The organism is Alteromonas macleodii ATCC 27126 (genome assembly GCF_000172635.2).
Classification (GTDB): Bacteria; Pseudomonadota; Gammaproteobacteria; order Enterobacterales; family Alteromonadaceae; genus Alteromonas; species Alteromonas macleodii.
Genome location: NC_018632.1, coordinates 4,210,020 through 4,267,690, shown reverse-complemented (window position 1 = coordinate 4,267,690; position 57,671 = coordinate 4,210,020). Strand labels below are relative to the sequence as shown.

The 57,671-nt window shown below is 46.0% G+C and carries 46 protein-coding genes and 1 pseudogene (2 of these 47 cut by a window edge); 25 read left to right on the top strand and 22 right to left on the bottom strand.

The features are described 5' to 3' along the window. The 5 genes from MASE_RS18205 to MASE_RS18185 all read left to right on the top strand — a co-directional run. Nucleotides 1-49 carry the end of a hypothetical protein gene (locus tag MASE_RS18205; RefSeq protein ID WP_014951172.1) on the top strand. Its footprint begins 1,565 nt before the window's first position, so only the last 49 of its 1,614 coding nucleotides appear in the window; its start codon lies off the left edge, out of view; the stop codon is at nt 47-49. 27 nt (nt 50-76) lie between these two features. Further along, entirely contained in the window at nt 77-283 is a 207-nt protein-coding gene (locus MASE_RS18200; RefSeq protein ID WP_014951171.1) for a YgaP family membrane protein, read from the top strand. Between the two features lie 150 nt (nt 284-433). Next, the gene (locus tag MASE_RS18195; RefSeq protein ID WP_014951170.1) at nt 434-1,015 is read left to right on the top strand and encodes a DUF3299 domain-containing protein; all 582 of its coding nucleotides are present in this window, start codon (nt 434-436) and stop codon (nt 1,013-1,015) included. 5 nt (nt 1,016-1,020) lie between these two features. Then, nucleotides 1,021-1,467, top strand: a complete 447-nt coding sequence (locus tag MASE_RS18190; protein WP_014951169.1) for a hypothetical protein — start codon at nt 1,021-1,023, stop codon at nt 1,465-1,467. A gap of 15 nt (nt 1,468-1,482) precedes the next feature. Further along, entirely contained in the window at nt 1,483-2,211 is a 729-nt protein-coding gene (locus tag MASE_RS18185; protein ID WP_014951168.1) for a DUF3299 domain-containing protein, read from the top strand. Between the two features lie 18 nt (nt 2,212-2,229). On the opposite strand, the gene MASE_RS18180 is transcribed toward MASE_RS18185, so the two are convergent. The 4 genes from MASE_RS18180 to MASE_RS18165 all read right to left on the bottom strand — a co-directional run bounded on the left by MASE_RS18180 (nt 2,230) and on the right by MASE_RS18165 (nt 4,935). Beyond that, the gene (locus MASE_RS18180; RefSeq protein ID WP_014951167.1) at nt 2,230-3,027 is read right to left on the bottom strand and encodes a 5'-nucleotidase, lipoprotein e(P4) family; all 798 of its coding nucleotides are present in this window, start codon (nt 3,025-3,027) and stop codon (nt 2,230-2,232) included. 62 nt (nt 3,028-3,089) lie between these two features. Next, nucleotides 3,090-4,016 carry a GTP cyclohydrolase FolE2 gene (folE2, locus tag MASE_RS18175; RefSeq protein ID WP_014951166.1) on the bottom strand — a complete coding sequence of 309 codons (927 nt, stop codon included), beginning with the start codon at nt 4,014-4,016 and terminating at the stop codon, nt 3,090-3,092. 95 nt (nt 4,017-4,111) lie between these two features. Then, a complete protein-coding gene (locus tag MASE_RS18170) occupies nt 4,112-4,588 on the bottom strand; it encodes a MerC domain-containing protein (RefSeq protein ID WP_232362783.1) in 477 nt (158 codons plus the stop codon). A 71-nt stretch (nt 4,589-4,659) separates the two neighbouring features. Continuing rightward, nucleotides 4,660-4,935 carry a ZrgA family zinc uptake protein gene (locus MASE_RS18165; RefSeq protein ID WP_014951164.1) on the bottom strand — a complete coding sequence of 92 codons (276 nt, stop codon included), beginning with the start codon at nt 4,933-4,935 and terminating at the stop codon, nt 4,660-4,662. Nucleotides 4,936-4,952: 17 nt separating this feature from the next. Between MASE_RS18165 and MASE_RS18160 the strand changes: the two genes are divergently transcribed. Beyond that, a complete protein-coding gene (locus MASE_RS18160; protein WP_232362782.1) occupies nt 4,953-5,870 on the top strand; it encodes a hypothetical protein in 918 nt (305 codons plus the stop codon). Nucleotides 5,871-5,986: 116 nt separating this feature from the next. On the opposite strand, the gene MASE_RS18155 is transcribed toward MASE_RS18160, so the two are convergent. The 5 genes from MASE_RS18155 to MASE_RS18135 all read right to left on the bottom strand — a co-directional run bounded on the left by MASE_RS18155 (nt 5,987) and on the right by MASE_RS18135 (nt 10,335). Further along, nucleotides 5,987-6,841, bottom strand: coding sequence for a pirin family protein (locus MASE_RS18155; RefSeq protein ID WP_014951162.1), 855 nt, complete (start codon nt 6,839-6,841; stop codon nt 5,987-5,989). Between the two features lie 12 nt (nt 6,842-6,853). Continuing rightward, entirely contained in the window at nt 6,854-8,614 is a 1,761-nt protein-coding gene (locus MASE_RS18150; RefSeq protein ID WP_014951161.1) for an amidohydrolase, read from the bottom strand. Between the two features lie 10 nt (nt 8,615-8,624). Then, complete coding sequence (locus tag MASE_RS18145; protein WP_014951160.1) at nt 8,625-8,993, bottom strand: c-type cytochrome; 369 nt, start codon at nt 8,991-8,993, stop codon at nt 8,625-8,627. Between the two features lie 64 nt (nt 8,994-9,057). Beyond that, nucleotides 9,058-9,768 carry a hydrolase gene (locus tag MASE_RS18140; protein WP_014951159.1) on the bottom strand — a complete coding sequence of 237 codons (711 nt, stop codon included), beginning with the start codon at nt 9,766-9,768 and terminating at the stop codon, nt 9,058-9,060. Nucleotides 9,769-9,912: 144 nt separating this feature from the next. After that, the gene (locus tag MASE_RS18135; RefSeq protein ID WP_014951158.1) at nt 9,913-10,335 is read right to left on the bottom strand and encodes a YybH family protein; all 423 of its coding nucleotides are present in this window, start codon (nt 10,333-10,335) and stop codon (nt 9,913-9,915) included. A gap of 621 nt (nt 10,336-10,956) precedes the next feature. Here MASE_RS18135 and MASE_RS18130 point away from each other — a divergent pair. Further along, nucleotides 10,957-11,738 (top strand): annotated as a pseudogene (locus MASE_RS18130) (sulfite exporter TauE/SafE family protein). Nucleotides 11,739-11,893: 155 nt separating this feature from the next. Here the strand turns inward: MASE_RS18130 and MASE_RS18125 are convergent. The 3 genes from MASE_RS18125 to MASE_RS18115 form a co-directional block, all read right to left on the bottom strand. Then, a complete protein-coding gene (locus MASE_RS18125; RefSeq protein ID WP_014951155.1) occupies nt 11,894-14,011 on the bottom strand; it encodes a TonB-dependent receptor in 2,118 nt (705 codons plus the stop codon). Between the two features lie 71 nt (nt 14,012-14,082). After that, nucleotides 14,083-14,493, bottom strand: coding sequence for a hypothetical protein (locus MASE_RS18120; protein WP_014951154.1), 411 nt, complete (start codon nt 14,491-14,493; stop codon nt 14,083-14,085). 68 nt (nt 14,494-14,561) lie between these two features. Continuing rightward, nucleotides 14,562-15,842 carry a sigma-54 interaction domain-containing protein gene (locus MASE_RS18115; RefSeq protein ID WP_014951153.1) on the bottom strand — a complete coding sequence of 427 codons (1,281 nt, stop codon included), beginning with the start codon at nt 15,840-15,842 and terminating at the stop codon, nt 14,562-14,564. A 155-nt stretch (nt 15,843-15,997) separates the two neighbouring features. Here MASE_RS18115 and MASE_RS18110 point away from each other — a divergent pair, with 155 nt between their 5' ends. From MASE_RS18110 to MASE_RS18085, 6 genes are all read left to right on the top strand, one after another. After that, entirely contained in the window at nt 15,998-16,603 is a 606-nt protein-coding gene (locus tag MASE_RS18110) for a Tll0287-like domain-containing protein (protein WP_014951152.1), read from the top strand. A gap of 326 nt (nt 16,604-16,929) precedes the next feature. Beyond that, nucleotides 16,930-18,510, top strand: a complete 1,581-nt coding sequence (locus tag MASE_RS18105) for a cytochrome ubiquinol oxidase subunit I (protein WP_014951151.1) — start codon at nt 16,930-16,932, stop codon at nt 18,508-18,510. Next, on the top strand, nt 18,507-19,643 hold the full coding sequence (cydB, locus tag MASE_RS18100; RefSeq protein ID WP_014951150.1) for a cytochrome d ubiquinol oxidase subunit II: 1,137 nt from the start codon (nt 18,507-18,509) through the stop codon (nt 19,641-19,643). Before MASE_RS18105 ends, cydB begins: the two co-directional genes overlap by 4 nt. Before the next feature lie 10 nt (nt 19,644-19,653). Then, nucleotides 19,654-19,767 (top strand): cytochrome bd-I oxidase subunit CydX, encoded by a 114-nt coding sequence (gene cydX / locus MASE_RS19970; RefSeq protein WP_014951149.1) that lies wholly within the window; start codon nt 19,654-19,656, stop codon nt 19,765-19,767. Nucleotides 19,768-19,946: 179 nt separating this feature from the next. Then, nucleotides 19,947-21,824, top strand: a complete 1,878-nt coding sequence (locus MASE_RS18090) for an ATP-binding cassette domain-containing protein (RefSeq protein ID WP_014951148.1) — start codon at nt 19,947-19,949, stop codon at nt 21,822-21,824. Next, nucleotides 21,814-23,403, top strand: a complete 1,590-nt coding sequence (locus MASE_RS18085) for an ATP-binding cassette domain-containing protein (RefSeq protein WP_014951147.1) — start codon at nt 21,814-21,816, stop codon at nt 23,401-23,403. Before MASE_RS18090 ends, MASE_RS18085 begins: the two co-directional genes overlap by 11 nt. Before the next feature lie 19 nt (nt 23,404-23,422). Here MASE_RS18085 and MASE_RS18080 read toward each other — a convergent pair whose 3' ends face one another. The 3 genes from MASE_RS18080 to MASE_RS18070 are packed head-to-tail and all read right to left on the bottom strand — an operon-like array spanning nt 23,423 to nt 27,371. Next, entirely contained in the window at nt 23,423-24,991 is a 1,569-nt protein-coding gene (locus MASE_RS18080) for a sugar porter family MFS transporter (protein ID WP_014951146.1), read from the bottom strand. A gap of 1 nt (nt 24,992) precedes the next feature. Beyond that, a complete protein-coding gene (locus MASE_RS18075) occupies nt 24,993-25,994 on the bottom strand; it encodes a LacI family DNA-binding transcriptional regulator (protein ID WP_014951145.1) in 1,002 nt (333 codons plus the stop codon). Between the two features lie 18 nt (nt 25,995-26,012). Then, nucleotides 26,013-27,371, bottom strand: coding sequence for a GH1 family beta-glucosidase (locus tag MASE_RS18070; RefSeq protein WP_014951144.1), 1,359 nt, complete (start codon nt 27,369-27,371; stop codon nt 26,013-26,015). A 205-nt stretch (nt 27,372-27,576) separates the two neighbouring features. Between MASE_RS18070 and MASE_RS18065 the strand changes: the two genes are divergently transcribed. From MASE_RS18065 to nhaC, 3 genes are all read left to right on the top strand, one after another. Then, nucleotides 27,577-28,839 carry a sugar MFS transporter gene (locus MASE_RS18065; protein WP_014951143.1) on the top strand — a complete coding sequence of 421 codons (1,263 nt, stop codon included), beginning with the start codon at nt 27,577-27,579 and terminating at the stop codon, nt 28,837-28,839. Between the two features lie 12 nt (nt 28,840-28,851). Beyond that, nucleotides 28,852-31,404 (top strand): glycoside hydrolase family 3 protein, encoded by a 2,553-nt coding sequence (locus MASE_RS18060; protein WP_014951142.1) that lies wholly within the window; start codon nt 28,852-28,854, stop codon nt 31,402-31,404. 232 nt (nt 31,405-31,636) lie between these two features. Beyond that, nucleotides 31,637-33,124, top strand: a complete 1,488-nt coding sequence (gene nhaC, locus MASE_RS18055) for a Na+/H+ antiporter NhaC (protein ID WP_014951141.1) — start codon at nt 31,637-31,639, stop codon at nt 33,122-33,124. 133 nt (nt 33,125-33,257) lie between these two features. Here the strand turns inward: nhaC and MASE_RS18050 are convergent, their stop codons facing one another. The 3 genes from MASE_RS18050 to MASE_RS18040 all read right to left on the bottom strand — a co-directional run bounded on the left by MASE_RS18050 (nt 33,258) and on the right by MASE_RS18040 (nt 40,971). Further along, the gene (locus MASE_RS18050) at nt 33,258-35,141 is read right to left on the bottom strand and encodes a GGDEF domain-containing protein (RefSeq protein ID WP_014951140.1); all 1,884 of its coding nucleotides are present in this window, start codon (nt 35,139-35,141) and stop codon (nt 33,258-33,260) included. A gap of 136 nt (nt 35,142-35,277) precedes the next feature. Then, a complete protein-coding gene (locus MASE_RS18045; RefSeq protein WP_014951139.1) occupies nt 35,278-38,223 on the bottom strand; it encodes a TonB-dependent receptor in 2,946 nt (981 codons plus the stop codon). Nucleotides 38,224-38,289: 66 nt separating this feature from the next. Next, nucleotides 38,290-40,971, bottom strand: a complete 2,682-nt coding sequence (locus MASE_RS18040; protein WP_014951138.1) for a glycoside hydrolase family 16 protein — start codon at nt 40,969-40,971, stop codon at nt 38,290-38,292. Between the two features lie 394 nt (nt 40,972-41,365). On the opposite strand from MASE_RS18040, the gene MASE_RS18035 reads away from it, so the two are divergent. After that, nucleotides 41,366-42,361 carry a cation diffusion facilitator family transporter gene (locus MASE_RS18035; RefSeq protein WP_014951137.1) on the top strand — a complete coding sequence of 332 codons (996 nt, stop codon included), beginning with the start codon at nt 41,366-41,368 and terminating at the stop codon, nt 42,359-42,361. Nucleotides 42,362-42,483: 122 nt separating this feature from the next. Here MASE_RS18035 and MASE_RS18030 read toward each other — a convergent pair whose 3' ends face one another. From MASE_RS18030 to MASE_RS18015, 4 genes are all read right to left on the bottom strand, one after another. Continuing rightward, nucleotides 42,484-44,892, bottom strand: a complete 2,409-nt coding sequence (locus MASE_RS18030) for a TonB-dependent receptor (RefSeq protein WP_014951136.1) — start codon at nt 44,890-44,892, stop codon at nt 42,484-42,486. 307 nt (nt 44,893-45,199) lie between these two features. Then, nucleotides 45,200-46,927: a solute:sodium symporter family transporter gene (locus tag MASE_RS18025; protein WP_014951135.1), complete on the bottom strand. Its 1,728-nt coding sequence runs from the start codon at nt 46,925-46,927 to the stop codon at nt 45,200-45,202. Nucleotides 46,928-46,943: 16 nt separating this feature from the next. Then, complete coding sequence (locus tag MASE_RS18020) at nt 46,944-49,010, bottom strand: glycoside hydrolase family 31 protein (RefSeq protein WP_014951134.1); 2,067 nt, start codon at nt 49,008-49,010, stop codon at nt 46,944-46,946. Nucleotides 49,011-49,126: 116 nt separating this feature from the next. Next, complete coding sequence (locus MASE_RS18015; RefSeq protein ID WP_014951133.1) at nt 49,127-49,879, bottom strand: TSUP family transporter; 753 nt, start codon at nt 49,877-49,879, stop codon at nt 49,127-49,129. 99 nt (nt 49,880-49,978) lie between these two features. Here MASE_RS18015 and MASE_RS18010 point away from each other — a divergent pair, with 99 nt between their 5' ends. The 8 genes from MASE_RS18010 to MASE_RS17975 all read left to right on the top strand — a co-directional run. After that, entirely contained in the window at nt 49,979-50,728 is a 750-nt protein-coding gene (locus tag MASE_RS18010; protein WP_014951132.1) for a GntR family transcriptional regulator, read from the top strand. Between the two features lie 354 nt (nt 50,729-51,082). Then, nucleotides 51,083-52,036 carry an aldo/keto reductase gene (locus MASE_RS18005; protein ID WP_014951131.1) on the top strand — a complete coding sequence of 318 codons (954 nt, stop codon included), beginning with the start codon at nt 51,083-51,085 and terminating at the stop codon, nt 52,034-52,036. Nucleotides 52,037-52,045: 9 nt separating this feature from the next. After that, the gene (locus MASE_RS18000) at nt 52,046-53,053 is read left to right on the top strand and encodes a TauD/TfdA family dioxygenase (RefSeq protein WP_014951130.1); all 1,008 of its coding nucleotides are present in this window, start codon (nt 52,046-52,048) and stop codon (nt 53,051-53,053) included. Between the two features lie 6 nt (nt 53,054-53,059). Then, entirely contained in the window at nt 53,060-54,064 is a 1,005-nt protein-coding gene (locus MASE_RS17995; RefSeq protein ID WP_014951129.1) for a YeiH family protein, read from the top strand. Continuing rightward, nucleotides 54,064-55,443, top strand: a complete 1,380-nt coding sequence (locus tag MASE_RS17990; protein WP_014951128.1) for a sulfite oxidase — start codon at nt 54,064-54,066, stop codon at nt 55,441-55,443. The genes MASE_RS17995 and MASE_RS17990 overlap by 1 nt, the downstream gene beginning before the upstream one ends. Nucleotides 55,444-55,487: 44 nt before the next feature. Next, nucleotides 55,488-55,889, top strand: a complete 402-nt coding sequence (locus tag MASE_RS17985) for a hypothetical protein (RefSeq protein WP_014951127.1) — start codon at nt 55,488-55,490, stop codon at nt 55,887-55,889. 152 nt (nt 55,890-56,041) lie between these two features. Beyond that, a complete protein-coding gene (locus MASE_RS17980; RefSeq protein WP_014951126.1) occupies nt 56,042-57,124 on the top strand; it encodes a methyl-accepting chemotaxis protein in 1,083 nt (360 codons plus the stop codon). Nucleotides 57,125-57,211: 87 nt separating this feature from the next. After that, nucleotides 57,212-57,671, top strand: the start of a protein-coding gene (locus MASE_RS17975; RefSeq protein WP_014951125.1) for a sensor histidine kinase. Its footprint extends 1,046 nt past the window's final position; the window shows 460 of its 1,506 coding nt (coding positions 1-460); it begins with the start codon at nt 57,212-57,214; its stop codon lies off the right edge, out of view.

Sequence of the window (57,671 nt, the reverse complement as noted above, 5' to 3'; positions counted from 1 at the left end):
GTTTGAAGACGCAAGTAATGCGTTTATTGCCTATCGATTTTATTTTTAATCTCTTCCAATATTTAAGGATTACGTTATGTCTCAGGAAAAAGCATTAACCGCCTTCGCAGGGCTCATGGTGTTGTTTTCTGTATTACTAACCCAGTTTGTTCATGCAAACTTCATGTGGTTTACCGTGTTTATTGGCGCAAACTTGTTCCAACAGAGCTTCACTGGCTTTTGCCCAGCAACGCTATTTTTTAAACACGTGCTTGGGCTTAAAAGTGAACGGGAACTAGCGTAATCAACTGATGCTTCACAAATGCGCTAGCAAAGCATTCTCTATTGAGTAATTGGCGCTAAGTAACATTTTGCAAAGATAAACGCTTATCGCAATTCACTACGTTGTGATATGTTATAACATGATTGTTAAATAGTATGTTAGGTCATCTTTGTGAAATTTTCTGTCACGCTTTCTAGCGTTAAATTCGGTTTAATTGCGGCACTATTGGTTTTATTTAGCACGTTAAACCCAACCCAAGCCGCCAATTACGAGGAAATTGACTGGGTAGCTCTTATGCCCGAGGACGATTTGAGCGCGCTTTTAAACAGGCCTGAGTTTTTAAACGATATTGCCGATGGCTCTGCCGCCGACTCTGTCGATGACTTTGCTTCAAAGCAGCTAGAAGATGAACAAGCACAGCGATACCAACAAGCGTTAGTGTCGACGCGAGTGATAGAGGCGTTTGACGGGAAGGCTATCCGCATCCCTGGATTTATAGTGCCTTTAGAGCAAAACGATGAGCAAAAAGCGACGGCTTTTTTCGTCGTTCCTTATTTTGGGGCTTGCTTACACATGCCACCACCGCCGCCAAATCAAATTTTGTATGTTGAATACAAAGAAGGCATTGCAGTTGAGAACTTGTACGACCCTTATTGGTTTGAAGGCACGGTAAAAATAGACAACCACGAAAGCGCACTAGGTACATCTGCCTATTCGTTAGTGCTAGACAGCTTCGCGCTTTACGAGGAGTAACTGATATGAAAAAAACAGTCGTTGCAGCTACCGTTTTATCAAGTCTTATAGCCTTTCATAGTACTGCGTGTGAACTACACGCAGGTATGGGAAACATGCAGTTTGGCTTTCAGCACCCCATGATGCAACAGCATTTAGCGGCAGCTAAGGAGCCGCTCATTTCGCTCAATATCGACAGAAAGCGAGAAGTGGCTAAGCTTGAGGCGTCAGCTGTTCCGCTGCGATTTACCATTCCTTCGAACTACAAAGAAGTTAGCGTAGATGTGATGGCAAGTGATGGCGTAACGCTACTGTCGCCGCAGCGCTTTTCTCTGCCGTCTACAAAGGGCGAACAAGCCATTAGCTTTCAGGCACAAGAAGAAGGCACGCACGAACTTGTTCTAAAAGTCTATGCGCTTAAAAAGAATGTGCCGGTAACTTACACCCGCAAAGTCAAAATTTTAGCAAGTTAAAAGCTAGGATAATGTATGAAGCGCGCCACGTACGTTTTACTGGCTTCTCTTATTGCTTTGATTGCATTGGGCGCGCTGGTGGGGCTCGGCCTGAGGGGTAAGCTTGATAGCGTAATTGAGCGCTTTTTCGAGAATAACACGGCGATTTATCAAGACAGCCACAGGTTAACTACCGTTCAACAGTTCCTACCCTTATCGTGGGACGCGCTGTTACCTGACGCCGAAAAGGCGCTGTTGGGCAAGACCCGATCGACTCAAAATCCTCAGCAGAATTTACCCCTTCATGAACAGGTATTTCAGTCTATTCAACGCACGTTTGACGATGAATACCAGCAAGCGCTTATCTCAGTGAATACGGTTGACACATTTAACGGCAAGTACGTCGAACTCAGCGGGTTTATTGTGCCTGTAGAGGCCAATGCACAGCGAGAAATAACTGCGTTCTTCATTGTGCCTTATTTCGGCGCGTGCATTCATTACCCACCCCCGCCACCGAATCAAATTGTGTTTGTTTCGTTGAATAATACCCACGAGCAAGGCGGCATTAGAGGAATAGACATCCAGCAGGCGTATACGTTCTCGGGTGAGTTTTCTACCGGGTTGTATGAAGACCCTCAGGGCACATCCGCTTACTTACTGGATGTGGTAGAAATAAAGCCCTATTCAGGGCTGGGAAATGGCATTAACGATAACAACGCTAATTTAACGAACGGCGCTTTCCATATAGAAAGCGACATTCGTTGATTTTACTTTATCAATGGTCTACCAAGAACCATACATGGGGTTTGGCAGAATAAAAATCTCTGTGCCCACTCGTGGCATGAGCAACTCAACGTTGGCAGATTCTTGGGTTACGCCGCCCACATCTTCAATGTTGTCGCCAATTTGCATGATAATAGTGTGAGGCTCAGCCCACGTAGACGTCGCGTCTTTAGACGTATTCGAACATGCGATCTTGCCCTGGGTAAGCTGCATTCTGCGCAAGTCTTTGTCATTAACCATACCTTCCTGGCCTACCGCTTCTTTGTCTTCAGCAGTGCGGCCAACAATACAGGTATTACTCGTGGTAAGCGGCAAACCTTGCGCTAAAAGGTTATTCCAGGTGTGACTATCAAGCGCTTTATTGCGATTTGTAATAAGCGCCACCTTGCCATTTCGTGCAACTACTTCATCGATGAAAGCGGCTACACCAGGCACCAGTGTGGCTTCTTCACGTTTTACCCATTCGGCCCAGCTTTGTGAAGAATATCCCAAGCCAGCACTTTCCCGTTCTTTTTGATAGGTGCTATTGTCTAGCACGGTTTCATCAACATCCATCACCACAACATCGCCATTAGCAAAACGCGTAGGCAGCGCTGAAATAGCTTGGCCATACACAAAGCTTGAGAGAACAGGGTACTCTTTGCTGCTGGTTTGGTATATCACGGCATTTGATAGAGTGTGTGATTTTACACCAGCAAGCGGGGTTGATGGCGCAGACGAGCACGCCGCAATAGCTGATACTGCAGCGCCTATGCACGCTGCTTTGCTGATGTAAGAGAGCTTGTTAAGAGATAACAATGTTATTTTCCTTTTATTGTTTCTTCTGCCTACCGGTTTCAACACCCAAATTATGTCTGAATTTATCGATGAACTGGGCCTGATAATTCAGCAATGGCGTCGTGTGCATGCAGACTTTCTTGATGTTCTACTTTTACACGAAAATAGGTAGCTTGGTAATACGTACTTAACGCTTCATGCAGTCGCCTTACCGAATCTTCTACAAACATAAGGTTTTCAGCATTACGCTTGGCAAACGCCTGTTCATCTTCACGCTTAACTGCGGTTTGAAGCGGTGTGCCTAACGCGTTTTCTATCAGGTCAATAATACCAATAAAATCGGGGATCTCGTTGTCGCTTAAATCTAGGGTTATATCGGCAAAGGAACGCTGTGCATGCGCCGTGGCGATGCTGGCTTGTTTAGAAGCGAGCCAAGCGCCCATTTCTTCTACGGATAAACCTTTTCCTTCGAATTGCTGCACAAATACTTCTGATAACGCCTTGCGAGAGAGGGAGGCCGAACAAGGACAAGTACTAGAGTACGGGACTCTTAACTTAAGCTGTGCCTCATAACGTTCAGGTGATCGTCTTACGCAAAGTGAAGCAGGGTACGATTGATATCCTGACATCCTACTTATGAGCGCCGGACGCGACACGGTGAGGTCAAAGTGTAAATTAAGCTGGGCGCTGTTGCTCAGCCCATCTTGAGACTCGATAAGCGCGTTCATTAACGACACAAGTGCCGACTTATGTAAGTCTTGGTTGCTCAAATATCGCTGCAGCAAGCTGTACAATCGAGACATGTGAATGCCTTTAGCATTGGGGTGATCTAAACTCACTGTTACATCGACTTTTGCTTGGCTGGCTAATCGCTCACCGCGCTTACCTAGCACGTGCAGAGGGATAGCGATGCCCTGCATGCCTACACTATCAATAACAGGAAGTTGCGCAGTGGAATGCTCTGTAGTGACATCGGGAAGTACCGTGTCGGAATGATTAAAACTAGACAAAATAACCTCTGAATGAGACCTCAAAAACGACTTACACCACTAATATTGCGAGCGTCGCTCGATAAGAATTACCCGCTTTTGAGATTATGATGAAACTAATAGGGTTGTGATTGGGGGGTCTCGCGCCCTTCGCAAATAGGCTCCTGCACGCTCGACCTAAGCCGATAGTTAATCAGGTGCGCACCAACGATAATAAACGACGCGATTACCGTGATTGTTACTTCACCATATTCACCTAGTACTTCGTGTCCTAAGCCTACCCATTCAACCAGCAGCGGACTACTTAAAAGTGTTAGGCCAAAAACACCAGCAAATACTACCCACTTATTTTTGTGATGTAGGTAGCCTAGTGAGAGCGCAAGAACACCGATGGGCAGCACAAAGAACAGCAATATTTGATGGAAGGTTTCATCATTGAGAATTGACACACCTGCCAATGCAGGTATGGAAATCATTAAAATAGGCGTTAATAAACAATGTATTACGCAAAGGGATGAAAGGAGCATAGCGAGCCTGTCTGAAATGAACTGCACTTTTGGCATTGCGCTGCTTCCTTGAGATATCGAATTCATAGTATGTCCGAAAATTGCTATGGCGCACGCACAATGAGTGAAGCTTGCGCCTGAGAGAATAAAAAATCTAACTAGCTGCTTATCAGTAAGGTTGGCTGACTTGGAGTTATCTCTAGTGCGCCTTGTCCTTTGTTGGTTACCCAAATTGCATTAACGTGCTGCAGGCTTGGCCAATGGGGAAACCCTGTCATCTCAATACGCTTTACGGGGCCTTGGCAACTAAGCAAATATGCGACACGAAAATCAGAGTGCGTGTTGCGATGGGCATGGTCTTCGTGTTCACTTTCATGCTCGTCATGCTCGTCATGCTCGTCATGCTCGTAATCAACCGACTCACGTAGTAACACACGACGGTCAGCTTGCTGTGTTTTACGACGGAAATGCGGACACCAGCATGCCGGCAGCGGTAAAAGTGGTAACCGATACCCAAATTGCCAGTGAAATTACAGAAGTTCCTACTTTGGAATTTACTGTAAATATGCACGGTGTCGCGGAACCGCGTGGAGACATGCTAATTAGTACTGTACGTCGTGATGATGCAGAGTCTCGTTCTGCTAATCCAATCTTGCCAGACAGCGTTGCGGTATATCACTGGCATGATGGCGAGTACGAAGAAGAGCAACGCTTTGATGGCGAGTGTGCTGATTTACATGGCGCCGCTCAAAACGAAATCGCTGTGGCATTTGGCTGTAGCGACGGCGTATTAATTCTCAACGAAGATGATGAGGTATTTACCAGCGCGTTTATTGACAACATTGATGGGCTTGGCGATTTGCGCATTGGCACAATGTATGGACATGAACACGCTGAAGCGTTTATTGGTATTGCTTCACAGCACGGCGGTGGCAGCGCCATCTTGGCCAATGTGTCGCCTGTAACTAGCACAATGAGCGTGATTGACTGGCAGCCAGAGACTGACGCTCATGCAGTGTCATACGGCTTCTCAATGGGCGGTGAATTCTTTGTTATTTTAGATGACAAAGGTTTTGTAACACTGCTAGAAGCGCATGAAGAAGACGGTGACACGCACTGGGAATTTTCGCACAAAATTGATGTGGCCAGTGCCAGCGCCGCAAACCTAGCAGAAGGTCAGTCATTTAGCATGGCGGCATCGCAACACGAAGAAGCCTTGTTTGTTGTTGACCCTGTTGCGCAAGCTATCCTCGCTGTTGATTTGGAAGCCGAGACCACGGAAACCTTGCTTGAACTGGATTTTGAGCCTGCAGGTGCAGTTTGGCTAGGTATTGCTGAAGAACACGAGCACGGCGATCACGACCATTAATTCGTAGTGGTATTACGCTAATGAAAGAGCAGGCTATAAGCCTGCTCTTTTTGGTTTTAATGTATTTTGTGCTTAAAGCCATTAGTTTGTTGCTAGAGCTGCTTACAACAACAGCTTTATTTAGGCAGCGGAATAAACTCGCGGTCGTCACCCGGAATAGTTGGGAATAATCCGTTTGCCCAACGAGCCTCAGCGTCTTCTATTTTCTCTTGAGAGTACGCCAAAAAGTTCCAACGTAAAATGGGTTGTTTCTCCATTTTCTCTCCACCTAAAAGGAAGTAGCGACTATTCTCCATGGTTTCAATTTCACTTTCATCGTCCAATAGCACAAATTCGCCTGCGCTGAATACTGCATCTCCTAGTTTTACTTTTCCGGAAATAACGTAACAGGCCGTTTGAGAATTGCCACATGGACGCTCAATAACCGCTCCTGCTTCTGTTATCACATCTAAATAAAACATGGGTGAGTACGTCTTAACCGGTGACGTGTAGCCGTACGCTTCCCCTGCAATTAGGCGCATCAGTACTTTTTCACGATGTATATACGGCAGTTTAGCTTTGTTAACGTGTATAAAGCTGGGCTCCATATCTGCCTTTTCTTCGGGTAATGCAACCCAGCACTGTAGACCGTTTAGCACATGGTCACTGCCTCGGGTTTCAATGGTCTCTCGCTCAGAGTGAACAATGCCTTTACCCGCTGTCATCCAGTTTGCGTCGCCGGGCTGTATTTCCTGAATAGTGCCTAAGCTATCCCTATGCAGCATACTACCTTCCATTAAATAGCTAATGGTGGCCAGTCCTATATGCGGGTGGGGCCTAACGTTAATGCCGCTGCCTGCTGGGAAATGTGCAGGTCCCATATGGTCAACAAAAACAAATGGGCCAATGCTCCTTGCGTCAACGTGGGGAATAATGCGACTTACTGAGAAGCCACCTAAATCTTTTTTGTGAGATGAAATTCGTTTTGCCATGATCTTTCTCAATTAACGTTGTTGGGAGAAGTTAACCGGTGACCACGCGGGCTCGGCTGTTTCTATTGGTGTTGCGAGTTCTGGGTACTGCTGTCTATCGGCAAAAACGACGTTGCCGTCTACGACAGTTAACTGTGCTTGTGTGTTTAGTAATGCCTTTTCACCTATTTTTAAGATATCGTGGTTAAGGATAGCAAAGTCAGCGTAAAAGCCAGGTTGTAATCTACCCTTAACGTTTTCTTCTCCAGATAGTGCAGCGCTGCCTTGAGTAAATAGCTTAAGGGCTGTCAGTCTGTCTACATGTTCTGTACCTAAATCAAAACCACCCACGGTTTTTCCGCTCACTGCCCAGTAATAGGTTGCCCATGGATTAAAACTTGAAACGCGGGTACCGTCTGTGCCTAAGCCCACTGTGATACCAGCACTAAGCATTTGCTTTATAGGGGGCGTGCGCTTGGCTTGCTCGGCGCCATATCGCTCAACGAAATCCTCACCAGCAAAGGCCATACGACCTTGTACCGCAATCGAGCCACCTAACGTTTTAATGCGCGAAAGATTTTCATCAGACACCGTCTCAGCGTGGTCAACAATCCAGCGCACGCTATCAACGGGCTGTGTTGAGTGAATATGTTCAAGTACGTTTAAAATACGTGTTATAGATTGGTCATAAGTGGCATGGAGCCTAAACGGCCACTGCTGCAATAGATGAAGCCTAATCACTTCTTCCAGCGCATCTTCGGCTTCGCCTGGAAGTTCAGGGCGTGGCGCACGAAAGTTTTCATAGTCTGACGCTTTATAAGTGAGTAGCTCGCCACCGCCTTCAATTACATAGCCATTGTCTAAATGAATATGCTGGTTTTGATTTGCTTCATACTTACTCATCCATGTAGCAAAACTCACCATTTCTTTATTAGGCACTTGCGGGAACAAGTAATTAGAAACCCGTATCGGTAACTCACCGAGCTTGGCAAGGGTTTCACTGGCTGTATAGTCTTCAGGAAAGGTATGGCCACCGCCGCCTGCGTCTACTACACTGGTTACGCCTAGGCTAAGTAGCTTGCGATAAAACTGTCGACTGGAATTTAACTGTTCATTTGCGCTTAGTTGAGGCAGCGCGGCAATGGTCTTATATAAAATCATTGGGTTGGGTTGAGCGAGCAAAACACCTGTGGGGTTGCCGTTAGCATCTCGCTCTATCACGCTTCCCTTTGGCGCTTGGGTGTCTTTGTCTATTCCCAGTGCTTCAAGGCCTTTTTTATTGAGCACACCACCTGAGTAAAGATGAAGCACAAATACCGGTGTGTTTGGCGCGATGTCGGTAAGCTCTTGTGGTGTAGGTAAGCGCTTCTCTTCAAATTGATAAGGGCTAAAACCTCCAATGACTCTTACCCATTGACCCTTGGGCGTGCGTTTGGCTTGTGCTTCTAGCATGGCTAAGCCTTCTTTCAAGCTTGTAATACCTTCCCAGCGAGTTTCTAAATTATAAAAACGTCCTCCACGCGTTACGTGCATATGCGAGTCATTAATACCTGGAATGAGCCGCTGTCCTTTTGCATCGATTACTTGAGTGGCACTATCTGCGTCTGCTAGCAGCTGTTGGGCATCTTGCGAAAAGGCGCTAAATTTACCGTTTTCTACGCTAAGAGCCGAATAGGTTTGGCCGCTCGAATTTGTGATTTTTGCATTTACAACGACCAAATCTGGGGCAGCCATTGCCTGGCTAGCGCCAAACAATAGAGCAACAATCGAAAAACGTGACAATAATAAATTCATGGGATAGCTCCTAGTTATTGCTGCTTTGGCTAGTGGTTTGTTTACCTGACTGGGCTGCAAAATAAGTGGCTAGGGCGTCAATATCGTCATCGCTAAGCCCTGATGCATTGGGGCGCATGATGCTGGCCATACCGCCTTTCCTGATGCCGTCGCGATAAGCTTTAAGTGCATAAACTAGGTACGGTTTGTTTTGACCTGCCAAATTAGGGTTACTTTCAATGTTGGCAATGCCTGTTTCACCGTGACACCCCATACAGTATTGTGAAAGTGTTTGGCCTTTTTCGTATTGCGCGCTATCGGTATTAGCGCTAACGCTGAAAGAAAGTGTTGCGATTTGAAGCGCGGTCAATAGTGCTACAAGTGGGTGCAAAGCTCTCATGTTAAACTCCTCGTGCAGTAACGATACAAGTGCGACAGGTCACGGTGACCTGTCGCATCAAAGGCTACTGGCCTTCTTTGGCGTTAAACATTTCGGTTGCGTAAATAAGGCCTAAACCGTATCCCCCAGCATGTTCTTTTGCGATGTTTGTCACGTCCACATAGCTTTCAGTGCGAGCCCAATCACGTTGAAGTTCTAGAAGGTACTGTAACCAAGTAATGGGTTGAGCACCTGCCTGAATCATACGCTGAACCGCCATGTCGTGAGCTTCTTTAGATACACCGCCAGACGCATCGGTTACAAAATACACGTCATAGCCTTCTTCAATGGCAGACAGCACTGGCCCTACACCGCAAACTTCTGTCCAAAGCGCTGCAATAACAATTTTGTTCTTTTTAAATTTCTTAACCTTGTCGGTGACTCGCTTATCTTCCCAGGTGTTCATCGTTGTGCGGTCAATAGGTGTTTGGTCGGGGAATACTGCTTTTAATTCCGGGAAAAGCGGGCCGCTGAATGACTTTTCAGCTACGGTTGTCAGAATGGTGGGTACATTAAATGCCTTTGCAGATTTTGCTAGACCTGTAACGTTGTTGCGCACATCTTCGATTGAATGTGAGCGTGTTGCAAACGCCATTTGAGGCTGGTGGTCGATAAGAATGACCGTGTGGTTGTCGGGTGTCAGAAGGCTCTTGGCTGGCTCTCCCGCTTGCACAGAAGGAACAAGAAAGGTTAAGCCAGTAACAAGTGCTGCCATTGATTTTTTGATATTGAACATTGTGATTTCCTCTTGGATTAAGTTTGTTGTGAGTACTTCGTAAACCTCGAGATAAATCTTATGTTCGTTTTTGTTGATTTAAAATGCGTAAAAATTCATCAAATTATTCTAATTTTTAGAATTAAATGCCTGGATTTGAGAGGATCACGCAAAATCTAACAAATCAGTACCGAAGAAGTTATCGATGACACAGCGCCATTCACCACTTGCATCCCTTTGCAGAACGTAAACGGCGCGCTTACCCTCGCAGGGTAGGGCGTTGGGTGTTGCTTTAGGAACAAGGTAAAGCTTAGCGACGACTAGCGCTACGTCACCGGCTTGTATAACCCGTTCATCTCCGGTTGTAACAAAATGATCGGGCATGAATTTCTTTTGAAATTTAAGCAGGGCATCAACGCAGTCTCGCTGCGTGGCATGTTCTTCAGCGGCTTGGTTTTGCGTTGAGCTGGACATAGGGGTCGCGACCACTGTTGCATCGCTAGCATAACATTGGGATAAGGCGTCTTGATCGCCGCGGTTTACTGCGTCATGCAACTGTTGTAACACGTGAGATATTGGATTGTTCATGGCTGTCGTTCCGTTATTTTTACCGCAAGACGAGCCAATAAAAAACCCGCCTTTGCGGCGGGTTTAGTGAATTCTATTTACGCACTAGCTAACCCGCCCATTCCTTAGAATAGCGAGAATAATAATCAGCGCAGACGCTGAGTAAGCAGTATGTGTATTCGTGTTTTTAGGCATAGTATTTAAAAACAGTGCGCTGCTAGTGAGTATTTAATGACCCGAGTATCCTGTGCATAATGAAGAAAGTCAATGGGTTTTTAGGTGTAGAAATTAGACCAATGCGAGTGGGTGGGCAAGCGGTAAGTGTAAGATGTAAGGTCTCACGCTACCCTAGGCTTCAAATATGGTAATGCGAATAATCGAGCCCTGCTTTAAACAATCATAAATATCTTTATCAGTGAACCCGCTATTGCGGAGAAGTTGCCTGGCAACTAGCTTAGCGCCTTTTGTACACTGCTTGTCACGTATTATTCGAAGTGCTTTGTTTAAATAACTAATAGAAGGCATGATAAATAACCTTACGCGCTAGGCGTGAATTTTGTATGATATTTAAACGATATGTTTTGGTGTAATGATCACTCAAACCATACAAACTGTGTTACGAATTAAGGTGGAATTTGACCCTTGGAGTTACTTTATAGCTGGTTAACGGCCAATGATGCGATGTCGATGTCATCATCAGTAGTACTTGTTGTTACCTCCTTCTTTACGTCGATGATGACAGCAACGCTGGGTATTGGTGGCGGGGTCTTATTACTGGCAGTAATGGCCGGTACTATGCCAGTCAGTGCGCTGATCCCGGTTCACGGTTTAGTACAGCTTGGTTCAAACGGTAACCGTGCACTGATGACGGCAAGGCATATCGACTGGAATATGCTGAAGTATTTTTCTTTAGGCGCAATCGTTGGCGCTTTTTTGGCCTCGTTTGTTGTGGTTCAGCTGCCGTTGGTTATTATTCAATTTGCGGTTGCCGCATTTATTTTATTTCTGGTGTGGGGGAGTAAACCCAAAGCACAAGAAATGAACCCCGCGGGTAGAACATTGGCAGGGTTAGTAACCACGTTGGTTTCAATGTTTGTAGGTGCTACAGGGCCTTTGGTGGCGGCCTTTGTACACAGAAATAATTACAGCAAAATGCAGATAACCGGCACGTTTGCCAGCTGTATGACACTGCAACACGGCCTTAAAGCGTTTGTTTTTACCTTTGTAGGATTTTCCTTTGCCCAGTGGGCGGGGCTTATCATTATTATGATTGCCAGTGGTGCGCTCGGCACGTTTTTCGGCTTGAAGGTATTAAAGCGTGTCCCCGCTGAAAATTTATGCTGGCGTTCAAGATAGTGGTGACACTGTTAGCCCTGCGCCTTTTATGGCAGGCATTCTCAGCTTTATTTCCCGCTGTAATCTAACACAGCTTTTTAGCTTCAAAATACTTACGTTAGTGCACAAGTTTTCATTTCTAGCGTTTAAAACGGCATGTGTATCAGACATTAAGAGAAGATAAACCAGCGAAGGCAGACCACTGGTTTATCTTTATGCCCTTTGGAGTTTGAGTTTTAAACGGTTAGAACCTGTAGCTCAGCGATAAATGCCACTCTCGTCCGGCAGCGGGTATTCGCTCACCTACTGCAACATCAGTATTCCTCACGCGGTTAATTCCCGCTGTGTGTGGGGCGTAATGCTTATCAAATAGGTTATGAACGGTGGCCGTAATCTGAAGATTTGACCGCGCATTATCTATAAGGGTGAAAAGCCCCGTAATATGCACCAATCCATATCCAGCGGTAGTGCTTTCACTTTGTAGCGCTGAAACGTAGTTTTGTGCTCCTGCCAATTCTGACGTTAATTGGAGTGCCATTGGCAAATCAAGCAGCTGTGTGTCCCACTGAATGGTAGTGATGAGCTGTTCGGGGGCAATACGAAACAAAGCATCGTCGATATCGTCGCGATTACCGTGCTGAACACTTGCTACTGCGTTAAGCCTTACGTTATCAAACACGTTACCCGAAACAGTCAGATCTGCCCCTTTGATTACGGCGTCTGTATTAGTCCATTGAAATGGTGTTGTGCCTGCCATCATGGTAGAGACCATATTGGCAGCCATATTCATGCTGGGAGAACCAGTAATATAGTCTTCAATATCTTGATAAAAGAGACGAGGAGAAACTGACCAGCTTTTGAAACGGTAATCAATACCCACATCTATCTGGCGTGCAGTTTCGTTGTCTAGAGCCAAGTTACCAATGTAGTTAAATCCGTCTGCCATTCCCCCAGAAATACCAAGAGGTAGCCACGTATAGCGCTCGAAGTAAGTAGGGGCACGGTTTTTCTGCGATACCCCAAGGACAACATCGACATTGTCGCTGGCGTGATATCGCGTGCTAGCGGCAATATCTAACATGTTATAGCTCTTACTGCGTTCTGCCGCGTTGAAATCATCAACGAGTGAAGCAATGGCAGGGTTCATCATAACCATATTAGAACCGGCTAGCCCGGCATCCATGTCAACACGTGTATACCGGGTACCAATTGTTGTTGAATAAGATGCTTTATCTCGCTGCCATTCTGCGTATACGCTGGCTGTGTCTTTTTCTACGTTGGTAAAGTTATCAACGAAGAACATGCCGTTATTAGGGTTGGTGATGGTCGAGTTATTCCTGCTGTGGTGCAGATAGGCACCCAGTTTGAGGTCACCTTCATAAAATGGCATTACATAGGTGGCATCTACACCTTGAGCAATAGCATCAGCGTTATTCTCTCTCGCCATGTCGGCAGACATCACCATGCGCTGTGAGAAGTTGTCCATGGCATGTTGGTTGCTGTTGCCAAACCAGCTTAACGTGAAGAACTCCCTATCGTTTGCGTTATAGCGATAGCCCAGTCGATACCAAGCGGCATCAATAAAACCAATGTCCATGGCTAAAGCAGGGGTGCCGCTTTCGTTAGTATTAAGTTGCTGATAACTCACATCGACTTGGTGATTGCCCCACTCGACGCCCGCCCTGAACTTACCGCCATTTCTTTGGTAATGGCTGTTTGGTATAACGCTGTTATCTCCCGACTCTTGTTCGTCGCGCTGCTGATGAGTGAAGGCGCCGCTAACAAAAGCCTGCTCACTCTTATAAAACAGATTGCCTTGGTATTGCTGACCGCTCCCCGGAGATATTGCGCTTGCACTTACGCTACCGCTAAAGCCTGTATTCAAGTCAAAAAGTGCTGAGGCATCAGAGTGAATGCGAAGCTTTCCGCCTAGCGTCTGCACACCTGCACTTACTGGCACAATCCCCCGGTAAAGGGTGGCGGTCAGTCCTGGTTCTGGCAGCACATGAGAAAGGGGCGAGTCCATGGCGTTTGGTCCTGCTCCAGCAATATCAACGCCATCAATGCTTACGCCAACTCGGTCACCATAAAGTCCTCTATACTGAATAAGCCCAGTGACTGGGCCGTTTCGGGATATCGACACGCCAGGTAATGTGGCAAGCTGATCGCCGAAGTCAGCGTCAATATTGCTGGTAGCACTAATAGACTCTTGCTCGATATTTTGCGTGCTAAGGGAAAGCGGTGTGCCAATAACGGTGACCACTTCTGTCGAAGTGTTATCGGCTAAGTCGATGGTGTTTGCGTAAATGTGTACGGGCGCGCACGCAGTGAATACGGCAAGCGCAATGATAGATTGCTTCATAACAATTCCATTTTAAAAAACGAGTGTTGTGCATGGTGAAAGCATGCATGTTCAGTGTGTTTTGGAGGTTGTTATGCGTGTGGTGGGGCACGACTTAGCGGCGCCGCGTAAGCAAAATCTGTAAAGGGCTTAGCCGCTAAACGCGCGACTAAAGCGCGATAGCGAACCAGCGATAGTAAAGGTAATGTGGCATGTAGTGGCTCGTCAACCTGAGGTAAGTCGGCTAACGTGCCATTGGTACAGTCAACGTGCTCGGCGGGTGCTTTGAGCAGTTCGGGGCTAACAAAAACGAACTCACCTTCAAACTCAGTGGCGCTAATTGAAATGTAGCGCATGGTCTTGCCAGTACAAATAAGTTCAATATCTTCACCTACAAACGCACGTGCTTGCTGCATAGTATGGGCAGCAAGGCCAAGTGCTAATGCATTTTGCAAAAGCATACAAAGGCAAAGTGTTAGTGTAAGTAGGCGTCTTAAAGTCATTTTTCTTTATCTGGTTAGCGCCTTTTTATCATAGCCTGCGTTTTGGTAATTTTTCTACCTATTATTTTTTACGTATCTCCAACCCCCGCTTTTTTCAGCTTTCTGTAAAGTGTACGGGTACTCACTCCCAGCGCTTGTGCAAGTTGCTGGGTATCGCCTTCAAAAGACGTGTGAATCTGACGTAAGTATTGGCGTTCCAATTCGTCTAAGGTTACAACGTTACCGTGAGATGAAGAGGCATCATTGATAGCATCAGAGCTTATGTTATCGAGCTCGGGTAAGTCTGTATCGTAAATAACGGTTTCATCAGCCAGTAAAATAGCTTGGTCTACAATGTTTTTGAGTTCGCGAATATTGCCTGGGAACGGGTAGTTGGTTAGTTTTTCTAGCGCGTTTTTATGAAACCGTTTTTTCTCTTTAGACATTGCCAAAAAGTGAGCGGCTATCAGTGCTATATCTGGTCTTCTTTGTTTTAAAGAAGGGAGGTTGATAGGAAAACCGGCAATGCGGTAGTAGAGGTCTTGTCTGAATTCGCCCGTTTCCACCATGTGCTTTAAATTTTTGTGTGATGCACACACCAAACGAAAATCAGCCTTTTTAGACACTGTGCTTCCTACAGGTCGATAAGTTTGAGACTCGAACAGCCGCAGAAGCTTTACTTGTGTGGAAAGTGGGATATCGCCGACTTCATCAAAAAACAATGTGCCGCCTTCCGCTGCTTCTACGAGCCCTTTCTTATTTGTGGTTGCGCCTGTAAATGCCCCTTTTTCATAACCGAATAGTTCGCTTTCAAGCAGCGTGTCAGACATGCCGGTACACTCGATGACAACAAATGGTTTGCCAGCACGGTGACTACTCGAGTGAAGTGCTTGGGACACCAGCTCTTTACCCGTGCCGGTTTCGCCAAACAGTAGTACTGAAATATCTGAGTTAGCGGCGCGATTTATTTTGTTTAGCATTGCTTTAAATACCTCTGATTCGCCGACCATCTTTCCTGCTGAAGGTCGGTTTGAGGCAAACGAAAGCTTATCGAGTATTTCCAAGAAACCTAATAATTCTCCGCTACCGTCGAAGATCGGGCGCATGAGGATGTCGCAGTAGCTTTGACCCTCACTGGTGGTATGAACGTGTACTACGCTAGCCGCTCGTCCTGTGGCTTTACTCTCTTGCATGGGGCAATGCTCGCCGCACTTATCGCAAGGTTTGCTGTTGCGGTGAGAGACTTGATAGCAGGTACTAAAGCCAAGCTTTATATCCACAGGGTAGGTGTCTCTGTAGGGCTGGTTGACAGCTTCAATAACGTAGCTTGGGTTAATGAAGATTGCGGGTTTATCTATCGCATCTATCATTGCTTGTACTATGGATATATTCATGGGTAGCTGAATATTAGGTTGTTCTAATTTAATTGTGGCAATTTATCATATTGGCATAGAGCTTGTTCACTGTTTGAGACAAACGGCAATACTTCGGTAGCAACTCATTCAATTCCAAAGAGAGTTTTATAATGAAAAATAGCGTAATGCTGGTGGCGATAAGCTTATTGGCAAGTAGTGCTCATTCATTGGCAGATACAGTGACTGCCAATGAGAAAAAAAGCGAAAACAGTGTACAGGAAAAAGTCAAAGAAGCGCGATTACACGCGAAAGCACTGGGAGGCGCGCTAAAGTCACGACTACAGCAAGCAATTCAATCAGGAGGGCTAGAGGCTGGCGTTAACGAATGCCAGATTGCAGCGGCTCCTATTGCTCTGGCGCTTAGTCAAAACGGCTGGGAGGTTGGGCGTACCGCGCTGAAAGTAAGGAACCCAAACAATGCGGCAGATCAATGGGAGCGTGAGCAGTTAGCGTGGTTTTCACAATTACTGACCAAATCTAAGCAAGACAATTTGGCCCCTAAAAGACCTATTGAAACTTATCAATACGATAGCGAAAGCGGTGAGTTTAGGTACATGATGGCGATTGAACAAGGTCAGGTGTGCATGGCATGCCACGGAGCCAATGTGGCACCTTCAGTAAAACAATCCATTCTAAAGCACTATCCCAATGATCAAGCTACAGGGTTTGAATTGGGTGATTTACGGGGTGCATTCACAATCACATATACACCCTAACGCGCCCTATTCTCTACCTCTCAATGTTCACCTACGTGACCTTTCTCTTGTGCCATATTTGTCACCTAAATGACAAATATGGCGAATGCATCGCCATGAATTGTTGCGTTGGATCAATAAGCCACACGCTCGGTCGTGGAATAATTTATCTGCACAGTACGAAAATACCGCCGTTTATCGGTAATTGCGCTTAAGCAGCCAAATTACTGATGTATGGCATAAACCGTGCTCTTGCCATGCGGCATATTCACGTGTTCATCACTGAATTTTAAACCACTTTTCTGCTAAGCGTTTAACGCGCACACGAAATACAAGGGAGATAACCCATGAGCGATACGTTAATAGAACTATCGCGGTGGCAATTTGCATTAACTGCAATGTTCCACTTTATATTTGTACCCTTAACTTTGGGGCTTAGTTTCTTACTTGCCATTATGGAATCGGTATACGTAATGACGGGTAAAGAAATTTATAAGCAGATGACCCAATTCTGGGGAAAGCTGTTTGGAATTAACTTTGCCATTGGTGTAGCCACAGGCTTAACCATGGAATTCCAGTTCGGAATGAATTGGTCTTACTATTCTCACTATGTAGGCGATATCTTCGGTGCGCCACTTGCCATCGAAGGCCTAATGGCCTTTTTCCTGGAATCTACCTTCGTGGGTTTGTTCTTCTTTGGCTGGGACAAAATGTCAAAGGTGAAGCATTTGATGGCGACTTGGCTGGTGGCCATTGGTTCAAACTTCTCTGCACTGTGGATCTTGATTGCTAACGGCTGGATGCAATACCCGGTAGGCGCTGAATTTAATTTTGAAGCCATGCGTATGGAAATGACCAGCTTTGCTGAGGTTATTTTTAACCCCGTAGCACAGGTCAAATTTGTTCACACTGTATCAGCAGGTTACGTGACCGGCGCAATGTTTGTGTTGGCAATTTCAAGTTACTACCTGCTTAATCATAAGCATATCGCCTTTGCGCGCCGTTCGTTCGCCATAGCTGCTAGCTTCGGCCTAGCCTCAACGCTTTCTGTGATCGTGTTAGGTGATGAAAGTGGTTATGAGCTTGGTGATGTACAAAAAGTGAAGCTGGCAGCAGTTGAAGCTGAGTACGAAACCCATCCTGCACCTGCGCCGTTTACTGTGTTTGGTATTCCAAACGACGAAAAGCAGGAAACCGAGTACGCCCTTCAAATTCCTTGGGCAATGGGCATTATTGCTACCCGTTCGTTAACCGAAGAAGTAAAAGGTATTAAGGATCTTAAAGAAGAGAATCGCGAGCGTATTCTAAGCGGAATTAAAGCCTATGAAGTACTTGAAGATGTAAGAAACGGCACCGCGACAGCTGAGCAACGTACTGCCTTCGACCAAAATAAAGACAGTTTGGGCTACGCTATGTTGCTAGAGCCTTTCACTGAAAACGTTTCAAATCCTTCTGATGCCGCGCTTCAACAGGCAGTAGATTACAGCATTCCGCCGGTTGCCCCATTGTTTTGGAGTTTCCGCCTTATGGTTGTGGCTGGCTTTATTATGCTTGCGCTATTTGTGTGCGCCTTTTACTACAGCACTAAACACAAGATTACTAAGCCACGCTGGTTATTAAAAAGCGCGCTCTACGGTTTGCCGCTTCCTTGGATTGCCTGTGAGGCTGGCTGGTTTGTCGCTGAATATGGTCGCCAGCCATGGTCAATTGCAGAGGTGCTTCCGGTGCATACGTCGGTATCTAATCTCGCCGTAAGCGACGTGGTAATAACCCTTGTAGCCTACAGTGCTTTCTACACCGGCATGTTCATTATTGGTTTTTACTTAATGAAGAAGTTTGCCAAAAAAGGGCCGATTCCCCCTGCAGATAAGCAGCCTGACACTGAATTTGATCTTATTGACCTTGATGAGCAAGGAGCAAAAGCATGATTGATTATGAATTACTAAGAGTCATTTGGTGGTGCTTGGTTGGCGTTCTGCTAATTGGCTTCGCGGTTACTGATGGCTTCGATTTGGGCGTTGGAGCTCTGCTCACGCTTATTGGTAAAAATGACAAAGAACGTCGCGTAATGATAAACACGGTAGGACCGCATTGGGATGGCAACCAAGTTTGGTTTATCACCGCAGGTGGCGCTATTTTCGCCGCGTGGCCGATGATTTACGCCACTGCGTTTTCTGGGTTTTACCTCGCGCTGGCCCTTACCTTAATTGCCCTTTGGATGCGCCCGATAGGCTTTGATTACCGCAGTAAATTACCTAACCCGCAGTGGCGTAAAGCGTGGGATTGGGCGTTATTTGCTGGCGGTATTATCCCAGCCCTTATCTTTGGTGTGGCGTTTGGTAACCTGCTGTTGGGCGTACCGTTTGAAATGGACAGCACGCTTAAATCAACTTACACAGGCTCGTTCTTTGGCCTTTTAACACCGTTTGCGCTGGTGGCAGGACTGCTATCTGTGGCTATGTTGCTGAATCACGGTGCAACCTGGCTACAAATGAAAACCGATGGCTTTATTGAAGTTCGCGCACGTGCAGTATCGGTTGTGTTAAGCCTGGCTGGTGTCACGCTATTTGTACTTGCAGGTCTTTGGGTAGCATTTGGATTAGATGGCTTCGTGATTACCTCGGCAGTCGACACTATTGCAACGTCAAATCCACTTAAGAAAGAGGTTGCCATTGAAGCTGGAGCTTGGATGAGCAACTACAGCAAATACCCCCTTATGATGGCAGCACCTGTGCTGGGTATTATTGCGGGTCTGGCCTGTGCGCTTTTCTCTAAGAAAGGTAATGCAGGCATGGCGTTTGTATCGAGTGCGCTATTTATAGCAGGCGTTATTTTAACGGCTGGCTTTTCTATGTTCCCATTCTTAATGCCAAGCATCACTATGCCAGAGGCGAGCTTAACCGTATGGGACGCTACGTCTAGCCATATGACGCTAAACGTAATGTTTATCGTTGCCTGTATCTTTGTGCCTATTGTACTTAGCTACACGGCTTATAGCTTTTACGTAATGCGCGGGCGTATTAAAAATGAAGACCTTGACCAGTCTCACACCATTTATTAAGGAGAACGTTATGTGGTATTTCGCTTGGATTTTAGGAGTTTTACTGGCGTGCTCTTTTGGCATTATTAACGCCATGTGGTTGGAGTCGACGGAAAATATGGATAGACCCGAAGACCAAGAGTAGAAGCGGAGGTAGGCTGGCCGCAAGAACACGCCGTAAGCCCGTCCTTGGGGGGCTCTTCAGCAGCGTCCCTGCCGCTGAGGGTTCTTGCAGCCAGCCCACCACCACTTGGAAAAGAATGAAAAAGAAATGCGAGATTTGCTCTCGTTACTAAGTAACGAAAAAGATGAGTCAAAACCACAGTGATCAAAGAAAAAGTTCCCAACCGGCAAACGCTGAACGCGTGGTCCAATAAGATAGATAAGGCGCAGTCGCTTGGCTTGCGCACTTCGCTTATGGCGCAAGTAGTGGTTAAGTGTTTGTCGCTTTTTTCTTTGATTATTGGGTTCTATTATTTTTCTCATATTGCTCATGACTGGGTAGTAAACCAGTCTCCTGCAACAGCGAGTGATGTCACAGGACTTGCCGTTTCTCTGGGGCTTAGCTGGCTGCTACAAGGCGCATTCAATGCCTTATCTAGTAGTGCAAAAATGCAGGTGTTAAACAAGCTCGAACAGCACCTACAACACGTATTCATTGAGCGTCAACATGCGCTTATTCGACAGCACTCAGTTTACTATTGGCAAACGTTGTGGCTACAGCACTTACAGGCTTTTGCTGACTGGGCACTTGAATATCGAGTGCAGCAAATGATTGCAGTTGTTGTCCCCTTGTTTGCTTTAGCCGTTATCTTTTATGTGAACCCCGTTATAGGGATTGGCCTATTACTAACATTGCCGGTAGTGCCGCTTTTTATGATCATTGTGGGCAAGGGAGCCGCAGCCCTACATCGAAAGCACTTTATCGCCCTTGAACGTTTGGGAAGTTTATTTACTGATAGGTTAGCCGCGCTGCCGATGCTGGCAAATTTTCAGGCGCATCAAAAACAAACAGCCCTGCTTAAAGATGCCAGTAAAAACTTGAATGCGCGTACTATGAAAGTAGTGAGCGTAGCCTTTTTGTCCAACAGCGTGCTCGACTTCTTCGCAACACTCGCGGTTGCACTTACGGCAGTATTTATTGGTTTTTCACTGTTAGGTGAATTGAGTATTGGGCCAGAAATAACGCTCCAGCAAGGCTTATGGATATTGCTGACCGTACCTTTGCTGCTAAGTGAAATGAAAAAGTTGGGGCAGGTATACCATCAGAAGGCGCAAGCAGAAGCAGCCAAAGCTGAACTCGCGCCGTTATTCTCGTGCTTCACGCAATATCTTGATAGTAGTGCAGTGAATCCGGTTAACTCTGTCACATCCCACTATCATTTTTCAGAACCCGGTGTATTGCTAACGGCTAACAATCTTAAGGTCTACGACATTAATACCGGGCAAACTCACTCGCAAAGCTCCAACGCTACAACGGATGTTGATGAGCCGTCTGTGCTTTTGCACGCTGAATCTCTAGAAGTATCAAAGGGCGATAAAATACTCATTAGCGGGCGCTCTGGTTCAGGTAAAACACTATTATTAGAAGCCTTAGGCGGTCAAAGACCTAGCACACATACATTCAGTGAACCGGTAATTTGGATAACCCAGCACCCCGTGATCACGGCAGGTACCGTGCGTGAAAATTTGTGTTTAAACGACAGCTTTACAGACGACGCGCTTATGAAAGCGCTAGAAGCAGTAGAACTTGACTTGTGGCTGTCGTTATTGCCTTTGGGGCTTGATACGGTAATGACGGATTATCCACTGCTTTCAGGTGGAGAAGCGCAAAGGCTGTCGCTTGCGAGAGCGCTGTTGCGCAAAGACAATATATGGTTGCTCGATGAACCCACGGCCCATTTGCCAGATTCCCAGCATGCAAGATTGGCACAGTTAATTGAACGTTTGGGTAGAGACAAAACACTGATTTGGGCTTCTCACAAAGCACTCCCTGCAAACTGGTTTAACCGCTTTTGGACGGTATCGCGAAGCACGCCCGAACAAGACGCCATTTTCAACTCAAAGTCAAAATCAGAGGCAGGGCTTAAAAGCAAAATAGGCGCATTACAAGACGAGCACCTACAAGGCTGTAGCAGTGTGACGGCAACGAGCTTTAAGGCGAATGCCAATCAAAAGGAGTGTGGCCTTGATGAAAAGTAAACCGGCTTATCTCACGGTACTGCTTGCTCTTTTACACGGTGTGGCAGGAATAACCATTCTTGTTATTTCTTCGTGGTTTATCGCTATCAGCGCTATTGCACCTGTAGGTTTTAATTACGTTATTCCCGCGGTGGTTATTCGCGCGCTAGCACTACTTCGCATTGCTTCGGGATATGCCAGTATGTGGGTGGGTCATAACGATTTGCTTACCCGTATCGCAGAGGGGCGCTTGCTTGTATTCAGTCAACTTGAAAACAGTAAAATTACCGACAAAGCATTCACAACAGAAGCATTAGCCCAGCATACCGAAACGCTTGCCAGTCGGTGGATTGCTTGGATAGCTCCGCTTTCTAACATCACATTTATATTCACTAACCTTTGCATTGTTGCAGTATGGTTTGACCTTCCCGGCACCTCGTTTTTACTTACACTTTTTGTTATTTGGCTCTTCATCGTTGTGCTGCAAGGCTTTAGTGGTTTAAACGTTGCGAAAAAAGCGACAAAGGAAAATAAAGTGTTTCGCCATGAGTCAGCCGACTTTCTTAACTGCAGCGCTATATGGCACTTAAATAAAGCAATGAACAACATGCCAAAGGAAGAGGGTGGGCATGCGATCAATAGCATGCCGAGTGCTGACAGGGTGTGGCGACAACAAACTACGCAGAAAGACAAAGCTTTACGCGCGAGCTGGTGGTTTCAAGGCGCGGCATTTTTTGCGGTAGTGTTAGTTATGTCGGGCGCAGTTAGTCCAATATCTGACTTTTCGTATATGCCTATTGCTATTGTTGTGCCCATGATATTGATGGCTGCGCCTGATTGGGCTGGTGCAGCTTTTCACAGCATTACCAAGTTTGCACAGCACAAACAAAGCGCGAAAGCCCTTAAGAAGCTCAAAACCTCACCCATTAAAGTACTTGAACGCACCGAACTGCACCATTCACTTACGTTATCTGGCTATACTGCCAAAAATAGACGCTTACCTTTGGTCAATGCTACATTCCCAGCCACTGGCATCGTATGTATATCCGGGCCGTCAGGCTGTGGTAAGTCATCTTTGCTTCAGTCAATTGCGGGGGTTGTGCCTTCTACTGGACTTAAAGAAGTGGATGGCATGCGTATAGCCGATGGCTTAATTAAAAACTGGCGCTATGTGGAACAAGAGCCAATAGTGCTTTCTGGCAGTGTCTCTTCAAATTTAGACCCTGCCGGAATGGGTATTCCCCTTGATGACATGACTAACCTGTTAGCTCAATTAGGGCTAGAGGCACTGTTGCCGTTGTCTATGTGGGTTGGCAAGGCGGGTAGGACGCTCTCTGGGGGAGAGCGTAAGCGACTAGCCTTAGCGCGCGCTATTTTATCTCACGCAAAAGTGTTGCTTGTTGATGAACCCTTCGAGGGCTTGGATGTGACTACTCAGCATAAAGTGTGTGAGGTATTAAATCGCTACGCTGCCAACCATCTCATCCTAGTTGCTTCTCACGTTACGCCAAGCGCGTTAAATGTATCATCAACACTACTATTAGAAGAGGCGAGAATGAATAACCTTTGTGCAGGTCAGCATGCTATCAGGTTGCCTTAATATACAGGATTGACCTCAGCTAAGCGGATCGCTCAAATTCTTCCGTGATTTCTTCCAACGTTCTTCCCTTTGTTTCTGGGAAGAACTTAGCAACTAAGATCAGGCTGACTAAGGCAAACACGCCGTAAATTGCAAACGTGGCCGCGGCTCCCAAGTTGGCCAACTCCCAAGGGAAAACAACTTGAACTAGAAAACTGGTGAGTGAATTCACCATGCCAACTAATGAAATAGCCAAAGCGCGGGTTTGATTCGGAAAAATTTCAGCAAGCATTGCCCACATCACTGGGCCAAGAGACATCGCGAACGAAGCAACAAACGCAATAATGCCAAACAACACTAAAGGTGCATTCATATTAATACTGCTAGTTAGCAATGGTTGCTGATACGCATCGTATTCGTCGCTGGTAAGTGTGGTCTTTAGCGTGCGCTTAAACTCAACGTCTGAATAGTAAATATCGTTGGTTAGTGGAGTTAGCTTTATTGCCACACTCGGCGCATCTTGCTGTATTTCGTTTATGGCCGTTTGCTGTACTTGATATGTCGCCTGTTTAAAGCCATAGGTACAAATAGACATGCTGATCACTACGCCAGTTAAGCCAATCAGCAGCAGCGGTTTTCTTCCCCATTTATCAATAGTTAGCATAGCAACCACGGTAAATGCTACGTTAACCAAGCCAATCCATACAGCCTGCATAAATGCCGCATTGGTACCTACACCGCTTTGTTCAAAAATCGTGGGCGCGTAAAAAAAGATAACGTTAATGCCGGTAATTTGCTGAGCAATGGCAATAATAATGCCCACCATTAACGGAAATCGCATGGCCTTCGCCTTTAGAAAGCCTAGGCGTTCACGAAAAGGCCACGACTTTTCTTTAAGTGAAGACGCTATATCTTCAACAAGAGCGCTGGCTTGGGCTTTGTCGAATAAGCGGTTTATAACCTGTTCGGCTTCCTCGTGTTGGCCTTTTAGTACCAGCCACCTGGGGCTACGCGGAATAGTAAACAGTAAACCAAACCATAGTGCTGCGGGGATAACCTCCAAGCCCAGCATGTAGCGCCACAAATGCGTATCTATACTCCATTCAGTAACCCAACCTGCACCGCTATTGCTGAGCTGCAACAGGTAATAGTTGGTGAAATAGGATAGGGCGAAGCCAAATACAATGTTTAGCTGGTTCACCGACACCATTTTGCCTCGGTTTTCTGGGGCGCTTATTTCCGAAATATACAGCGGGGCAATGATCAGCGAACAAAACGCAATGCCGCCAATAAAGCGAGAAAGCACTAATAGTTCGAAATTAGGGGCTAAGGCTGAGCCGACAGAAGAAAGCAGGTAAAGGAAAGCGACAAGAATGAGTGCTTTGCGCCTGCCAATAGCGTCGCTAACGCCGCCGGCAAATAGCATGGCTATTAGCGCGCCTAGTGTCGGTGAGCTTACGACGAAGCCTTGCTGCCAATCGCTTAGGTTAAATTCGGCATCGATAAAGCCATTGGCTCCTGCTATTACACTGGCATCGAAGCCAAAAATAAACCCTCCAAGAGAGACAATGAGTGTGTAATACAGCGACGGAGACAGGGCTTTATTCATTTTATAGTTTGCCTAATGTGTCCCTATTTACTACTTCGGGTTCAAATAAGTGCTCAATAGGAATAGGGCTTTTTATGTCATAAACATGTTGTAGCACCCAATAAGCAGCCATTTCTCCCATAGCGTGAATAGGGTTATTAATTGTAGTGAGTTTCGGATAAAGGTAGCGCGAAAACAGTACGTTATCGAAGCCAATGATAGAAAGCTGGGACGGTATATCAAATCCCGCTTCTCTTGCGGCGGTCATTGCACCAGAGGCCATTTCGTCGTTCGCGCATACCAATGCGGTAAAGTCAGAGAATGTTTTCTGAAGATGCTGCATGCCTTCTTGGCCTGATGACTCGTGGAAGTCACCTTCAAAGACACTGTTTTCACTAAAGGTAACCCCTGCTTCTTGAAGGGCTCTTTTGTGACCTGCCAGACGATCGCTCGCATCCTTTTTAAATAGCGGCCCGCTAATGTACGCAATCTTTTTGTGGCCTGCATCAATAGCAGCTTTCGTTGCCATGTAGCCGCCTCTTTCGTTGTCCACAACAAAGCAGTTCTCGTCGAGAGCGTCCACTTTTCGGTTTATCACAACAACGGGGATCTTACTGTCTACTAGTGTTTTTAAGTAGTCATCGGAGACGGCTTCAGCGTGAAGAATCAAGGCATCGCAACGGCGGCTTTTTAGAAACTCAATAGCTTCGTGCTCGCGCTTTTCATCCACATGACCGGCGGTAATAATAACGTGCTTACCGTTTTGTTTAAGTACATGTTCTACCGTACTCATCAAGTCGCCAAAGTAAGAGCCGTGCAGTTCTGATACGAGCAAACCGACGCTGTTAGTGCGGTTTGACGCAAGAGATTGAGCGATGGCATTGGGTTGATATCCCAACGATGCCATAGCATCCTCTACTTTTTTGCGGGTGCGCTCGCTTACCTTCGCGTTGCCATTCATAACGCGAGAAACGGTAGCTAACGAAACACCTGCGGCCTCTGATACTTGGTAAATTGTTGCCATACGGTTTGGTACTTGTCCTTATTTGATACCGCTAATGTACCCATTTATCCGGCTCTTAACCAGTTTTGAATAAGCCAAAGCGCTTTGTTTTGGCGTACGTTTTTGGGTTGCGTAGTCGACATAAACTATGCCGAAACGCTTTGAATAGCCCAGTGCCCACTCAAAGTTGTCCATTAGGCTCCATGCAAAATATCCGCGTATGTCTACGCCTTTTTCTATTGCTTCATTTACCGCATTTAAATGGGTGTGGAAGTAGGCGGTACGCCCATTGTCCAACACTTCCCCATCTATGAGCTCATCATCCATTGCTGCTCCGTTTTCAGTGATATAGATAGGCGGTAAGTCGTAGCGTTGGTGCAAATCAACAAGCAGCTCGGTAAAGGCATCAGGAGTGATTTCCCAGCCCATTGCGGTTAATTCGGTTGTGGCTGGAGGCACAATTTCAAACCAACCATTGCCATCACTTTGATACACAGTGCGGGTGTAATAATTAATGCCTAAGTAATCGATTGGTTGGCAAATAATAGCCATATCACCTTCCGCAATGTCTGGCTTAACGTCGGGAGCGAGCTTATCGATAATGTCTGGATATTTGCCTTCAATAATAGGCTTTAGATACCATTGATTGTGGTAATCATCGGCGAGTTTGGCGGCGTGTATGTCTTCGGGTGAATCACTTTTTGTATGGCAATTGCTAAAGTTAAGTACGATACCGTTTTGGCTTTTTGGGCAAACTCGGTTAAGCACCTTCAACGCTAAACCGTGAGCAAGCAATAAGTGATGCGCTGCCTTTCGACCATTTGCCATGCCTGTCTTTCCAGGTGCATGAATGCCTGCCTCATAACCCAAATAGGCTGAACAAAATGGCTCATTTAATGTCGCGTAGGAGTGGACTTTTTCGCCCAACGCGTTTGCTACGGCTTCAGCATATTTTTCGAATGCATAGGCTGTATTGCGATTAAGCCAGCCACCGTTGTCTTCAAGGTGTTGCGGTAAATCCCAGTGATAAAGCGTCACGAACACTTTCATGCCGCGCTTGATAACTTCATTGACTAAGTTTACGTAAAAGCGCATGCCCACTTCGTTTACGCTACCGTCCTGTTTCATCACTCGTGGCCACGAGATAGACAGTCTATAAGCATCAACACCAAGAGAATCAATTAGCTCTACATCTTGTTTCCACAAATCTATGTGGTTACAGGCAATGTCACCGTTAGTGGCATCAGTAATGGCATTTTTCTTTTCGCAGAACGTGTCCCAAATACAATCTAATCTTCCTTTTCTGTCTCCCTCTATTTGGAAACTTGATGTAGCCACACCAAACAAAAAGTCTTTCGACAACATCATTGAATTGGATGGAAGGTTAATTTCTTGCATCGTGGGTATGTCCTGACTATAACAATTTTTTCATATTAACCCTGCACTAGACAGGGCAAATAACATCATATTTACATTGAATTCGATTACGCTTCGTGTAATCATCTCTTCAATGTAAGCGCTTACAAAATTATTTAAAGTTATATGTAAGCGCTTTCAAATGTAAATTTATCATTAAATAGAAAAATAGCAACAGAGGTTATTCGTGGACACACCAGTGCAGCCTAATATTTCAAGCGCCCAAGAGGCAGAGGCAAACGGTGGATACCGTTTTGCGCTTATCTCACTCACCACGCTGTTCTTCATGTGGGGTTTTATTACCTGTTTGAATGACATCCTTATTCCTTACTTAAAAGGTGCATTCAACCTTAGCTTCACACAAGCAATGCTGATTCAGTTTTGCTTTTTTAGTGCCTATTTCATTGTGTCACTGCCTGCAGGCATGGTGGTGTCGCGCATTGGTTACCAGAAAGGTATTGTACTTGGGCTCGCTATAGCCTGCGTGGGGTGCTTGCTGTTCTTCCCCGCTGCATCAAGTCAAATATACGGTATTTTTCTGTTAGCTCTTTTTGTATTAGCGTCTGGTATAACCGTACTTCAGGTGTCTGCCAACCCTTATGTAACGGCACTCGGCGACCCTAAAACTGCCTCGTCACGACTCACCATGACCCAAGCATTTAACGCTTTTGGTACAACCGTGGCTCCATTCTTCGGTTCTTATCTTATCTACGGCGCTACAGGAGAGCACGGAGGCGGTACGCCAAGCGCTTCAGACGTGCAAGTGCCTTACTTAATTCTTGCTGCATCACTGCTTCTTCTGGCTCTTATTTTCATGTATTTAAAGCTGCCGAAGCTAAATCACACCAGCACAAGCACTGGAGTATTTAAAGGAGGTGCATGGCATCACAAGCACCTTGTTTTAGGCGCTGTCGGCATTTTTATGTATGTCGGCGCGGAAGTGGCTATTGGCAGCATGCTAGTGAATTATCTAGCGAGTCCGGCGGTTGGCGGATTAAGTGAGGCAGGGGCGGCCAAGCTGCTTGCTTACTACTGGGGAGGCGCGATGGTAGGGCGCTTTATCGGTGCTATGGTCATGCAAAAAATCTCGGGTGGCTACGTGCTGGCGTTCAACGCTTGTGTGGCTATTGCGCTTATTTTGCTATCACTTTCAAGCACAGGAGACATAGCGCTGTGGAGCATTTTGGGAGTAGGTTTGTTTAACTCAATCATGTTCCCTACCATTTTTAGTCTTGCACTTCACCAGCTAGGAAAAGACACCCCACAAGGTTCAGGCATTCTTTGTTTAGCCATAGTTGGCGGTGCCATTATTCCACTGCTTCAAGGCATGCTTGCAGACACCGTCGGCGTTACGCTGTCATTTTTACTACCCGCTTCTTGCTACCTTTACATTGCCTACTATGGGCTTGTAGGAAGTCGCGTATCTCACATTAATACCACTGAAAAGTAACGAGGATAAATAATGCGAAAAAGTATAATCGCGAAAGTTGTTACCGGTGCATTGGTTGGCGTTTTAGTTAGTGCATGTTCAGCTGAAAAAAATACGTCTTCAGTCGATGACGTTGAGCCACAGCCAAACAAAGCGGGCGAGGTATGGCCTAAACTAGATATTGAAGTTAAAACAAACGCTACTGTCGAAACTAAGGTAGAAGAAATTCTGTCTACCATGACTATCGAGCAAAAAATTGCGCAGATGATCCAGCCTGAAATTCGCAATATCACGGTAGAAGATATGCGCAAATATGGATTTGGTTCTTATCTTAACGGCGGTGGTGCATTCCCTAATAACGACAAGCACGCCACACCAGAAGACTGGGTAGCACTTGCAGAAAAGCTTTATCAGGCTTCCATCGATGACAGTTTGGACGGCTCGACAATTCCTACAATGTGGGGGACAGACGCTGTTCACGGTCATAACAATGTTATAGGCGCAACCTTGTTTCCTCACAACATTGGATTAGGCGCGGCGAATAACCCTGAACTGGTGGAGAAGATTGCGCACATTACAGCTAAAGAGGTCATGGCGACAGGTATCGATTGGGTATTTGCGCCTACCGTTGCTGTGGTACGTGACGATCGCTGGGGCAGAACCTACGAGAGCTATTCTGAAGACCCAGCCATTGTTAGAGAGTATGCTGCTTCTGTGGTTAAAGGTCTTCAAGGGGCAGCTGACAAAGACTTCTTAAGCGACCAGCGTGTAATTAGTACGGTAAAGCACTTTGTAGGTGACGGCGGTACGGTTGGCGGTGATGACCAAGGTGACAATGTTGCCAGCGAACAAGCGTTATTTGATATTCACGCCCAAGGCTATGTGGGCGGATTAACGGCGGGCGCGCAGTCTGTTATGGCGTCGTTCAATAGCTGGAATGGCGAGAAGCTTCACGGTCATAAATACTTACTAACCGACGTACTTAAAGAGCAAATGGGCTTTGACGGGTTTGTAGTCGGTGACTGGAACGGTCATGGGCAAGTTAAAGGTTGCAACAACGAAGATTGTGCACAGGCCATCAATGCAGGCTTGGATATTTTTATGGTGCCAAACGATTGGAAGGTGCTGTATGACAACACTCTTGCTCAAGTAAACGATGGCATCATTCCTATGTCGCGTATTGATGATGCGGTACGCCGAATTCTTCGAGTGAAAGTACGCGCTGGACTTTTCGAAAAGCCAAGCCCGGCAAACCGCCCGTTATCTGGCGACCGTTCGCTTATTGGTAAGGCAGAGCATAGAGAAGTGGCGGCGCAAGCGGTGCGCGAGTCTCTGGTACTGCTGAAAAATAAAAATAAAACCCTCCCGATTTCTGCAAGCAAACGCATATTGGTAGCGGGCGATGGTGCGGATAACATCGGCAAGCAATCAGGTGGTTGGAGTATTACGTGGCAAGGCACAAATAATACCAACGATGACTTCCCTGGCGGCAGCTCTATTTATGACGGTATTAAAGCACATGTAGAAAATGCAGGTGGTAACGTACAGCTATCGGTTGACGGTAGCTTTGAAACTAAACCTGATGTCGCCATAGTGGTGTTCGGTGAAGAGCCTTATGCAGAAGGTCATGGCGATAGAGAAACCTTAATTTATCAACACGGTAGCAAGACGGATCTAGCGTTGCTCGAAAACTTGAAATCTCAGGGAATTCCCGTGGTGTCGGTGTTTATCAGCGGCCGTCCGATGTGGGTTAACGCAGAGCTAAATGCATCTGATGCATTTGTTGCAGCTTGGCTTCCTGGCTCTGAAGGTGCAGCGGTGGCAGACGTTTTGTTTGGTGAGCAGGACTTTAAAGGCAAGCTGTCTTTCTCGTGGCCGTCAGAGCCTCAGCAGATCGTTAACAAGGGCGATGAAACCTATGAACCTTTGCTGCCTTATGGCTTCGGCTTAACGTACAGCGATGACAACGTTCTAAGCGATACGCTAAATACTGAAATTAGAGTCAGTACTGACAGCAACAAGCCGATGGAAATTCTAAAGGGCTCGGTTGAGGCACCTTGGGTATTATGGCTTTACTCTGGTGATGATTCTCTGGCAGTAAACGCTAGCACGCATACTGTTGGAGCTATTACTTATCGTACGGTTGATAAGGAAGTGCAGGAAGATGCGCGTAAAATCACTTTCGATGGCACTGAGTTCGCCGCTATGCGTTTTGCAAGCAAGAGCTTTTTCCGTGAAGATTTAAGTGCGCAATTACTTACGCATGGTGCCCTAAGCTTTAACGTTAGTCGTCACTCAGACATAAATGCACCTGTAACGGTAGGCATGAACTGTGAAGGCGAGGGAGACGCAGCGGGCAGCTGTTCAACTCAAATTGATATTAGCGAGCAGCTAAAGGCAATGCCAGCTGACACATGGACAAACATAAGTATTGACCTACAGTGCTTTGTTAATGAAGGTATCGATTTTACCGGCCTTGTTGTGCCGTTTGAGCTGGGAAGTTCAGGGAAGGCTAGCTTGAGTGTGGCAGATATTCAGTTTACCCCTGAGGCTGACAAATCGGCGAGTATAAGTTGCCAAAACTAAACAGTAAGTAGCTCTCAACGCTACTAGAAAAAACAACGCCGCCAACCTCAAAAACTGGCGGCTTTTTTTTGTTTGCACCGACCTTGAGCCTTCCGTTTATCGATCTATTATGCAGTTCATCCCGTAGCCAACCTGTAATATAAACAACAATCGTTGGTGAGATGAAAGTAGATAAGACGTGTTTCCGTCCTGCATTCATTCTTGTCATTCGGGAAAATTACAGGGTAGTAAAATGACAGATGAACAGCGTGCAACACCAAGTCTCTTGCTTGCGTTAACACCTGTTGTATTGACGCTTTTAATCCTCGGCACCCAGATATTTTACTTCGGCGTGTTTGAGCCTCATATACCGCTTGCCATTGGCATAGCATTAACAAGTTTTGTTGGTACTTATCTTGGTCTAACGTGGGAAGAAGTGCGGGCAGGAATCTTTAAAGTTATCCATGTTGCGTTGCCGTCGGTAAGTGTACTTATTGTTGTAGGGATGATCATAGGTATTTGGATAGCCAGCGGTACGGTACCCACCATTATTTACTACGGGTTAAAGACCCTGTCTCCCCAAATTTTTCTGGCCGCGGGTATGGTTATCTGTGCAGTCGTTTCAGTTTCTTTAGGCACAAGTTGGGGCAGCGTAGGCACCGTTGGTTTAGCATTAATGGGTATCGGTGAAGGATTCGATATCCCCATGTACTGGACGGCGGGAGCAGTAGTTTCAGGCGCCTTTTTCGGAGACAAGGTATCGCCGCTGTCGGATACCACAAACCTTGCTCCAGCGGTTACAGGTACCGATGTGTTTTCACATATCAAGAATATGATGGCAACGACAATCCCTGCCATGGTGCTCGCATTTCTGATTTACCTTGGCGTCGGCTTCTTCGTTATCGATGCTCAGAGCGTCTCATTTGCAAAAATTGCAGGTATCACCAGTGCATTAGAAGATAACTTTACCGTTACGGGGTGGGCGTTATTGCCAGCGCTTGTTGTTATGGGGTTAGCCTTAAAGAAAATTCCACCCCTTCCTGCGTTATTTGCAGGAGCGGTTGTGGGAGGAGCTTTCGCCATGTTTATGCAAGGTCAGAGTCTGCAAGCCGTTTTCGATTATGCAAATAACGGATATGCCATCCAAACGAATATTGTTGAAATAGATAGTTTGCTTAATCGCGGCGGTGTTCAGTCAATGATGTGGACTATCTCATTGGTATTGATTGCGCTTGGTTTCGGTGGGGCGTTAGAAACGACAGGCTGCCTAAGAAGCATTATCAATGCAATAAAGAGCAAAGCGAAAACCTTTGCTGGTACACAGATAGCAGCGGTTGGTACGGCGTTTTCTACTAATCTGGTGGCTGGCGACCCGTACTTGTCGGTAGCCTTGCCGGGAAGAATGTATTCACCCGTTTATAGAGGCATGGGTTATTCCACGCTTAACCTGTCCCGTGGCATTGAAGAAGGGGGCACGTTAATGTCTCCGCTCATCCCTTGGAATGCCGGTGGTGCGTTTGTGATATCTGCTCTTGGCCTGGGTATTTCTGGCGCAAACTTAGAAAACCTGCTGTACATCCCTCTTGCCTTTGCATGTTGGACGGCGCCCCTAATAGGGATATTTTACGCCTATGTCGGTTGGTTCTCACCCAAAGCCACTAAAGCTGAAAAGGAAGAGTGGGAGTCTTCTGGCGCCGAAATAGCGAAATTTAATAAGGACGGAACGCCCGTTACCGAGTAATGTTGGATAAGCGAAAACAGTCGCTTGAAACGCGCGAGTGACCGTAGCTAAAACTAGTTACTACAGTGTTAAAGTCTGATGACTCTAATACTGTAGTACGCTCGACTTATTGGCGTTCAACTCTTTGGTTTTCTTAGTCATCCTGACTGAAAATACAAACTCTATTCCTACCAAACCTTTTAGCGACATAAAGTGCTTCGTCACACTGTTTAATGAGATTCGATGTTTCAATCCCTGTTTGATACTGCGCAATGCCAGCGGAAAAGGTTTGTGCGCTGATATTTGGCGAAATACGCACTTTTCGATAACTATCAAGGATAGAGTTAACAACTTTTTTAGCCTCGGCAGCCGACGTCTTAGGAAGGCACAGAATGAACTCCTCTCCACCATAACGTCCAAATGTATCTGTTTTTCTAATGCACTTGGAAACGTGTTCACAAAAGGCTTTGAGTAAATCGTCCCCACACTCATGGCCATAGTTGTCATTGATTTCTTTGAAGTTATCTAAATCGATTAACACCAAAGATAAGTCGTTTTTATATGACTTTGCTTCATTTAGCTCTAACTGCACTGCGCCGAGTAAACTTCTTCTATTACGAACGCCTGTGAGCGTATCTACGGTCGCTAATGTTTCCTGTTCTCTTTTCAATCTTCGCTGGACAGCATATAGATAGCTAATGAGGGCTAAAAGTCCAAATAAAGTCAGCGCCCCAGCAGTAAGAATTAGATTCATTCTGTTGCTGTTTGCAAGTTCCAGTTGAGATAATTCGTGCTGTTGTTTTAAGAGTTGTAGTTTTCGCTCAGCTAACGCACTTTCATAATAGTCGCTAAACAGTTCTTTTCTGTCGTCAGTTTGATAGTAAAGAGATTGATAAAAGTTCTTACTGTCTCGCAATGCTGAAATGGCAGCCTCTTTGTTCCCCAACTGCTCGAAAAGAGAAGACTGAATAGATTTGAATTGTGCCCAATGTAAATCGGGTGAGCTGTACTCGTCACTCAAGTTGTCGATAATTAAAGCTGACAACGCGTTAGCTCTTTCAAACTCACTCTGTTCTACTAGTGCTTTGAACCGAGAAATTTGATAAGTGTTAGTATCGTATGAGGTCGGTAGTAAGGATATGAAACTCTCAGTTTTTTCAATTAATTCATGCGCCTCTTTTACTTTGCCCAGAGCATAGAAATATTCAATTTTTAAAACTAGTCCATAGGTGTAGGTATTCCAGTCCTCAATGGATGTAGCGTATTCGGTGTATTTTTCGAGCATGTCGAAAGCCTCATCTATTCGACCTAAGTTATCGAGGCTTCTTCGTTGGCAGTCTAGGGCAATTTGGTAATACCGATGGGGGCTAGACAAAGGCCTAGTATAAAAAAAGGTCTCTGCACGAGAACACAATTCTAAAGCACGCTTATTCTCCCCTAAGTAAGACATATTGAGCCCTATCTCAAGCTCCATGTTTTCTATTGCACCGTCTCCAAAGAAGCGTTTTTCGGTTAATGAAGGCAGTTCGCCTAACACTTTCGCGCCTGAGTTTAGGGATGCTCTAATTAGTCCCATTCTCGCTAGAAAAATGGATTTAGTCGCAATAGCGTCAAAGTAAAGCTCAGGATCATTGTCGTTGGCAAACGCTATTACTTCGTCAATAGTGCTATGGGCTAAACGCCACTTTTCCTGAATGGCGAGGTTATAAGCTGACAGAATGTTGTGTCTGAAATACAACGCTGGGTGTGAACGCTTTATATCTTTTAAGTGGTCTTTCGGGGCAAGTTTGTACTCTTCGAATCCCGTGGGATGATCAAGCATAGATTGCAGTAAAGCAATGTAAACAGATGCAAGAGATGACTGTTCAGATAAGACATCAGAGTCAGAGACTAATGCCGTTAACTCTTCTTCACTGTCGGGTTTACTGCCTATAATTTGGGAATACGCTTGGAAATATCTGTCATCGTCAGATGCGAAGGTATTGTTTATTCCCAACAAAAATAGCACTAGTACGCTAATACACTTCTTATACTTCACTCGCTTTCTTCTTTTATTACTCGTACCTGAGCTTGTCTAGTGAGGTTATCAAATATTGGAAGAAATGTTTGATAATTCTAGCGTGCTAAAACAAAAAAGGGCCTGAAAAGGCCCTTAGTATTATTGCTCTATCAACTTAGAAAGTATATCTAGCGCCAAGCGTGTAGCGAGGTCCGTACTGACGAGCAAATAAGAATTGCTCTTCGAATCGGCCGTAGCCACGCTCTGTTTCGTCGTTAATGTTTACGCCTTCTAGGAAGACAGTTAGGTGCTCATTCACATCATAGTTGATGCTGGCATCAACTTGACCAAAGGTGTCGAACTGAGTTGCTGGGTTATCTGAAGAACCTTGTGCTTGGCCAATACCCACAACATAGTCTGAGCGCCATGCATAGGTCACTTTTACAGAAAGGCCTTCTTTCTCATAAAACACCTGGAAGTTGGCGGAGTCACTGATGCCTACAAGCGGGTCTTGCTCGTTCAGGTTGTAAGGGTCGTATTCAACGTCACCGTCAACTAACGTTGCGTTGGCGCCGAAACCAAAACCGGTGTCGCCAAACGTGTGCTGTATAGCTAGCTCAATACCTTCAACCGTTTTTGAATCGCTGGAATTACCAGGCTGTGTGGTACGCCAGGTAATTAACGGGTCGTCCGCATTAGGGGTTACCACACCGTTTTCGTCAGCATAGCCGTTATCAATAAAGTAATTATAGATAGCGCTATCGGTGGCTTGCTCACCAGCTGCCGTTAATGCGGTCACGGCTTCGTTCCAGCGAGGGCCTTGATAGATGTCACGTAAACCTTCGAACTGCTGATCTTGACCTGTGGTTGTAATGTAGTTTTCAACCGACTTTCTGAATAAACCCACGGCAAGCATGCTCGACTCGTCGTAGTACCACTCAAATGAAAGGTCTAAGTTAGTTGACTCGAACGGTAGCAAGCTGGTGTTACCCGCCGATGCGGTTCTCGCGCCAATTTTAGGGCTTCCACTGAATGCCAAGCCACCTTGTAGCAAGCCAATCGGCGCTCTGGTAATTGATTTACCCCAAGAGAAACGCGCAACAATGTCATCCGTCACATCTACTTTTACGTCGAACATGGGTAATAAAATGTCATATTCGCCTGTAAAGTCTTGCACCTGTAGCTCGTCTTCAAACTGCGTGATCCACTCAGAAGCTGCGACCCAATTTACCTGTACAGGTACACGAACCTCCGCAGAGCTTGGCACTTCTGTTTCTTCGTAGCGTACACCAGCATTTATTTGCACGTAATAATCACCGACCTCGAAGTCCCACTCTGACTGAACATAAATAGAGTCGGTAATTTCCTCTACGTTACTGACAGAAGGTGCTCCGCTGAAGTAAGGGTCGATAGAGTAAGCGTTACTCTCGCCAACGACATCACCAGTAATGAAAGCAAGTTGACGGGCAATGGCTTCGTCAAAATCATAGGTGTAATAGTAACCTGGATTCATGCCTGCGCCGCCACCGTCAAAGGCGTCTAGGAAGCCTGATGTGTCATTGCGAATAAACATGCTGTCTGGGAAAATTTCTGTGAAAGATGGACTAAAACCCGGGCCGCCGCGTAGTCCGCTCCACGCTTCAAAACCCGTCAATGCTTGTTCTGTTCGGGCGTAACCAAAGTCAATTTTAACCAGTGGTATGTCGAAAGCTGAGTTATACCACGTGCCGTCAAGCTGCAGTTGCTCAATATCAGAGCGACCTGGTGAGTAAATGAATTGGCTGAAGTTAGAGTCAATTTCACTAGGTAAGATTTCATTCGTACCGTTGTTCCAGTTCACATAAACTTGTGGAATCTCGCCTGCTCTGTAGTCGTAAACTTTTGACTCAAGCTGGTTTGAGCCCAGTATAATTTGGCCAGAGCTACCCAAACCTTTGTCATAACCGTTATCAATCTCGTTGTAAGAATCGTGGTAATCCAGACGGAAATGCCAATCGTCAGACACTACCCAGTCTAGGTTTACACCAATTGAACGCGCGTCAACTCGCGTGGTTTCGCGACTGGCAGTAAACGAGCCGTCGTCGCCACTAATATCGGCATAGACTGCTGTACCATTTTCGTCTAATTCGTACGCATTAATATTAGCGCCAAAGTTATTCCAAATACCCCATCCCACTGTGTTGGTGCCAGTAGTGGCGCGTGTTGCAGTGTAATCTATCGTTGCCGTAAAATCGTCAACTGGGCGAAATTGGAAAGTGACTTGGGCGTTTGAACGCTCACGCTGAACGTCAGTAATGCTGTAGTTCATGTCTTTAGGGAAGAACGCAGCGTCGGTAATATTGGTGCGGTTATCAACCACATTTTCAGGGTCTAAGTCAGGTAGTGCAGCGTTTTCTTGAAGCTGCCAGCCTTGAATATTTGCCGCTTGCTGCTGAAAGTCACGTTCTTGGTGAGAGAATGACAGACCAAATCCAAACATGTCATCGGCAAACGTGTTGCTGTAGACACCAGCAATTTCAGGGGTTACGTCATCACCCGCTTCGTTAGACGAGTCGTAAATACCTTTCACTGAAAACGTGGCATTTTGTCCTGATTGCGCCAACGGCTTCATGGTAATAATGTTTACCGTTGCACCTAGTCCCCCGCTGGGATTTTCTGCACGGGCGGTCTTCTGAAGCTCAAGCGTGTTTACACCTTCAGAAGAAAGGTTGGCTAAATTGAAGGAACGGGTAAAGCCCGTCCCCGGCATTTGTCTACCGTTCAGGGTAATTAGGTTGAACTCAGGACCAAAACCACGAACGGTAATTTCACTACCTTCACCGTTTGAACGACTAATACTTACACCTGTAATGCGTTGAAGTGCCTCAGCCAGGTTGGTATCAGGAAATTTACCTAGTTCTTCAGCGGATATGGCATCTACTACGCCGCTTGAGCTGCGTTTCAAATCCATAGAGCGGATCATACTGCCGCGAATACCGCTTACTTGAATAACTTCAACTTCGCCCTCTGCCGGTGTTACCGCTTCTGATTCTTGTGCGTAAGAGGGAAGAGCTAGGGTAGAGCCCATCAACAAAGCCATTGATGTGGCAAGCTGGGTCTTTTTAAATGGTGTGTTTTTCATAATTGCCCTACTAATTCTTATCAATTGGTCACTGCCGCTTTAAAGGCTAAAGCGGCATTTGCTTTGTTACTGTGCTGCTATTTCTACATTGTCGATGCGATAAACTGCACCTTCGCCTTGCCCCCATGCTGGGAACATCATGATGACGTTGATAGCGCTGATATCTAAGCCTGCGTCATATAGGGTTTGTAGTGGGAAAGTGTATGTTTGCCATTCACCTTCAACCGGATCAGCACCTTCCAAGCTGGCCAACATTGGAAGTTCAACAGCAGAAGAGACATTAATGGACTCTACTTTGAACAACCAAGGTGCAGAGGCGTCGTTAGGCATTGAGCTTACTTTCATTTCAAACTTAATCGCGCCATTTGAAAGTAGTGATGAAGCATCGAATGATACGGTTTCATCAGCTAAGAAACCCATCACCGTTGGTGTAGCGCCAATGCGAAATTCTGCTACTGTGCCGTGTTCCGCGTCGTCTACTTCTTCAGTTGGCGTTGAACCACCACAACAATCCCAGATTGACCATTGTTCAGCTGCTGTATCAGCAAAGAGCGTGATGCCCGCACCTGACGCATCTTCGCCGCTTTCAGGGTGGTAAAATTTCACATTGTCTAAGCGATAAACCGCGCCTTCACCTGTGCCCCAAGCTGGGAAAACCATAATGACGTCGATAGCACTCACGTCCAAACCACGTGCCTGCAATTCTGAAATGGTAAATGTGTAGGTTTGCCATTCACCTTCCACAGGCTCCTGACCCTCAACGCTATCAGAGAGTGGCAATTCAACAGCAGTAGATGCGCCATTAGACTCGATTTTGAATATCCAAGATGCTTCGGCGTTACTAGGCGCACTCACTACGCGCATATCAAACTGCAATAAGCCACCGTCGGTAAGTGCTGTAGCATCGAATGGGGTGTCACCGCCGCCAGATTCTGGGCGCGTGATAAAGCCCATTACAGTCGGTTCTGCGCCAATTCGAAATTCTGCAGTTAGACCGTGTTCTTCGTTGTCCATTTCTTCAGTAGGGGTAGAGCCGCCACAGCAGTCCCACATAGGCCAGTTAGGGTTTTGCCCATCTTCGAAGATGACTAATTCTGGGTAGCTAGCTCCGCCTTCTTGCGAAATTTCTACGTTAGCCATGCGGTAAACCGCGCCATTGCCGGTATCCCACGCAGGGAAAACCATGATGACATCGATAGCACTTGTATCTAAGCCTGCTGCTGCAAGCGCGCTAAGTGGAAATTCGTAAGACTCCCACACACCCTGTTCAGGCGCAGCACCAGCGGTGTCTGCGGGTCCTACATAGCCGTCCATCAGTGGAAGTTCTGCGGCAGTTGAACCTTCAGAACTTTCAATCTTAAATAGCCAATTAGTTGTCGCATTTGCAGGCAGCGATGTAACTTTCAGATCGAATTTAACACTGCCAGTTTCTTCCATTGGAGACGCATCAAACGGAGACGCTTCACCTTCTGGGTCGGTAATGAATTGAGCTCGACTGATAAAGCCCATTACCGTAGGTGTTTCATTAATAGCAAATTCGAAAACCTGTCCTTGCTCGGCATCTTCTACGAGTGCTGGTGTTGACCCACCACAGCAGTCCCACGCAGGCCAGTTTGGATTAGGTGTTCCGTCGAAAATAGTAAGGTTTTGTGCAACACCGGTTGACGGTGGTGAAGGGATAGGCGCCTCGCCTTCCACTAATGCATCGTCTAGTGAGTTGTAACCTGGGCGAACAGTTTCACAGCCCTTGCCGGTGTCTGGGTTCGATGCACATTCGTACACTCGAACATAATCGACCTCGTAAGTCTGACCTTCGACAAACGCTTCAGCATCAATACCTGTTTCGTTTACGTTAGCTGGCCAGTCGCCACCTACTGCAAAGTTAAGGATAATGTAGAATTCTTGATCGAATGGCGCGTTGTCCCAGTGAGTGGTTAGCTCACCTGTGCCTTGCTCAAAGTATTCCGCATACCAGCCGCGGTGAGAAAGTCCAGTTGCGTCACCGTTTGCGTTATAACGAACTTCTGAACGACGCTGCGTAGCGTAAAGGTAATCGTCCATGTACCAGCGAATTTCGCCTTCTTGCCATTCAACGGCGTAGGTGTGAAAGTCGTCTGCTGGATTCGCTCCATCAGGAAGCGAGTAGGCTTTGCCTGAGCTATCGTTATTTGGCCATTCTTGACCATAGTGAAGGGTGCCGTGAATATGGCTTTCAGGATTGCCGTCAGCATCTAGTGCCTTAAGGTTTACGGCTTCCATGATGTCAATTTCGCCAGAACGAGGCCAGCCACCGTAAACCTCATCAGTAGGCATCATCCAAAACGCCGGCCAACTGCCTTGACCAGAGGGTAATTTAGCACGCATTTCAATACGGCCGTATTTAAAGTCTGCTTTGTAGCGCGTGTTTAGACGGGCTGACGTATAAGGCTTTTGCGCTCCTTCTTCCGCGGGTAGAGCAACAATTTTTAGGCTACCGTCAGACACAAATGAATTGTCTTCGCTGTCGGTATAACACTGAGATTCATTATTGCCGCCACCGTCGCAGTTTACTTCGTGAGTCCAGTTGTCATCGTCAATACTGTTCCCATCGAACTCGTCGCTCCATACCAGCTCCCAGTCAGAAACGGGTGCCGCAGGATCAACAACGTCGATGTCTGTAGATGTGGTTGCTCCGCCTCCACAGCCAAATAGGGTTGCGACTGAGATCGCGGCAGCTATCCGCGAAAGTTGAGATGCTTTTTTCGTCATTGTTTTCAGCCCTGATCTAAAGAAATTGGGTTTTTATGTAGTGGCAAATGCCACGTAAAAAGCTTTTTGTAAGCGCTTACAATTTAGGTCAAATAAAAATGGCTGTTTGAAAGCGCTTACATTACATTAAGCGACTGACACATAAAGATCAATACTGTTCTCAAAAAATTAACATTTGGCTGTCGGTCTTATTTTTGTTGTTTTTCTTTTATTTCCAAATAAAACAATAATATAAGGTTGTATTGGGAGGTGGGTTAAAATTTAAAGGTGCTTGTTTCACTGACTATTTACAAATTATCTCAGAGACTTGTTAATGATCTGTGCTCGATATTTTGTTCGCACCTGGGTACACATCACGTTAAGCTCAATATACGATCTCATGTGAGTTGTTATTATGCATCACCACAATCACAGCACTACCGCCTCCAATCATCATAAAGGTCAGCATCACGGCCATCACCACGGTGCGCATGCTGAAGCGCTAGGCACAGATTCCACACGCATTGGTTGGGCGTTCTGGCTAAATTTCATCTTTACTATTATTGAATTCATCGGGGGTTGGCTTACTAACAGTGTCGCCATAATGGCAGATGCTGTTCACGATTTAGGAGACTCTCTATCCATAGGTCTGGCGTGGTATTTAAGTAAGCTCGGGAATAAAGCATCTACCGAAAAGTATACGTATGGCTTCAAACGGCTAAGCCTTATGGGAGCTATGATCAACGGCGTTATCTTGGTGATTGGCTCAATTTGGGTGTTGTCTGAGGCCATCCCTCGTTTATCTAACCCCGAAATGCCCGTTACAGAGGGTATGATTGGATTAGCGATCCTAGGTATTGTCGTGAATGGATTTGCAGCTTATAAACTCCACGGCGGTCATTCGATGAATGAAAAGGTGCTTAACTGGCACTTAATTGAAGACACGATGGGGTGGGTAGCGGTACTGGTAGTAGCCATTGTGCTCCATTTTGTTGAATGGCCTATACTCGACCCAATTTTATCTATTGGTTTTACGCTATTTATTTTGGTCAATGTTGTTCGGTATGTTGTGCAGACCATGTCTTTGTTTCTACAGGGCGTACCTGACTTGGCTACAAGGAATGCTATTAGCAACACGCTTTTGAAAATCGAGCACGTTGAAGAAATTCACCATGTACATTTTTGGTCGCTTGACGGAGAGCAGCACGTGCTTACTGCACACGTGGTAATAAACTGTGCAATAGACAATGACAAACTGAGAGCACTCAAAAAGAAAGTTCACGAGCGTTTAGCCCCCTTTGAACTTGCTCATACCACGATAGAGTTTGAGTTGCCGGGTGAGCCATGTCGTGATGATAATGACCATTTACACGCCCACTCTCATGAACACCAGCACGAAGAGATAAATTAATACTATTATTTGGGCAAAGGCGTTTGTTTTGATTTTCAGGGACTAACAGCCTGATGTTGTGCAAAAAAGAGGGGCGTTCACACGCCCCTTTCAACACACACGTTTTTTAATTTATAACGAGATTAAAACCTTGCTTTAAATGCTACGCCGTAATAGCGATCTGCATCGCGCGGTATTTGATAGCGGAAGTTGTCGCCGCTATATGTGGTCGCGTAGCTTTCATCAAGCAAGTTCTTCGCAATCAAAGATACGCGGAAGGCATCGTCTTTGAATGAGAAGCTAACGCTTGCGTTAAGCATGCTGTAGTCAGGTAACAATGAGTGAGGATTGAATTCACCCGTGTTGCCTGGCAAGTCAGAGTACTGTTCATCGGTATAGATGTAAGACGCGTTGTAGTAAACGTCAAAACCATGCTCTGTTTCCATGAAGTACTCCGCTGACAGCGAGTATTTCATGTCAGGTGAGAATGGTACATCCAAGCCCGAACGGTCGGTACACTCTGCCTCTTCAGGACAATTAAATCTATCGATCTCAGCCTTGGTGTACGCAGCGCCACCGATTAGCGTTAGGTTGTCGGTTGCGTTCCACATAAAGTCTACTTCAACGCCTTGGGTCGTCACATCACCAGCATTGGTAAGGCGCGTAATACATGCGCCGTCAGAACAATCAAAGTTGTTTGCTTGGAAGCCTTCAATGTCAGTACTAAATAGCGCGATATTTAAAAGTAGATCGCGACTTGCGTACTTATAGCCAATTTCGTAAGCGTCAGATTCTTCCGCGCCAATAGGGCGTCCGTCATTCTCTGGGTTGAAGTTATAGTAAACATTGAAACCAGGGCCTTTGTAGCCTTGAGAATAGGTTGCATAAACCATTTGATTTTGGTCGAGATCGTATTGAACACCAAGGCGGCCAGACAAATTGGTTTCATCTACCACACCTTCTGCATCGGTGTTCTCGGTCGCAGGGCGAACGCCCACACCACGGCGTCCATATTCGTCGTTACTTATACGACGGTGAGTGTAAGACACTTCATCATCGGTATAGCGAAGACCGAAGATAAGGCGTAAGTCATCGCTTAAGTCGTAGGTGCCATCTCCGTAAACGGCCCAGTTATTAAACTCAGTGCTCATGAATGCCGTGGCAGACACAATGTCGTTGGCATTACATGTCACACCTAGCGAATTAGCGTAAGCGTCTAGGTCAGAAAGTGCGTCTGTCAGCGCATCTCCAGACAGGTTATTCTGCGCATAGAATGTCAGTGCTTGGTCAAGTTGAAGGTTATTGTTTTGGCAACTTGCATCACGAGTGAAGTTACGCTCTGAATCCATGTTCCAGTAGAACATACCGGCTAAGAAGTTGAATGGGCCAGCTAGGTTTGATGCAACACGGAATTCTTGAGAAAACTGACTCCATTCTTGCTCACCTACGTCATGCAGCTGAAACGGCACTCCAAATACTGGCTGGTCGCTGTCGCCAGCAATAGACGTAAAATCACCTTCGCGGAATTCTGTATTTTCCCATGAGCGCTGGGCAGTGATCGACGTGAAGGTGTAGTCACCAATGGTTTTGTCAACTTGTACAGAGAAGGCCGAGTGGTCGTCAATAGTGCGAGATTCGAAGTCATGATCAATTTGTCGCTGTTCTAAATCGATACCGTCGGCAATGGTCTCACTGTTGGGTGCTGCCTTTGAGTCGGGATTTCGACCGCTAGATACGCCTTCTAAATCAGCACAACAGTCGTCATCTGCGCTGTAAATTTCGCTAATGAACTTTACTTTTAAATCATTGGTTGGCTCGTAAACCACAACTGCACGGGCACCTTCACGGTCATAACCGTTTACTTTTTCATTGTTGTAAACGTTGTCGATATAGCCGTCGAATTTACCTTGGAAGACGGTTAAGCTGGCTGAAAGGTCGTCGGTTAAGCCACCACTTACTGTGCCTTTTAAACGGTATTCGTTATCTTGATAAAACTCGGTAGAAAGACTGCCTGTGAGCTCCTGAGAAGGATCTTTTGTGGTGATGTTTACCACACCAGCAGAGGCGTTCTTGCCAAATAAAGTACCCTGTGGACCACGTAGTACCTCAATTCGATCTACATCGTACAAATCGGCAAACGCTTGACCAGAACGCCCTAATACAACGCCATCTACCACCGTGGCTACGCTTGGCTCTGCGGCGATACTAAATGAAATTGTTCCAATACCACGAACGGTTAAGGCTGAATTTCGAGTTGTTGTCCCTTTTCGGAAGCTCACAGAAGGCACAAGCGCTTGTAGATTTTCAACATTGTTAGCAAAGGCAGATTCTATCTGGTCACCGCGTAACACTGATACAGCAACGGGCACATCGCTGATGCTTTGAACACGCTTTTGCGATGTAACGACAATTTGTTCAAATGATTTATCATCTTTTGAGGCGTCGACTTGCTCTGTATCTGCCTCTTGCGCAAATGCATTGGTGTGAAGTAGCAATCCAGATGTCATAGCAAGGGTTACCGCCTTGCTGATGAGTGATCTCTTTGTATTCATGTTGTTCTCCAGGGTGTTTCGCTTATCACGCCCTCACTTACACCTTGCTACCTTTATTTGGATACAAAAGCATTTGAGCAAGTAATCGGCGTTTCGTTTTTTATTCTGGCTGCGTAGGGTACAGCGCTACGCGTATTATTCTTTCAATAGCAAAATTCAATAGCGTAAAAATACGGTCTTCTATATAAAAGATATCTTGCATCTGATGTCTTATATAAGAGTAATTAAGTTAAACAATTGTTAAGCCGTTTGCAAACGTTATGTTAATTTTTTTGTGTTTTTTCTATACAAAAATGATGAAGGAGAGTTAGGCGTGCTGAGAAGCAAGGCGCTTCAAGCCTTGCTCATACTTTACTCGCCACCATTTCAGACTTATACCAATTGCCACGAAACATGTTGCCCACAAGCCGACTAGTGCAGGGACAAACGCGTTGCTTAGTCCATTCACAAAGCCTACAGGAGAGAACATCAGGTAAAGCGTTGCGATAAGGCCAACAAGCACGATGGCGCAGGGAATGGCATAGCGCCATGGCGTCATATTGACTTCAGCCTTTGCAGTGAAATGCCATGGAGTAGTCATTGGGTAGAGCCTGCCTATAGTCAACATAATAGCCAATTCAATAGCGAACAAAATGGCGTAGATATGGATAAAGTTAATATCGACTTCCCATACGAACTTTAGCAGTCCATAGGCAATTACGTGGAAGATAATCGCGACTTTTGCCGCCAGCGCAGGAACGCGTTTTGTAAATAAGCCAACAAGCACAATAGTGATAACGGGAATATTGTAAAAGCCGGTAAATATGCGAATGATTTGCCACAATCCTTCAGGGGCAAACATAAGCAGCGGCGCCGTGATAAAAGAAAGCACAGCAATAACAATACTGGTGATCTTGGCAACGCGAATAAGCTTTTCGTCGCTCACTTTGTCTTTTTTGAAGGGTTTGTATACGTCTAAGCAAAATAGGGTGGCAGCACTGTTAAGCAGTGAATTAAAAGAGCTAAACACCGCACCAAGCAATACTGCTAAAAAGAAACCCGACAAATACTGTGGGAGTACATCTTTTACTAAATGAGGGTAGGCAAGGTCGATAGTTTGAAGGTTTTCGTCTTGATATAAGTGATAAGCAATCACGCCTGGTAACATCATCATAAAGGGCACAAGCACTTTAAAATAGCCAGAGAACAACACCCCTTTTTGGCCTTCAACCAGATTTTTAGCGCCTAAGGTTCGCTGAATTACGTATTGGTTAGTACCCCAGTAAAACAAATTGGCTAAAATCATACCCGTGAAAATAGTACCAAAAGGAACAGGGTCGTCGGGACCACCTATAGCATTGAGCTTTTCAGTTTCCGTTGTAGCAATAGTAGATAGACCTTGGCTAAAGCTGCCGTCGCCTAAGGCCACCAAGCCAAGAACGGGAACTAATAAACCCACAATTAAAAGGCCAACTCCATTAATCGTGTCTGATACGGCTACCGCTTTTAAACCACCGAAAATGGCATAGAGAGCGCCAATCGTACCGACTATGACGATGGTAAGTACCAGTCCCACCTCATAGCTTACATTGAAAAGTCCGGGTACATCAAAAAGCCTAAGCACGGCAATAGAGCCAGAGTAAAGCACCGATGGAATGGTAACTAACGAATACCCCACCATAAACAAAACTACCGTCATTCTGCGAACGCTATCGTCGAAACGGTCGCGTAAAAACTCAGGTAGGGTGGAGAAAGCGCCTGCTAAGTAACGAGGCAAGAAAATAAGCGCCATAATAATGGTAGAGATACCGGCGGTAACTTCCCACGCCATAGCGCTTAAGTTATACCCAAAGGCAGAACCATTTAATCCAATAAGCTGCTCTGCGGAAAGATTGGTAAGGATCATGGACCCAGCAATAAAAGTGCCGGTCAACCCTCTTCCTGCAAGGAAGTAACCGTCTTGCGTGTTTACTTCCCCTTTTGTTTTCATGTAAGAAATAACGGCAACCAGTGCCATAAATGCCATGCATGACAATAGGGTAAGGGTGATATCCATGAACTGCTCCTATGCGCTACGCTGGCCAATGTGTGGTGTTCGACATATCCATATCGGTATGTTGAACATCTGGGCCCATTACAATGCGACTGCCTTTTTGGATGAACACCGCCACATCGTTAAGCGCAAGTATTTCTTCTCTGTATTGCTCACCCTGCACGACTTCTTCGGTACCAAAACGTATCCATTTACCTTTTGGTAAGTAGTATTTAATTTTTCCGCCGGGCACCACGCAAGGCACAACAAGTAGGTCATCACCGCACATAAATTGTTGTTCAAAACCGTGCGAAAGCGGCTGTTCAGGGAAGGCTAACGCCATGGCGCGCTGAACCGGAAGTCCTGTTTGTGATGCTTTTTCTGCGGTTTCCTTTAGGTATGGAATAAGCTTATATCTTAGCTTAAGGGCCTCAAATACTGCATTGGAAGCGGCATCGCCGTAGGACCAGGGTTCACGAGGGCCAATACCGTGCAATCGCATGTGGGCACTAAACACTGACGCTTGTGCCCATCTTACGTAAAGTTCTGCATCTCGGGTGTCTTTGTAAAACCCACCTATATCGGTAGCGAAAAACGGCCCGCCTGACATACCCCAGGACAAACTGCCACGAATACTTGCGGCTAGGCCATGCCAGTCGGCTTGCGGGTCACCGCCCCATTGTGATGGGTAGCGCTGACTTCCTGTCCAAGCTGAACGGCTAAATAGGAAAGGACCTGTTTTGCAGTAAGCGTCGGCAGCCTCGTACACACAGCGGTTGTAAAGCATACTGTAAACGTTATGTAGACGATTACCTGAATCACCGCTATACGACAGCATATTGTCGTCTTCCAACTGTTCGCCAAAGTCGGCCTTTATCATATCTATACCAAGATCAAATAAAGGTTTGTGCGACGTTTTCCAAAACTCGTAAGCTTCAGGGTGGGTAAAGTCTAAAATACCTGAGTCTGGCAAAGGCGTAAGTACTTCGCCAAATGGGCTTAAATCCCACTCATACCGGTAAGCTTCTCCGGTTCGTTTGTCTTTTATCAGCCAGCCTTTATCAGCGGCTTTTTTGTATAGCGGGTTTTTCACTGAAATCATGGGGTATTCCCACACACAGATTTTAAAACCTAACGCTTTAAGTTCATCAATAACCGGCTGAGGATCGGCGTAGCGTTTAGGGTCCCACTCAAAAGCAAAGCGGGTATCAGTGTCTTGCCATGCGCGACCATCAAGGGTAATAACATCGCAAGGCATATTCTTTTCGCGCACTTCGCGGGCAACGGCGAGTAGCTCGTCGGCGTCTTTATAATACGCTTTAGACAGGATTACGCCTAAGCTCCAAGTTGGAGGTGTTGGCGCAAAGCCTGTTAACTCACTGTAGGTTTGAAGGCATTTAGCTGGCGAGTCTTGATGGAACAAGAACATGTCGAGTACGTTATCTTCAACTAAGCACACATAAGCTCGCTGTGACCAAAGTGCGTAGCCGACTCCATGGGTGACGGGGGCTGGAGTGTGCACAAACAAATTCCAGCCTTCAGGACTCCATGCGTAAGGTGTGTTTTTATAAGACTTTTCAGCGTTTACGCCTAAAGCGTCGTGGTTGTATGAGCGAATTAGCTGGCCGCGTTTATCAAGCTTGCCCCATTTCTCTCCAAGACCATAAACGGCTTCGTCGTAGCTAAGCTCTAAACTTAATAACCAACCTTTGTCGGTTTTAGCGAATGGCGGTAAGCGATGCTGACGTACAAAGTGGCCGTCGGTGGCGCTTTGCTGAACTAAAACGTCATTTTTATACAGCTTGAAATGAAGAGGTGCGGCAAAAACTTCTAATCGATAATCGCCTGCTGCCAGGGTGCTGTGAGACTGATCACCGGAAAGTACTAGCGATAGCCTCTCCGGCGCTTGAGTAAGCATACCAAAATCATCTGCTGCATTTACGTTACTTTGAATGCGTAAACCAAACTGACTAATACTTAGACTCAACTCACCATATTGGGTGGGGACAATAAGTGTCTTATCATCCGACAAAAAGGGCTGCTCAGTAATGTCAGCGGCTTTAATATCGTTCCATTCTGGCTCATTTACACAAAACGCGTTACTCATTTCTACATTACCCTTCATGTCTTATATAAGACATAAGTTAATGAAATGTAACTTGGGTGTCAATCTGCAATTAGAAAATTATGAAGATTTAGATCCGCGTTCACTATCAAGCCGTCTTATATACTGATATTTTGGACAATAAGGGTTACGCCACTTAATGCAAGCATGGTTAAGGCTAACAGTCGAACAGCGGCAGCGGATACGCGAGCAGCGAGAATTCGTCCTAATCGCGTGAAAATTAAAATGACGGGAATGGCGAAAACAGCAGACAGAAACACTTCTGTTGAAGGCAAAGTACCAAACGGTATTATGGCAAGGCGTATAAGTGAGGTAACACTAAATACGGCCAGCAGCGTTATCCTGATTTCATTTATTGGCCAGGTTTGTCGGTAACACTGAAATACCACAGGTGGGCCAAAAGTAGAAAAAAGACCGCCTAGCAATCCACCTAGAGCGCCAGCGATAGAAAAACCGTATGCGCGACCAGATGGCTGTGTCCGCTTTCTTTTTATTAATAAAAGGCCACAGCAGCTGAGAATAGCCAAGCCAAGCAGTAAATTGAGCCAAGTTGCCATCCCAACGGACAGGTATTCCAACAATGCGTAGCCTACCGCCATAAATGGTATACCGCTAACCAGTATAATAGTGAAAGCACGTCTATTTATTTGCTCCGTGTTTTTCACTACTAAGCTGATGGAATTGAAAAGACTTAGAAAACTCACCATAAAGGTGGTCGCCGTAAGCGGCAAGATGCCGAATAACGTAAAGCTTGATACCACCATAAGGCCAAAACCAAAACCGCTTAAGGTCTGTAGCAGTGTCGCAAGCCCCAATAGCGCAAACATGGGAAGCAGTGTTTCCAAAAGCATCACGTGTAATTCCTGCAATGTATGTGATTTATATCAAAAGTGCGCTATAACTCTTGTGTATGATATAACAACAAAAATTAAGCGTTTAGGTTAGGGTTCATGTCTTCATCTCAATTCGATCACAAACTCAGCGGTCCAAGTCTTGCCTTTCAGCCGCTGTATCAACAAGTCGCTGAATACATTAAGCAGCTTATTGTCGAGCGCCGTTGGCAACCAGGCGAGATGCTACCTAGTGAGTTTAAGCTTGCTGACGAATTCAATGTTAGCCAAGGAACCGTTCGCAAAGCGCTAACATTGCTGACAGATACCAAAATTGTAACCCGTCGTCAGGGGGTCGGTACATTTGTTTCTGAGCATACGGCACAAGATGCGCTGTTTCGTTTCTTTCCGTTACAAGCTGACGGAAAAGGTGCTGACCTACCCAAAGCTGAACTGTTAAGTAAAGAGCTGGTCGAGCCAATTGAAAGTGTCCAAACTGCACTATCAATTACCGCTAAAGACAAAGTAGTGAAGCTTAAGCGTAGGCGAATTCTCGATAACGAATTTTGTATGCTTGAAACTATTTATTTACCGTCTAAGCGATTTCCTGACATCGAGAAGCGAGAAGATATTCCGCATACTCTGTATCATTTTTATCAAACGGACTACAACCAAACTGTATTTAAGACCCGTGACAGCATTAAAGCGGTTTTGGCCTCAAAAAGTGATGCAAAAAGCTTAGGTATCGAAAAAGGAATGCCGTTACTTATGGTTACGCGCGTCACTGAGTCTATTGACGGTAAACTCATTGAATATCGTGAAAGCAAATGTAGAACTGACCACTACCATTACCAAGTTGAACTTGATTAATCCTTTGCTATCAACGCCAAACTGTTCAACCACAACGTTTTAAACGTCCGTTCCTATCAAATTGTTTCTTACCGACTCTCGAACACCTAGCATAACAAGGTAACGCTTTACCTTGTTATGCCACCGCAAGACATTTCTTTTTATTGCACTCCAAACTTTTCATTAAGTTTGTTAACACTTTGTTGACATCGGTATATCTGTGTAATAACTTATGTCTTATACAAGACTAAAGTTTGAAGCTAAAGTTATACAAGAGCATACTGCAAAAGTAAACCGCGGCTTTTTATCTTTGCAGTACGTTTAAGAGAAAGTCCGTACTAGCTTAAAGCAACGAATTCTAAGGTGAATGAAACAATGAATAAGATACCAGAGGTAGGTTTTGGTTTTTGGAAGGTCGATACTGCCATATGTGCGGAAACCACGTACCAAGCGATTAAGGCTGGCTATCGACACTTAGATTGTGCCGCTGATTACGGCAATGAAAAGGAAGTGGGTGAAGGCATTAAGCGAGCGATTGATGAAGGCTTGTGCACCAGAGAAGAGCTTTGGGTTACTTCAAAACTATGGAATACCTTTCACGCCCCTGAGCACGTGGGTCTTGCTTTAGAGAAAACCTTGTCAGACTTACAGTTAGATTATGTAGACTTATACCTGATCCATTTCCCGATAGCGCAGAAATTTGTGCCTATCGAGACCCGTTATCCACCAGAATGGTTTTACGAACCTGATGTTGCCGAGCCTAAAATGGAACTCGCGCCTGTACCTTTGCATAAGACATGGGAGGCAATGGAGTCGCTTGCCGATAGCGGAAAAGCAAAACAAATTGGTGTGTGTAATTACAACACCGGTTTGCTTAACGACCTGATGAGCTATGCGCGTATTAAGCCAGCCATGCTGCAAATTGAATCTCACCCGTACCTTACGCAAGAGCGACTAATTCGTTTGGCAAAAGACTATGGACTGGAGGTGACGGCCTTCTCTCCGCTAGGTGCCTTATCTTATCTAGAGCTTGAAATGGCTGATCAGACGGAATCAGTGCTTGAGCAAAGCGTAGTAAAAGCCGCGGCAGAAGCCCATGGTAAAACGCCCGCGCAGGTTGTCTTGCGTTGGGGAATTCAGCGCGGTAACGCCATCATTCCAAAAACGTCAAAAGTTGAGCGTATGAAAGAAAACCTCGCACTTTTTGACTTCTCACTCAGCGACAGTGAAATGCAGGCAATATCTGCATTGAACGTAAATCGCAGATTTAACGATCCAGGGCACTTCTGCGAAGCTGCCTTTAACCGTTTCCACCCTATTTACGACTAGGAGTTAGCTATGAAAAACGTCAATGACAGCTCTGCGGTAGCCTACGCAAGTGTACCTACTCAGCACAATTATAACGGCGGTGTGTTCCCTGAAATAGTCGTGAACAACGAGGGTTGTACAACGGTAGAAGAGACCGTTGCATTTGTAAAAGCAAATCAATCAGAGCTTGAAGCAAAACTTGCAAAGTCGGGAGCACTACTTTTCCGAGGGTTTCCAATTGATTCCGCAGAGACCTTTGACGTTTTCTCAGCAGGCTTCGGCTATCCTAACTTTACCTATCAGGAGTCGTTGTCTAATGCCGTGCGTATTAACTTTACTGAGCGCGTATTCACAGCAAATGAAGCGCCGAAAGACGTAGAAATTTTTCTACATCATGAAATGGCGCAGACGCCTATTTCACCTAGCAAGCTGTTTTTCTTTTGTAAGACTGCAGCGGATGAGGGGGGAGCAACGCCTTTATGTCGCTCCGACAAATTGTTTGAAGCATTGAAGGAAGAAAATCCTGCGCTTGCTAAAGACTTTAAAGAGAAAGGCCTTAAATATACGACTACTATGCCAGCAGCCAATGATGCCAACTCTGGCCAAGGAAGAAGCTGGAAAAGCACGCTAAGCGTTGAGTCATTAGAAGAGGCAGAAGCTAAATTAAAAGAGTTAGGATACACCTGGCAATGGTTGGAGGATGGTAGTCTAAGAGCCATTACGCCTGTCTTACCTGCGGTTATCGAACTTAGTGATGGCTCAGAAGTGTTCTATAACCAGCTAATAGCTGCGTATATGGGATGGAAAGGCGTAAGGGAAAACCCGTCGTCGGCAATTACTTTTGGCGATGGAAGTGCAATTCCTAAAGCCGGTTTAGAGCGCGTTGCAGAACTGTCTGAAACTTACACCTTTGACTTAGAGTGGCAAGATGGTGACGTGGCTATTGTTGACAATTACCGTGCAATGCATGGCCGCCGCCCTTATTCTGGCGAGCGAAAGCGCGTAGTGCTTGTTGCGCTTGTGGCCTCAGAGCGATAAAAGAAAATGAACGATATAGCAGTAAAATGTAAAAATATTTGGCCCGGGCTGGGAATTGCAACCATTACCGGTATGGCGGCGCTCTTTTTGAGTGAGCATTACAACGCCCCTGCTATGTTGTTCGCATTACTTTTAGGTATGGCCGTATCGTTTTTGTATCAGAACGATACGCCCTGTGCGTGTGGTATCGATTTCACGGCAAGTACTCTTCTTCGCGCTGGAGTTGTTCTGCTTGGTCTACGCATTGCGCTAGGTGACTTAGCGGTACTTGGGTGGCAGACCGCTCTTATGCTGGCCGCTGCCATACTCACAACAATTATTGTCGGAGTGGGTCTCGCCAAATTACTCGGGTTACAAAAGCGTTTTGGTGCATTAACGGGAGGCTCAGTAGCCATTTGTGGTGCGTCTGCGGCTCTCGCCATTTCCACCATTCTTCCCAAGGGAGAAAACCACGAAAGAGACACGTTGCTGACGGTTATTGGCGTAACCGCTATGTCGACCATCGCCATGGTGCTCTACCCAATTGTGGCGGCGCAGTTGGGCATGAATGATACGGAAGCTGGCATTTTCTTAGGCGGCACTATTCACGATGTGGCGCAAGTTGTGGGGGCAGGTTACTCGGTGTCTGACAGTGCAGGCGACATGGCGACACTGACCAAGCTGGTACGAGTAGCCATGCTAATGCCAGTGGTACTCATTATGATGATTGCCATTAAACACTTTTACAAAGCCAAAAGTCAGGCTGACGGGGCGCAAGTGCCTAAAATGCCGATGTTTCTAGTTGGCTTTATTGTACTTATGTTACTCAACAGCTTTGTAACCCTACCCGAAGTAGTTATTGAGACGGGGACCCAGATATCACGCTTCTTCTTAGTCGTTTCAATTACGGCAATCGGTATGAAGTCTAACCTTGGTAAGTTAGCCGAAGTCGGTATGCTGCCAATTGTAATGATTGTGGCAGAAACGCTGTGGATTGCACTGCTTATATTGGGCTATTTGTTCGCAATATAGTGGGATTTTTTGCGCGATTTATCACAATTATTCTTAATGCACTCTTAATACACAAAGCACTCAATGACGAGGTGGTAGCAGTGAAAAAACATGGCCTTCACGAACTGTACGCTAAGGACCCTGTAAAGGCCGACGAACAGGTTTTTCAGCGAACTAGCAACGCGCTGACTCGGCGTGGTTTTATCAAAGGTCTGAAGTCTCTGTCTTTGCTACTTGGTGCTGAAGTCGTTTACGGTCAGTTCATGCCAGCAGGACTTATTCCCGCTGCATTTGCTCAGTCGAACACGCCTTTTTCTATCGAGGGAAAAGACGGGCTAACAATACTTAACGACCGGCCAATTAACGCTGAAACACCAGCGCACTTACTTGATGATGCGGTTACGCCTGCCTCTCGATTTTTCGTAAGGAATAATGGTATTCCCCCGCAAAAGCCAGACGCGAGTACGTGGACGCTTACTATTGAAGGGGAGTCGGCCGAGCAGTCAAAAACCTTCACGTTGGAAGAGCTCAAAACCCAATTCAAACATTACTCATACCAACTAACGCTGGAATGCGGCGGTAATGGACGTGCCGAGTTCTCGCCAGCAGCGACGGGGAACCAATGGACTACCGGAGCTGTGGGATGCCCTAAATGGACAGGTGTAAGGCTTAAAGATGTACTCACGTCAGTGGGCGTAAAAGATAGCGCTGTTTACATTGGCTATTATGGTGATGACCAGCATTTAAGCCGTACACCGGGCAAAGCGGCTATTTCTCGCGGGGTGCCGATAAACAAAGCGATGGAAGATGAGTCGTTGATTGCGTGGGCGATGAATGATGAACCTCTGCCTTTAATGAATGGCTATCCGCTCCGACTGGTTTTTGGTGGTTGGCCAGCGTCTACGTCTGGTAAGTGGCTTAAGAAGATAGTGGTCAGAGACCGCGTGCATGACGGTGCAAAAATGCTGGGCAAAGCGTACCGACTCCCTTGTAAACCCGTTGCTCCGGGGGCGAAAGTAGCCGATGAAGATATGTGTATCATTGAAGCTATGCCTATTAAGTCACTCATTACTTTTCCACAGTCGGGCACTGATCATCCTTTGGCCAAGAAACTAAGCGTGCGCGGTCATGCATGGAGTGGTGAGGGTAAAGTGGCTGAAGTGTACACATCTATTGATTTCGGACAAACGTGGCAAATAGCAGAGCTCACGCTACCCGTAAATAGACATGCATGGCAGCAATTCACTACAAAAATAGCCTTTCCTCAACAAGGTTATTTCGAAATATGGGCCAAAGCCGTAGATGAAAATGGAAAATCACAACCTATGGTATTGCCAGGCTGGAATCCAAAAGGCTACTTAAACAATGCCTGCCATCGCATTGCTGTGCGGGTTGTGTAAAACACATGGTACCGAGTAACGTGTTTGAGATATGGAGCGCTCGCATGCGCCATCTATTCGTTTTTGTTTCTATTATGGCAGGGGTAGTTAGCACACCACTGGTTGCGGCCATCAATGAAAGTAGCGATAAAAATAGCGGCTCAAGTATGCATTCCGCTGACGCCACGACTGTGTCTGTTGACCCCCAGTCAGGTCTTACTGTAGCGCCGGGCTATAATCTAGTGGTTGCACACTGTAGCGCATGCCATTCGCCTTCACTAATTACACAGAACGCAATGAGCAGAGAGAGATGGCTTGAAACTATTCGATGGATGCAAGACACGCAAAAGCTATGGCCATTAGGTGATGCAGAGCCCGCTATCCTAGACTATCTGGCGTTGTGGTATGGTCCTAAAAAAGGCGCCCGTCGCCCGCCCCTAGAGCCGCATCTACTGCCACAAAAATAAAGCTCGTCTCAACCGAGCGTTTTATTTCATCAGTTTTTCAATATTCCGCCGATACTCATAGCATAACGCTACTTCAGACTAATAGTTAAATGGTCTGGATATCTGTTAATCTGAACAAAATAACTCTATAAAAAACATATCGGTAACCACACATGTTTGTATCTCGCAGTAAATACGAAGAAAAAGAAGCGCAAGTACGTAAACTAGAAGCAAGAGTGCAAGAAGCCTTAGACAAAATTGACGTTTTAGAGGCAGAAAATAGTGAACTCATTAATGCCATTGAGGCTGCAAACGGCCAGCATGCATCGTCGAACGATTCCGTTGTAATGAAGTGCATCGTTGATGCAATGCGTCAATTAGAAGGTATTCGTGAAACGGTGTTGGCTACTTATCAACGTATCGATGCTGAGAACCAGTCTGTTGCTAATATTAATGAGTTGTTTAGTGATTCTGCGACTACATTAAGCAAAATTGTTACCGACATGAGCGGGCTTAATGTCCAAATGGGCAGCATGAGCGAACGTATATCGGGGCTATCAACAACAGCAGATAACATTAATAAATTTGTTACTACTATTACGAGTATTTCTGACCAAACTAACTTACTTGCGCTAAACGCTGCTATCGAAGCTGCGCGAGCAGGCGATGCAGGCCGCGGGTTTAGTGTTGTTGCTGATGAAGTACGTGCATTGGCGACAGAAACCAACAAATCAGCAACAGAAGTATCTGAGTTGGTGAACGGTATAATTCAGTCTACTTCCAAAGCGGTTTCAGGTGTCAATGAACTGCGCGGAAACAACGAGCAGCTAGAGACCGGCATTAATCAGCTAAATGGCAGCTACGAAGTTATGGTGCAACACTGTGACAGTATGAAGTCCACCATTAGCGAAGGCGCAATTGCTACGTTCATTCAAACAGTAAAATTGGATCATGTAGTGTGGAAGGCCGAGGTTTATGCAGTGCTGTGCGGCTACAGCAATAAATCTGTGGCGGACTTTGGCGATCATAAGAACTGCCGCCTTGGGCAGTGGTATAGTGACAATGCTAACAAAGCAATTGGCCAAACAACGGCATTCAGAGAGATTGAAGCGCCGCATGCAAAAGTGCATAGTAGCGGTATCGCTGCCGTTCTAGCTAAACAAAATGGCAACAATGCTGAGGCAGATGCTAAGCTTATGGAAATGGAACAAGCCAGTGAGAGAGTACTAACACTACTTGATAGGCTAGTTAACTAGCGCCCGTAGAGCCTTGCGGTTCAACTGGCCCTATTGAAAAGCGTGGCGCCCGAATTCATAGCGGCGCCCTAAACGGAGGGCTTTTGGGTGAGTGAAACATCGTATTCCACCGAACAAGAGCGCATTCTAGCGCTGGAAGCCCGCGTTAACTCTTTAGAACGACAGCTTAAACGTCAAAAAATAGCGCGTAAAAACGCAGAGTCTTTTCTTGAAACCTACTCACAAGATGCTTACTTAGCGAATCAAGCGCTAAGAAAAGCCTTAAAAGATTCAAAACAGCGGGAAAGGGAGTTGTTGTACCTTAACCGTGCCGCATCACAGCTTTCAAATGCTCAGCCGGGTAAGAGTTTTATATTTTCTGCGCTGGAATCGGCGGTCGAATTTAGCGGTGCCCATTGTGGAAAAGCATTTATTGTAGAAGGTGAAGCGCTAACGGTGGGGGATGATAGCCAGGTGCTATCTCACGAAAATGGATGGTATAGCTCTCCCGAGCTCGCCAAACTTCTCAAAGACGAAACCCCTCTGACACTGCGCGAGAGCTATTCCC

Excerpts from the sequence above, each read along its gene's own strand:
- MASE_RS17980 (WP_014951126.1), top strand. The coding sequence starts at position 56,042 with ATGTTTGTATCTCGCAGTAAATACGAAGAAAAAGAAGCGCAAGTACGT.
- MASE_RS18150 (WP_014951161.1), bottom strand. The coding sequence starts at position 8,614 with ATGAATTTATTATTGTCACGTTTTTCGATTGTTGCTCTATTGTTTGGC.
- MASE_RS18140 (WP_014951159.1), bottom strand. The coding sequence starts at position 9,768 with ATGTTCAATATCAAAAAATCAATGGCAGCACTTGTTACTGGCTTAACC.
- MASE_RS18135 (WP_014951158.1), bottom strand. The coding sequence starts at position 10,335 with ATGAACAATCCAATATCTCACGTGTTACAACAGTTGCATGACGCAGTA.
- MASE_RS18145 (WP_014951160.1), bottom strand. The coding sequence starts at position 8,993 with ATGAGAGCTTTGCACCCACTTGTAGCACTATTGACCGCGCTTCAAATC.
- MASE_RS18120 (WP_014951154.1), bottom strand. The coding sequence starts at position 14,493 with ATGACTTTAAGACGCCTACTTACACTAACACTTTGCCTTTGTATGCTT.
- MASE_RS18190 (WP_014951169.1), top strand. The coding sequence starts at position 1,021 with ATGAAAAAAACAGTCGTTGCAGCTACCGTTTTATCAAGTCTTATAGCC.
- MASE_RS18030 (WP_014951136.1), bottom strand. The coding sequence starts at position 44,892 with ATGAATACAAAGAGATCACTCATCAGCAAGGCGGTAACCCTTGCTATG.
- MASE_RS18185 (WP_014951168.1), top strand. The coding sequence starts at position 1,483 with ATGAAGCGCGCCACGTACGTTTTACTGGCTTCTCTTATTGCTTTGATT.
- MASE_RS18105 (WP_014951151.1), top strand. The coding sequence starts at position 16,930 with ATGAGCGATACGTTAATAGAACTATCGCGGTGGCAATTTGCATTAACT.
- MASE_RS18005 (WP_014951131.1), top strand. The coding sequence starts at position 51,083 with ATGAATAAGATACCAGAGGTAGGTTTTGGTTTTTGGAAGGTCGATACT.
- MASE_RS18110 (WP_014951152.1), top strand. The coding sequence starts at position 15,998 with ATGAAAAATAGCGTAATGCTGGTGGCGATAAGCTTATTGGCAAGTAGT.
- MASE_RS18025 (WP_014951135.1), bottom strand. The coding sequence starts at position 46,927 with ATGGATATCACCCTTACCCTATTGTCATGCATGGCATTTATGGCACTG.
- MASE_RS18170 (WP_232362783.1), bottom strand. The coding sequence starts at position 4,588 with ATGAATTCGATATCTCAAGGAAGCAGCGCAATGCCAAAAGTGCAGTTC.
- MASE_RS18035 (WP_014951137.1), top strand. The coding sequence starts at position 41,366 with ATGCATCACCACAATCACAGCACTACCGCCTCCAATCATCATAAAGGT.
- MASE_RS17995 (WP_014951129.1), top strand. The coding sequence starts at position 53,060 with ATGAACGATATAGCAGTAAAATGTAAAAATATTTGGCCCGGGCTGGGA.
- cydB (WP_014951150.1), top strand. The coding sequence starts at position 18,507 with ATGATTGATTATGAATTACTAAGAGTCATTTGGTGGTGCTTGGTTGGC.
- MASE_RS18020 (WP_014951134.1), bottom strand. The coding sequence starts at position 49,010 with ATGAGTAACGCGTTTTGTGTAAATGAGCCAGAATGGAACGATATTAAA.
- MASE_RS18010 (WP_014951132.1), top strand. The coding sequence starts at position 49,979 with ATGTCTTCATCTCAATTCGATCACAAACTCAGCGGTCCAAGTCTTGCC.
- MASE_RS18085 (WP_014951147.1), top strand. The coding sequence starts at position 21,814 with ATGAAAAGTAAACCGGCTTATCTCACGGTACTGCTTGCTCTTTTACAC.
- MASE_RS18045 (WP_014951139.1), bottom strand. The coding sequence starts at position 38,223 with ATGAAAAACACACCATTTAAAAAGACCCAGCTTGCCACATCAATGGCT.
- MASE_RS18075 (WP_014951145.1), bottom strand. The coding sequence starts at position 25,994 with ATGGCAACAATTTACCAAGTATCAGAGGCCGCAGGTGTTTCGTTAGCT.
- MASE_RS18000 (WP_014951130.1), top strand. The coding sequence starts at position 52,046 with ATGAAAAACGTCAATGACAGCTCTGCGGTAGCCTACGCAAGTGTACCT.
- MASE_RS18080 (WP_014951146.1), bottom strand. The coding sequence starts at position 24,991 with ATGAATAAAGCCCTGTCTCCGTCGCTGTATTACACACTCATTGTCTCT.
- MASE_RS18015 (WP_014951133.1), bottom strand. The coding sequence starts at position 49,879 with ATGCTTTTGGAAACACTGCTTCCCATGTTTGCGCTATTGGGGCTTGCG.
- MASE_RS18125 (WP_014951155.1), bottom strand. The coding sequence starts at position 14,011 with ATGAAGCAATCTATCATTGCGCTTGCCGTATTCACTGCGTGCGCGCCC.
- MASE_RS18040 (WP_014951138.1), bottom strand. The coding sequence starts at position 40,971 with ATGACGAAAAAAGCATCTCAACTTTCGCGGATAGCTGCCGCGATCTCA.
- cydX (WP_014951149.1), top strand. The coding sequence starts at position 19,654 with ATGTGGTATTTCGCTTGGATTTTAGGAGTTTTACTGGCGTGCTCTTTT.
- MASE_RS17985 (WP_014951127.1), top strand. The coding sequence starts at position 55,488 with ATGCGCCATCTATTCGTTTTTGTTTCTATTATGGCAGGGGTAGTTAGC.
- nhaC (WP_014951141.1), top strand. The coding sequence starts at position 31,637 with ATGACAGATGAACAGCGTGCAACACCAAGTCTCTTGCTTGCGTTAACA.
- MASE_RS18200 (WP_014951171.1), top strand. The coding sequence starts at position 77 with ATGTCTCAGGAAAAAGCATTAACCGCCTTCGCAGGGCTCATGGTGTTG.
- MASE_RS18115 (WP_014951153.1), bottom strand. The coding sequence starts at position 15,842 with ATGATAGATGCGATAGATAAACCCGCAATCTTCATTAACCCAAGCTAC.
- MASE_RS18060 (WP_014951142.1), top strand. The coding sequence starts at position 28,852 with ATGCGAAAAAGTATAATCGCGAAAGTTGTTACCGGTGCATTGGTTGGC.
- MASE_RS18155 (WP_014951162.1), bottom strand. The coding sequence starts at position 6,841 with ATGGCAAAACGAATTTCATCTCACAAAAAAGATTTAGGTGGCTTCTCA.
- MASE_RS18070 (WP_014951144.1), bottom strand. The coding sequence starts at position 27,371 with ATGCAAGAAATTAACCTTCCATCCAATTCAATGATGTTGTCGAAAGAC.